Genomic DNA, 54,901 nt, shown 5'->3' with positions numbered 1-54,901 from the left:
CCATCGGATTGGCCGTCCGCGCGGCACTTACTGGCAAAGCTCTCGACTACGCCAGGATATTGAAGCCTGTTCAGGAAGCGCGATCCCGTGTTTGGATTGCCGATGCGCCGTCGATTTCGCAACATGGGAGTCCCTCGCCCTGGCAGCTTTTGCCCGCTTAGACGAACACGGGGGCTGTGCTTCATCGACTGGCTTCATCGCTCGATAACAACGATTTTCGCTCCATTTACGATCGCGTTCACGACGCGATCACCGGCTAGACCCTTCCATTCGGCAGGGATGTGAAGATTGAGATCAATGGCCCGACCCAGGACATCTTCCATTCGCTTGAGCGCCTCTGCGAAGTCAAACACGTCCATGTTGGATACGACCATCAGGTCGACGTCACTGTCTGCTCGTTCCTTGCCGACGACCACCGAGCCGAAGAGAAACGCGAGTTCGATACCGTTGCCAAAAGAAGCGAGTTCGCGCGCAACGACATCGGCCAGCCCAAGGGTTTTCACGCAGATTGACCGCAGCTCTCCGTAAATGGGGCTGTGCGTGTTGATCGCGTAGAGAATTTGATTGCCTCGCGAGGATTTCACCACGATGCCGGATTGATCGAATGCTTGGATCACCCGCCGACCGGCCCCGACACCGGGCCCGCCGATGGAAACTAGTTCACGTCCCAAACCACTTTTCTGGTTGCATGATAAGCGCTCTCAACATTGCCTGCTGACGCTTGGACAACATGAAATCAACGGTCGACATCTTGAACCCATTTTTGGACTGAACAAACCAATAATTGGATCGCCGCGCGATGTCTAGGCGGCGGAAATGCCAGGACTACAAGGCTAATGGCCATGGCTCTCAATCGCCACCTGAGCTTGGATTTTGGCCATCTCCTTGGTTTCGTCCCGGAGCGCATGGCGATTGAACCTCGCATCGCGCCAGCCTCAGTAGCCGCCGACGATCGGCAGGATTTCGCCAGTGATGTAGCTCGACATCTGGGGTGACGCGAGGAACACGTAGGCCGGAGCAATCTCCTCGGGCTGAGCTACCCGCTTCATCGGCGTCTGGCTGCCGAACTTCGCGACGTCCTCGGCCTGCTTGTCAGAAGGATTGAGAGGCGTCCAGACCGGACCCGGCGCGACGGCATTGACGCGGATCCCCTTCGGTACGAGCTGGCTGGACAACGCCTTGGTGAAGGCATGAATGCCGCCTTTCGTCATTGAATAGTCGAGCAGTTCCTTGGAGCCTTCCAAGCCCGTGACCGACCCGGTGTTGATGATCACCGAGCCGTTCGTCAAATGCGGGATCGCAGCTTTCGCCATGTAGAAATAGCCATAGAGGTTGGTCTTCAACGTCTCGTCGAAATGTTCTTCGGTCAGGTCTTCGATTTCGGCGGAGTGAACCTGAAAGGCGGCATTGTTGACGAGGATGTCGAGCCGGGAGAAGTGCCTGACTGTCTTTGCGACGGCATTCCGGCAGAACTTCGCATCCTTGACATCACCTTTTATAACAAGGCACTTGCGGCCTTCCTTCTCGACGGCCGCCTTGGTATCCGCGGCATCCCGATCCTCGTCGAGATGAACGATCGCGACGTCGGCGCCTTCTCGTGCGAACAGGATCGCCACCGAACGGCCGATGCCCGAATCTCCGCCCGTTATGATGGCGACCTTGTCCTTCAGCTTTTCCGAGCCCTTGTAGAAAGGCGCGTCGTACATGGGCGCGAGCGGAAGGTCCGCTTCGGAGCCGGGCTTGGCCTGGTGAACCTCAGGAAAAGGCGGTTCGGGATAGCGGCGCGCGCCTGCCTGCATAGCGCCGGACGGCTTCGGCTTCGACTTCGCCTTCTCGTCGGCATTGTCGACCTGTTGCTGGATCTCGCGCTGCTTTGCGGCGGTGGCTTTCGATGACATCTTGCTCTCCTCTCGATTTTGAGAGGACAACGCCAAAGGTCTCAAAAGGTCCCAGCAGAAGTCAGCAAAAAGCCCCGCAGCTATGCGAGGCTTTCCGATAACTGAGTCCGAAGCGCCTTACAGACGGTTCAGGCGATATCGGTCGCGTTCCGCGGCAATCTGCTCTTCCGTATACGGGTCGGCCGTTTCGTCGAAACGCGTCCAGCCCTGCTCGGCGTAGCTCGCCCGCCGTGCTGCGACGTCGACACGCGGCGAACTGTTGAGGATTGCTTCGGCCGAAGCAACCCGGCTTTCGTCGACCCGAGCGGTTACGACCGAACCACCGCGTCGGATGCCTTCAGCATAGAAGTTGGCGTCTTCTTCCGGTACGCCGGATTCCACCATGGCACCAACGATGCCACCGACTGCGCCGCCGGCAACCGCGCCTGCGACGGCACCGGCCGCCGTGGCAGCAAGCCAGCCGGCCGCCACGACCGGGCCGACGCCTGGGATCGCCAACATGCCAAGACCAGTCAGAAGGCCGCCAGCCCCACCGGCCAGGGCACCGACACCAGCGCCAGTCCCGGCACCTTCAGCGGCACGGGTTCCCTGCCCTTCGACGTCGACGCTGTTCGCCTTGTTGGTGACGATGCTGATGTCATCCGAGGATACGCCAGCATCTTCCAGCGCCTTCACGGCTGCCTTCGCGTCGTCGTAGCTATCGTAAAGTCCTGTGATCGTTCTCATTGAGATTTCCTCCGTTGTTTGTTTTTACTTGCCGAGCGTTACGTTGCCTTGGAAGTCCAGGGAGACATTCGCCGGCTTGCCGTCCTTCGACGCCGTCGCGCGCCAGATGCCCTGATCGTCGAGCTTCAGTCCGGCCACGTCCGCGTAGCCGGCCTCTTCGATGCGGGACTTCGCCTGCGCTTCCGTGAAGCTGTTCTTGCCCGCGACCGGGGCAGCGGGATTGGGCTCGGTTTTGACCGCCGGGGTCGTCTGCGACGTCGTCGGCTTTTCACTCTGGGCGAATGCGCCGGATGCAGCGAGAAGCAGGCCGGCAGAAAGGATGACGATTTTCTTCATTGGTGTTTTCTCCAGTTGGGTGGAATAAAAACACGCCGAAAAGCCAGAGGTTCCAGGGATTAATTTGCAATGCTTTACCCTTGGAAACGGCAGTCGGAGCGCTATCGCGAGACGCGCTTTCACAAGTCGCCACACGGATGGGCGGTTACGATCAAGCGCATCGAGCCGTAGGGTGGCGGCTCCCGCGGCCCTGGTGGACCGCGGGCGGATGATGGGTCTCGAACTGGCGCTGACCATGTGGTGGCAGTCTTGGCCTCGTCGCGCCCAAGTTCGCCGGCGTTGACGCAGATTGCTTCCCCCATGCTTTTCGAGAACTGCGCGAACTTCCGATTGCGTTCGACCATCGCTTCTGTCGAGAGCCCTCGCCATGTCGAGGAAGTTGTCTTTTCGACAGCTTCAAGAGGCTTCTGGCGCTTCGCAGTCGAGAGAGACAATATTTTGTCGACGCTTTCTTGAAACCGAAAAATCGCGATAACAGATCATTCCGGAGGGCTGCCCGCGAATGCCGCACGGCCGATAGGTTTCTGGAGATCGAACAATGGCCCCAAACGAAAGAGAGTTTACGCACGACCTGCTGGACGACGTGATATCCGCGACCCACATCCTCCATGATCACCTCGCGCATCCTGAAGACATACTCGGATGCGACTTGCTCGACGCGCGCGAGAAGCGGTCCATCCTCGCCTCCTGGGCGTCCGACCGATACGCCGTCGAGTCCATTCCGCAGCTTGGCCATCCGCCGCAACTTCCCGCAGTCCGCTATCGGAATATCGTCGACGCCCTGAAGAAGCTCGACCGGAGGCCGACGCCATGACTGCGTCGAAGACCGAGTTGGCTACACATCCCGAGGGACGGAACCTTGTCGACGCGCGATCCAGCTCTCCGAGGCAGTCCAGGGTGATGGCGACGAATTATTGGCGAACGCCCGTTCCAATGGGTTGAAAGGCATCATCGCCAAGCATCGCGACAGTCCCACTCGCAACGAACTTCTTCCTTGGAATCGGTGTTAAAGAGCAATCCCACCCGTGGTCGCACTTGGCTAACTGCCCGTGATAGAAACGCCGAGCGGACTTCAGAGCGTCTTTAGAAGGCGAAGCAGGGCGACCATCTCCATCGGAGTCCTCCTCTTGAAGGCGATGTAAGTTGGCACCTCCTCCCCGTGAAATCGCCGCTTGAAAGCCGCTTGGCCCCGAAGATTAAAGATATGCGTATTGACCCTGTCAGAGCGGAACGCTCGTTCGAAAAGCGCCCGCCAGAAGCGGCTCTCTGAAAATCCGCTTTCAGCAATGGCGGCAAGTGGCGACAAGCCTAGCGTCACGCGTGCGTGACCCTCCTCTCGAAAGCGGTCTGCGGCGAACTTGGTGAGACCGACCTCCGCATGAGGCGTTGTCCCCGCCAGCTTGCGCTTGAACGCCGCTGTGTAGCCCTCTACGACACCACCTTCAAAGATTGGATCGAAATCGAGGAGGGCAATGGGAGCGCCCTTCGGGTCCAATATGACGAAGCGGCGCATATGAGGCGACAGTTCCGGGAAGAAGGGTCGGTTCAGGAAGCGCATTTCCCGCCGGCTGACTATCCGTCCTGCACGCCAGTTGTCCGAGACCGCTTTGATCTGATCCGCCTGCGTTCTGGTCCCGTCGCGTTCGATGATCGCATAACCCTGTTTGATCAACCAGCGCTCCGAATAACGGACCGTTTCATTCTTCTTTCCAGCAAAACTATGGGTATCAAACGAAAGGTGGGTATCGACACCCATATGGTTCACCCGGTATCCGAGCTCCGCCAGGACGGTTGCCGTTTCCCTGCCGATCTGCACAAAACATGGGTTCGCAGCGGCGGAAACGAAGTCTCTGATATATCGCTCACGATCCTGTTTGCACGCAACGGGGTCGCCAAGAACGAAGGTATGCCCCATCTTCGTGGCATACGCGAGATAGCCCTGCTCGTCCCCGAAATGCTTGAGATCACGCTGGACGGCAGTAGAGTAGGCGACCGCGAAATCTCCGTGCTTGCGGCACAGTTCCAGCCTCTTATCAGCAGAAACACTGGTGTTCGGGATGGCTGTCAGGCGACGATCCATAATCTCGTCGAAGAGTCGTCGGATGTTCGGCACGTCTATCCCCGGCAGGTTGAGCAACTACATGCTCATATTTTCGATTCGTTATCTAACGGAAAGCGAATATTAGCCCGCTCTTTTGTATAGCCTTCGGGTAGGTGTTGCCAGGACACCCGACTTTGCCCATGGTCGCCACATGGAATCATTGTCGCAGATCGAGCGGGCAGTCATCGTCGGTGCGGGCCTGGCAGGTCTTGCGGTGGCGTATCACCTGAAGCAGCGGGGGGTTAACGCGTTGCTATTGGATCGCGGCGAAGCCTTGGGAAGTTCTTGGCGTGCTCGCCACCCTCAACTCACATTGAACACACATCGCAGCGTCTCGCATTTGCCTGGATTGAAATTTCCTCCGATGACGCCCGCCTTCCCCAAGCGGGATGACGTGGTACGTCATCTTGACGATTTTGCCCGCCATCACGCGTTTAGAATAAACTACGGCGCGGATGTCACTTCGATACGGCAGTCTGATGGAAATTTCGAAATCAGTGTGAGCGGAGACATTATCAAGGCGGCGAACGTTATCGTTGCCACTGGGAGAGATAGAGAGCCTGTCGAGCCAGCCATTCAAGGCAGTGAGACTTTCAGTGGGATACGCTTGCACGCCGCAGCTTTTGGCGATGCAAAACAATATCGTGGCAAGCGCGTCCTCGTAGTCGGAGGCGGAAACTCGGGGTTCGACGTCGTCAATCACCTTTGCCGCGTTCCAACCGCCCAGATATGGCTGTCGGTGCGCTCAGGTTCGGCCATCCTTCCCAAGCGGCTCAAGGGAATTGCAGTTCATCGGCTCTCGCCGTTGATGGACCTGCTGCCTTCTTCGGCTTCCGATCTCGCTATCAAGATCACGGAGCGGCTCGCATTCGGCGACATACGGAAGCTCGGTCTGCCAGAGCCTGCCGTTGGTGCGGCGACAAGGCTCCGTCGTGAGCACGTTGCCATTCCCGTTGATGACGGAGCGATCCAATCGTTAAAGGATGGTCGGACGGAAATTGTCGGCGAGGTCGTGCGCATTGCCGGCGGAAAGGTGCTATTCGCCGATGGCGGAATGGCCGAGCCAGACTACTTGATTACAGCAACCGGATACTCATCGGGCCTAAAGAAGATGTTGTCGGACCTCGATGTTCTCGATGAACGAGGAAATCCTCTAATCGGCAAGAACGGTGCTGACAGTGGAATAGCCGGATTCTGGTTTGCGGGAATGACCCCAGGGCTGGTGAGCTACTTCTATAGTGCGAGCAGAGAGGCGAAGGCACTGGCCCGAGCTATCACGAAGCGATAATGCGGCACTATGGAGGAAATGCCACAAGGACATGAGTCCTTCATTGTCAACGCAACCGTATTACCCGTTGTGTCTCGCCAACGGTGTCTTCATAGATTGGGGCCGCATTGTGGGTAATCCAAGAGACAGAACTAGATTGCCCTGGATGGCATCCAGGCATTTTTACTGCCGCGCTCATCACAAGCATGAGAGGGGCGAAATCTTCGCTTCTATGCCAATCCATTATACCGACCGTCTGCAGGGATAGCCGCCCTTGTTCTCCTAAGAAGCGATGTCTGACATGGATCGACACGAGGATGCCTTGGTCCGGCTGCTGATCTGACAGCAGAATATCCTCTGTCCGAAAGGAACCAGACGGCTTCAGTCGCGCATTCTCGTCCTCGATCCGCGTCAGCCGCTTCATCCCCGGCGGCAGCATGTCACCAGTCATGCCACTGAACAGCAGAACTACGTCTTCGCCCAACCGAGGAACTCCGGGCCGTGGCGAAAGCGGGCTTCGGTCTGCTTTCAGAGGGATATCTCGGTCTTCGAGATTTCCTTGAAAAACTCGACGAGCGCCATCAGGGCGCCGACGATAAATCGGTGGGAAGCAAGCTCTACGGCGAGCTCTACGATTTCCTGCACGAAAACGCGGAGCCGCCGGGGTTCGGGACCCTCGTCAACTTCGTTCGCGACCATGCCTTTAGCGTCCATCCGCTGGGTCCGGAGAACAACTTCCTCGGCCATGGTGGGGTTCGCAAGTTCCACAGCGTGCGTAGTGCCTTCACCACGTACGGAATCCATCCTGCCACAATGCGCAAGCTTCTAAACGCCGCAGGTCTGCTCAATGGTGACGCGACGTCGGTTCGTGACATCAAGGTCTCGATCGAGGTTGAAACGATGGAAGGCGTCATCGCGAACTGGAAGGACAGCGTGCCGATGGCATTCGTTCGCGAACGTCTCGATGCCTCTCCTCAGGTCGTCCGACAGCTCGTCAATGCGGGCATCATTTCCGCGGCGACCGAGAAGTCGGATCACGACTTGAAAAATCTGTTCTCGCGCGCAGAGATCGAAGGTCTGGTTGCGCGCCTCGACAGTTTGGCGACAACGGGTGACGCACCGGGAATGGTGCCTCTGAAAAACTGCGTTCCGTTCATGTCGTTCGTCAACCAGCTTCATGGAATTCTGGAGGGAAAGATTCCTTTCAGCATTTCGAAGCCTGACGGCAAGTCGACAACGCTCGAGCATCTCCTCGTGGACGTCGATGCCGTCAAGGCAGTCGCCGGTGTCGGCACTCCTGCGGGTTACGTAGCCACGAATTTCTTGACGACGCGCCTGGTGGCCTTGGCGGACACCGTTATTCGCCTTGCGAGCGCTGGCGTGTTCGAGACCATCCAGTACCGAAGCGGCAACGGCCTCACGGTAACCGCGTACTCGGAGGAGTCCGTCAGGGCGTTCCTGAAGGACCACATCACCTTCCGGAAGCTGGCCCGCGGAAAAGAGCACTACGCGAAAACCGAGAAGCGCGTCTCCGGCGTCACGCCTGTCTATGATTTCGGCGGGTTCGAGCGAATCTATCGCAAAGCTGACATTTTTCGCCAGTGATGCCGCAAGGACTCGCCGCATCAGGCCGCGGCCGTCGCCTCCTCCAAGTTTGCTTTCGCCGCTTCAATTTCGTCCAACTGCCATTTGAGGAGGCAGAACAATTTATCATGAGTCGGCGGAACGCCGACGGCGTCCAGCGCCCATTTCCGTTCCATGAATTTGAAGAAAATCTCATCCTCGCGGCGCTGCAGCTCAGTGGCATCAAGCTTCTCAAACATTCAAAGGTCCTTTCCGTTGTGAAGCTTATGGTCGTTCGCAAAATGAAGCGGCGTCAACTCGTTATTTTGCCGCCGAGCTAGCCGCCACTCGGACACTCCACCACCTGAGCATCATATCGAAATCTCCCACAAACCCGCCTCGGCGGGTTTTTTTACGGCCATGTGGCAGCTCGCCTGTGGTCTGACATTTTTAACGGGACAAGAAGCAGCTCTTTTGCGATGGGGCCGAAAAATAATCCTTCCGATTCAATGCCCGCCGATGGCAAAAATGACATTTGTGGCGAGCCCATTCAGCAGGCTTGCCGCATTCGTTGATCTAATCGACCGCGCGCTCATCAGCACGCCGCCGGCAGTAAAAAGCGAGGCCTGCACCTATGCCGTGGTATAGCTCGCCCTGTCCCTCGGCCCCACTCGCCCTTATTCCTCGACCCAATCGATCGCAAACACGCCTCCATGTAGCGTCGTCGGTGCCGTGTCTAAGGCGGCGGTCAGAAGGAGACGAACATGAACCTTGAGACAAAGATGAGCCTGGAAAACACCGCACACTCTGGCAGACCTCGGCCCGACGAGTTGGTTCCGTCGCGCTACGCGGTGCGGATCGGCGAGATTGAGGTGCTGGTGGTCAGCGATGGAGTGTTACCGCTGCCAACTGCGATGCTGGGACACAACGCCGATCCGGCCGCCCGAGCGGCCTGGCTGAAAGACATGTTCCTGCCGCCGGACGCTTTCGACTGGGCGCTGAACGTGGTCGTGGTGCGCAGCGGCGACCAGACCATCCTCCTCGACGCCGGGCTGGGGGTCGACCCGGACTTGCACTTGCCGCGGGCCGGGCAGCTGATCAAGCGACTGGAGGCCGCCGGCATCGATCTCGCGTCGGTGACCGACGTGGTGCTGACCCACATGCACATGGACCACATTGGCGGGCTACTCGTCGACGGGGTGAAGGACCAGCTGCGCCCCGACCTGCGGATCCACGTGGCGGCGGCCGAGGTCAAGTTCTGGGAGGCGCCCGATTTCTCCCGGGTCTCCATGCCGGCGGGGTTCCCGGACGCGCTTCGGGCGGCCGCAAAGCGGTTCGCGAAAGAGTACCGCAGCCATTTGCGGCTGTTCGATGAGGAGTACGAGGTGGCGCCGGGCGTGGTCGTTCATCGCACCGGCGGCCACACCCCCGGGCACAGCGTGGTCCGCCTGGCGTCCGGCAGCGAACGGCTGATGTTTGCCGGCGACGCCGTGTTCGCGGTCGGGTTTGAACACCCCGACTGGTACAACGGCTTCGAACACGACCCCGAGGAGGCGGCTCGCGTTCGGGTCCGTCTTTTGCGGGAACTGGCGGAGACCGGCGAGCAACTGGTGGCCACTCACCTGCCGTTCCCGTCCGTTGGCCGGGTGGCGGTCGACGGCGACGCCTTTCGTTGGGTGCCGGCCTTCTGGGACTACTGACCGGAATCGGGTTAGGCCCGCACTAAAGCGCGTCGCATCCGATTTGATTCGTGTGACGCGCGTTAGTCTGTTGTTTTTATGCATGTCGATATCCCCGGAACCGCTGCACCGTTCCGGAATAACGACATGCATTAATTAGACTGGATGTCGCGGTCGCGAAGAACGACGACAAAATCTCGGCTCAATCCCTCTGGATCTGTGGAAGTTCTTTATTGCAGCAATGTCCGTATTGCTTCGCCGATGGCGTCACGTTCGATCGGTTTGACCATATATCCTGCGGCTCCTGCCTTGAAGCAGCGCGCTTCCAACTTCGGCTCATCGCCGCCTGTTATGATGATAGAAGGGATGTCTCGTCCTTCGGACCGCATCCTTCCTACAATGTCGATTCCGTTGAGGCCGGGCATATACATGTCGATTAGAGCGCAAGCAAACTTCGTATTTGGAAGTTCAGCAAGGAACGCTTCGCCGGACCCGAACTCGATCGGAGAATAGGCAAGCGAAGCTATCATTCGCCGCAGCGCGCGACGAACAACCTCATCGTCATCCACAATCGCGACCTTGGGTCCCGGCGTATCCATGACACCATATTACAGAAAGAATGCGGGCAGTGAATTGGCCTTGTGTCCAATGTTTGCGTTAATGATGGAGGGTTGCTCCAAGGCGCACGAGATCGGCAACATTACGGACGCCCATTTTCTCCATCATACGGCCGCGATGAACCGCCGAGGATCTCCCGCAGTTCGCCACTGTCCAAGGGATCACTATCGAGAAGTCTTCGCCCTGACTCTGCATTAGCAAGAATGGACGTCAAAGGTTGGTTCAGTTCGTGCGCAAGCGCGCCGGACAGTTCCCCGAGCTGGGCCGTTCGCGAGATGTAGGCTAGTTCAAGGCGTTCGAGGTTAAGCTCCGCCTGAAGCCGGACCTTGCGTCGGCGCTCGAAGAACAGCGCCACAATCGTAGCGGTTTGTAGAACAATGACAGCGAGAATGGCTAATATCTGGGGGCGGTATCGTTCCCAGACGGACGGCTGAAAGTTCACGATTTCAGCATTCCGCGGAATGCGCTCCGGGTCGATACCGAAATGACGGACCTGCAGCCAGTCCACCAGCGGGCCATCCCCGACGAAGCTCGTCTGCGATGCATTGAGATCGCCTTTAAGCACCCTTGCCGCAAGTGAGCCCATCTGCTCCCCGACCGCCTGGAAAGTCCCCACGTAGCCAGCCGTGGCCCCGGCGCCGAAATATGAACTGTAGACCGAATAGACCGGCACCCGAGCGACGGCAGCAATCTTCCCCGCAGCATCGCGTGGAATGAATTTTCTGCCGTCGGCGTCCTCAAAAATCGTCAGGACGAGAAAGATCGTCTGGTCCGCTGCATTGCGCGCAGCATCCATGAAACCTTCGATCGGCAAGTTCGAAAGATAAGTCACTGGAACACCCGAATAGGCGTCGCGCAGGGTAGCACGCGCAGAGACTTGCCAACTTTTGTCGAAGGCCGACGAGCCGGTGACGACGACGATCTGCTTTGTATCGGGCTGCAACGTGAGGGCAAGGCCGATCGTCTTGCCCACATCAAAGTGGCTGACGACGCCTTTCACATCGGCGGGTAAATTATTGTTGCGGATCGAATTGTCAGTCACGGCTCCAAACACGATCGGCGCGCCGCCTCCGATTGCGGTGCGATGATCAAGCGCGAATTTCAACGCTCCCGGTCCAATCGTCAGGATGACATCGAACGTCATTCCCTGGTATTTCGAAGTCAAATAATCCGTAAGGCGGGCGACGTTGGCGGGGGAAGGGAAACGTACGGTGTCGAGGTACTCGCTGTAGATTTCTATATCGGCCGGCATGGCCTTTGACATGCTTGCACGAAGGCCCTGCGCCACCTCAACAGCGGCTGTCAGAGTGCTTTCGTTTTCGTAGATAAGCAGGACTCGGCTGACGGGATGCGGGCCGACTTGCGCGACCGCCTGTTTCGCGACGAATGCAGTAAGCGAAACAGCAAGGAAAAGGGCGCAGGCCAGACCTATCGCCTGATATTTCACGCTCTTTGCACGATTCGAACCCACCGCTTGCGACCACCTGAAACTTGTCGCATCCGCGATGCAACGTGGAGTCAATATTCAAGCGTACTAAAATACGGAGGTTCCCACGGGCGGGCAACCTCTCGCGCGCCGGAATTGAGCGGTGGTGCAGTTTGCAATCTTGTCATCTGGACGATCCGACCTAGACGTCAGTTTTGCGATTGCGGTGCGGTCTTTGCTGACGTCTTGCGGCCGGATGTCTCTTCCTCCAGGAGGCTGTAGGCGATGTAGTATTTGAAGATGTTGCCGACATACTGCACCGTTTCCCGGCCAACGATCGCAGCAGCACCATTCTCGACGTTTCCGAACCATACATCCGAGCTGAGGCCGAGCTCGGCGGCCTTCTTGCGAAATTTCCTGAGGTTGCCCGGTCCGGCATTATAGGCCGCAAACGCCATGAGCTGGCGATCGCGCGGCGAGATGCCCGGATCGTCGATGTAGACGTCGATAAGGTGGCGCAGATATTTCGCGGCCGCTTCGACGTTCCGATCCTCGCTCTTGGCAATGCCTGTGATGCCGACCTCCTTTCCTGCGGCGGTTGCCGGAAGCAGTTGCATAACCCCGACAGCGCCGCGCGGGCTACGTCGCTTCTGGTCGAGCTGCGATTCCTGATAGCCCTGTGCCATCAGCATGAGGTAGTCGAACGAGTATTCCCCAGCATGGACCCGGAATATGTCGACGAGCGTCTTGAAGCGCGCGACATCCTCGGGGGAATAGGCCTGCTTGAGGATCTTGTCGCTCTTGAAATACTTGTTGCGCAGCATGTTGCCGAATGTTGTGCCGACCTCGTGCTCGCCAGCAAACTTGTCGAGCACTGCCTTCAGTTGCGGGCTGTCCTTGCGGATCGCCCAAGCGATATGACCGTCGGTCGAGATCGCGATATCCGAACGCACCTTGAGATCGGTGAACACCTTCGTCCAAATGTCGGCCTTGTATTGGTCGACGATCGTCCAGGGCAGTAGTCCCGCATTGACCATCTCCATGAGGTCCTCGTCCTCGAGGTTTTCGTCGATGACCTTCATTTGGACTTTGGGCCGGCCCTCCGCCTTCATGCGCTCGTTCAGAGCAAGAAGATGCTCGTCGTAGCTGCTGGTCTCCCGGACGGAGATCTCCTTGCCGGATAAGTCGTCGAGACTTGCGATTGCTGGGGCTGACGGTCCCGTAACTAAAACTTCGCTTGCGTGCTCGTAGATCGGTGCACTGAAATCGACCTGCTCCAGTCGCTTGGGCGTGATCGTCATGTTCGCCATGATGATATCGCCCAGCCCTTCGTTGAGAGCAGGGATCAGCCGGTCGCGCGGCGTCGGAATGAAGGCGATCCGCATGCGCTCGATCTCTTTCTTCTTTCCCTCGTTTAGTGCTGTCTCGAGCGCGGTACCAAACTCGACGGCCGTTCCGAACTGGCGGCCTTTGTCGAGGAAATAAATCGTCTTGCTGTAGGGAACGAGAATACGGATCAGCCGCAGCTTCGTCATCGCGTCGAGATCGCCGGTATGCGGCTTCGGGAGGATTGCAGCCATCGTCAATGCGGCGCTTTCGGCGGCGAAGACTAACGGATGAACGCCGAGAAGGATCGAGGCAACCAAGATAAGCACTCGGGAGATGTGGCGCATGGATCGAACCTTGGTTAGCGTTGATCAGGGCAGCAGCGCGGGGCCGACGCCCCCGATCAGTCCGGTAGACGTCGGCCGCTTTCCAGTCATCGTTGAGATCGATCGGAACGACAGGCTGGATGTTGACCATGGCTCTCTCGCCCTCGTCGGGGCCATAGCCGGAGTCGTAGTTATCAGCGACGCGATCGGATTGGATAGTTTTTTTGGCGAGGTACTCCAACGTCAGAATCTCACGGTCATCCCGATGATCGGTCCATGCTGGATGACGTCGTAGGAAAACCCATCGCTGCTGTAGTCCACGCCCTGCGCGCGACAGCCGGCCACGGCGGAAACGGTGTCATTGAACTTGTAGCCAAGGCCCGCGAGAACGTCCCAGTCGAGGTCCGCCCCACCCGCACCGATCATTCCCCAGCCGGTCGCGTAGATCTTGTCGGTGAAGGAGTAGCTACCCTTGATGCCGACGATGGCGTCGACCCAGTTTGCGGAATCGGTCTTCGACAGGCTGCCGATCAGCCCGCCGCTCAGGCCGACACGCGTTTCGACGTGCCAGAAGCGAGCACCCGCGAGAACGTCCAGCCGCGCATTCTGATCCTCGTAGACCGTGTAGGCACCACCCAGCATTGCGGTGAACGTCTCCGATTTCAGCCTGACTTCGTCTGCGACGACGCCGCGCGGCGAAGCCGAACTGGTCGTCACGCGGACGTAGCTGAGATCGGTGAAAATGCTGTACCGGTCATATCTGGCATCGCCCGCCGCCATGAACGCAAAGTCGAGGTCCGACAGGATGTCGCCGAAGTCCTGGTGGATATCGACGGTGGGAAGCCCGAAGACTTGCGTCTCGCCGTCCAGTCCCGCCGCCCAGAAGTAGGGCGAAAACGAAAACGTCCATTGGCCGGGATCTCGGGGAACGGGCTGCGGCGCCGTTACGGGCAGCAGATCCGCGGCATAAGCCCCCGGAGTGAAAACAGACGCTGCCAGCATCCCAAGGAAATGTTTGATCGAACGATGCATGGGCTTCCTTTCGCCTTCCGCTGCCTGTTGATCCGACATCTGAACTGTGATTGGTGGCGCTCTGTGCCGCCAATGAGTTTCATGCGACCTCGGCGCAGACGAACTCGCTGAACCGTCCGACCGGATAAGCTGCCGAAAAGGCCGATCGCACATTGCCGACAGATAGATCCGGTCCATCGACCACCAGGACGCCGGTCTGTTCTGAGTGCAGAAATGTAAGCTGCCCGTTGGTCAGGGCTGCAGCGCCCTCCTGGGAGACAATGACGATGCAGTCTCTCATCCCATCCACGTCAGGTTCGACACGGGGGGCCGGCGGATCGGCCCGAACGTCGAAACCGCTAGGCGTTGGAAGGAAGTAGCCCCACGTCCTGCTTTCGATCATCAGGACGAAGAAGTTTGGAAGAGCCGCCAGCTTTGAACTCGAAAGATCCTGTTCAAGCCGCTGCTGCAGGGTCGTCAAAAGCACGACCGCCGCGTGACGGGACTGACCCATGTCGACTTCGCCGATGGGAGGCTCCGGCAGGAGATCCTCGTCGATCGCCTGCCGGGTTGCTACAGCCACCGCAAGTGCAAGTGGATGCTCGACGGAGAACTCGATGGTCAGCGAGCATATGGTGCACATGCCTTAGCCCCCCGTCACGCTGTGACGATGTTGAACCAGAATTCGAAGTTGTCGAGCAGGCCGACGAATTCTGCCAGCTTCTTCGGATCGCCAGTTAGCTTGGCCTTGCCCTCCACAACCTGCTTTTCCATCGTCGAAGTACCGAGCATCACGTCGTTCAACGCCTCGCGGGTGGTGACGATCGACACATCGGCGTCCGAAAGCGTCTTGTCCTTGGAATAGTGGATGGCGGCGTTGGCAACGCCGACCGCATATTTCTGGTTCGTGTCGGTCAGTTCCATGTTGATGTTGATGGTCTTGCCGGCAGCGCGGTCGCCGTTCAGCCGCACTCCGAGGAAGTCGAAGAACATCTCGATCGGCATGGCCTTGATCGTATCCGGGCTTGCCGTGTTCGGCGTCGGCAGTTCTGTAACGCCTTGGCGAAGCTCGCGTGCCCCCGTCAGATAGAAGTTGCGCCACGGGCCGGATTCGGCCTGATAGCCGAGCTGCTCGTAGGTATCGGCGAGGAGCTGTTTTGCGGCGATGTTGTTGGCATCGGCAAAGACGACGTGATTGACCACTTCGGCAACCCAACGATAGTCGCCCTGGTCGAAGGATTCCTTCGCTTGCCGCAGCACATTGTCAGCACCGCCCATGAAGTTGACATAGCGGGCGCCGGCATCGGTCGGCGGCAATTGGTGAAGCGTGGCCGGAACGCCGTCGAAGAAGCCGAGGCGAAGGTTATATTGCGCCACAGCGTCATGATAGACCGTGCCGTAATAGCTTCTGCAGGCCCACGTGGTCGCCAGCTCCTGCGGCAGGCGAATGACTTCGCCGATCTCCTTCGGGGTCATGCCGCTGTTTGCCATGCGCATCACCTGGTCATGGATGAAGCGGAACAAGTCGCGCTGCTTTTCGATATGAGCCACAACCTTGTCATTGCCCCAGGTCGGCCAGTGATGCGAGGTGAAAAGCACTTCCGTCTCGCCGCCGAACATGTCTAGCGCCTGCTGCAGATATTTCGACCAGAGGAGCCCGTCGCGAACCTTTGCGCCGCGCAGCGTGTAGAGATTGTGCAGCGTATGGCAGGCGTCTTCCGCGGCGCAGAATGCCTTGTAGCGGGGAATGTAGAACATGAATTCCGACGGCGCCTCGGAATTCGGCGCCATCAGCACCTGCAGCTCAACGCCATCGATGTTGATCTTCTGCCCCGTTTCCGTCGCCCAATCGGTCGGCAATGCCAGTCCGATTTCGCCTGAAGAGGTGGATTTGCCAAGGCCGCCATCGACCTGGCCGGTCGCACCGCGCGGCAGTAGGTTGCCGTACATATAACTTGCGCGCCGGCTCATGGCGTTGCCGGCAATGATGTTTTCGCCGACGGCCGCTTCGGTGAAATCCTCCGGCGCCAGGATTTTGACCTTGCCGGCATCGATATCGGCCTGGTTCACCAGCCCACGCACACCACCATAATGGTCCACATGGCTATGCGTGTAGATGACCGCGACAATCGGCTTGTCGCCAAGCTTCGGGATGACCAGTTGTTTCCAGACGGCCGAGGCCGTTTCCGAACTGACGAGCGGGTCGATAACGATATAGCCGGTATCGGTGCGGATGATGCTCATCACCGAAAGGTCATAACCCCGCGCCTGATAGACGCCGTCAACGACTTCGAACAGGCCGTGAATCATGTTGAGCTTGGCCATGCGCCAGAGGCTCGGATTGACCGTATCGGGCGCATCGTCCTGATCGGATGTGCCGAGGAACGAATAGGTGCTGAGGTCCCAGACGGGAACGCCTTCGGCATTGTTGATGATCGCCGGGTCCGGCAGTGCCGCCAAAAGCCCGCGATGGGCGTCCTTGAAATCCTCCACATCATCGAATGGAAGGCCGTTGCGATAAAGCGCGTTATATTCGGTCGTCGCCTTGGTGGCCGGTTTTGCGGCGCTTCCGCTCGGCGAAACAGGTGGGGCATCCTGCGCGGATGCTGCTGACGAGCGCCCGACGAGACCCACCGTCAGGCCCGTCGTCGCCATCCCTTTTAGAAAATCAGCTCTGCTAATTCCGAAGTTATCCTGTTGTGCCATTTGCTCATCTCCGCCGGCGCGATGCCGATTGCTAAGGTCACACTTCGTAATCGCGGGATTGTTGCTTCTGTAGCTCTCCCGTCGGCGGCATCTTCGGTGTATGGGTTGATGAAGTATAGTTGGACCATGGGCCAACAAATGTGGATTGATCGGCGTGCTTTTTTGAGCCGACATGCGCCTAGAGCATTTCCGTTTTTCTTCGCTGAAGCGGATCCCGGCTGAGATCGGCTACATCGTGCCGGCGAAGCTGATCCTGCACCCGGTCGCGGTTTTCCTGGCACTGACAGCGGTCGGTGGGTTCGAGCCGGTGTGGATCCAGGCAGCCGTGCTGCTCGCCTCGCTGCCGACGGCGACCAACGTCTTCGTCATCGGCCAGCAATATAGTGTGTGGCAGGAGCGCGCCTCGGCGACGATCCTGATCACAACGGTGCTTTCGGTGGTCAGCGTTTCGCTCTGGCTGATCGTGATCCGCTCAGGCCTTCTTCCGCTTCAGCTTTTCCCGTAGAGCACCCGGAATATCGCGCAAGCCGCGGCCGGGCTCGATGCCTTCGCGCATGATGATATTGCGCAGCGGCGGAATCGCCGAGAGGATATGCAGGCCCGCAGCCCGCAGCATCTGCACCGGCAGGAAATCCGAAAGCAGCGAGCGGTTGAGAAGATCGACACTGGCCGTGCGCGTCATGATATCGGCGCGGCGCTTGCGGTCGAAGCTTTCGCCGGCATCGGCCGGCACCGGCAATTCCGCCCTGTCGCAGAGGATCTCGGTCAGCGCCATGATATCGCGCAGGCTGAGGTTCAGCCCCTGCGCCCCGATCGGCGGGAAGACATGGGCGGCCTCGCCGATCAGCGCGATGCGCCCCTTGCCGAAACGATGGGCGATCATGCCGGACAGCGGCCAGACCTGGACGCCCTCCTCCACATCGACCTTGCCGAGCATGGACTGCATGCGCGCCTCGACAAGGGCGCCGAGTTCGGCAAGCGGCAATTCCAGGCGCTTTGCTGCTTCAGCGGGGTCCTGTACCCAGACGAGGCTGGAGCGACCTTGGGGCAGCGGCACTTGGGTGAAGGGGCCATGTTTGGTATGGAATTCGGTCGAGATGTTCTGGTGCGGCAGCGAATGGGCGAAATTCAGCACCATCGCCGACTGCGGATAGGACCAGTTGCGCACGCCGATATCTGCCGTCTCGCGCAGCTTCGAGCCGCGGCCGTCGGCGCCGACGGCAAAATCGGCTGAAAGCATCTCGCCGCCCGCAAGCGTGATCGACACGGTCTCGGCGGAGATCGCGATCGATTCGGCCATATCGGTGAAGCCGGTGATATTGCCCTCGTCGGCGACGGCATTTTCGAGGACGTCGATCAGCGCCTTGTTGGGGAAATTATAGCCGAAGGCATCGAGGCCGACCTCAGCGGCGCGGAAGGTGGTCGTCGGCGCGCGCAGCAGCCGGTCAGTGCCGTCGACGATGCGCATGCTGGTGAGAGGCGTGGCTGCCGGGCGCAGCTTTTCCCAGAGCGCCAGCCGGTCGAAGAAGCGGATCGACTGATCCATCAGCGCTGTGGTGCGCCGGTCCTCTTTTGCCGCGACGGGCGCCACCAGCGCCACACTACGGCCACCGCGACCAAGCGCGATTGCGGCGATCATGCCGGCGAGACCGCCACCGATCACCGCCACTTCGAATGTCTTCATGCTACCGTTCCGCTCATCGTAAAAAGGCGGATCGGTCGCTTATGCGGCCGGCTTCGCCTGACGGCGCCAACTATAGCCCTTGCCGGCTTCGGCGTCACGCACCGCCGGCTGATAATGATGGGGAATGGCGGGAAGACGGTTTTCGGAAAGCCGCTTCAGCGCCGTGGCGTTGCTGACGGAAAAGCTGTCGATACCGACGCGCAGCATCAGCGGCACCTGGTCGATCAGCACGTCGCCGACGGCGCGCAGCTCGTTGGTGTAGCCGAGGCGCTGGCGCAGCAGCGAGGCATGGCTGAAGGCCCGCCCGTCGTTGAACGCCGGAAAGGCGACGGCAACGATTTCGAGGCGATAGAGATAGGGCTCCAGCCGGCGCACATCGTCGGCCGGCTTGATCAGCACCCCGAGGCCGACATCGTTGCTTACGTCGGCCTTGGCGATCAGCTCGTCGAGGCTGAGCAGCGGCTTCTGCTCGCCGGTCGCCTTCGCCTCGTCGGTCTCGATCACCCAGGGATCGTTTTCGACAAAACCGGTTTCTCTCCAGATCTTCGTCATCATCGCCTCCTTATGCCGCTTCGGCGGTTGAGCCGTAGAGCGCAGCCTTGAAAGGCTGCGGCCCGACGCGGCGATAGGTGGCAAGGAAGATCTCCGATGGATCGAGGCGCAGGCCGAGATAGGTGTCGACGATCGTCTCGATCGCGTCCGTCACCCGGTCGGGCTCAAAACCGCGGCCGATGATCTCGCCGATCGAGGTATGTTCGTCGCCGGAACCGCCGAGGGTGATCTGGTAGAGTTCGGCGCCCTTCTTCTCGACACCAAGCAGGCCGATATGGCCAACATGGTGGTGGCCGCAGGCATTGATGCAGCCGGAGATCTTGATCTTCAGCTCGCCGATCTCGGCCTGGCGTTCGGCATTGCCGAAACGGCGGGAGATTTCCTGCGCCAGCGGAATGGAGCGCGCATTGGCGAGCGCGCAATAGTCCAGCCCCGGACAGGCAATGATATCGGTGATCAGGCCGGCATTGGCTTCGGCCAGATTGATGGCGACGAGGCCGCGATAGACGGCTTCCAGATCGGCAAGTGCAACATGCGGCAGGATGAGGTTCTGCTCATGGCTGACACGGATTTCGTCGAAGGCATATTCTTCGGCGAGATCGGCGATCGCATCCATCTGCGCGTCGGTAGCATCCCCCGGAATGCCGCCGATCGGCTTCAGCGAGATCGTCACCATGCCGTAATCGGGGTTCTTGTGCGGCTGCACGTTCTGCTGCACCCAGCGGGCGAAATCCGGATCGGCCTTCTTCCAGCGGGCGAGGTTTTCCCAGCCTTCGGCGCGCTCGGACAAAGCCGGCAGTGCGAAATAGCTGGCGATCGCCTCGACGTCCTTTTCCGGCAGCTTCAGCTCGCTATCCTTCAGCGCGGCGAATTCCACTTCCACCTGGCGCGCCAGTTCCTCGGCGCCGGTTTCGTGCACGAGGATCTTGATGCGGGCCTTGTACTTGTTGTCGCGGCGGCCGTGCAGATTGTACACGCGAACGATTGCCGTGGTGTAGGAGAGTAGGTCCTCTTCGGGCAGGAAGTCGCGGATCAGCTTGGCGATCATCGGCGTGCGGCCCTGGCCACCGCCGACATAGACGGCAAAACCGATCTCGCCCTTGTCGTTCTTCTTCAGATGCAGGCCGATATCGTGGACCTGGATCGCGGCGCGGTCGCGGTCGGCGCCGGTGACGGCGATCTTGAACTTGCGCGGCAGGAAGGAGAATTCCGGATGGACCGACGACCACTGGCGCAGGATTTCGGCATAGGGACGCGGATCGGCGATCTCATCGGCGGCGGCACCGGCAAAGTGATCGGCCGTCACGTTTCTGATGCAGTTGCCCGAGGTCTGCAGGGCATGCATCTCGACGCTTGCGAGATCGGCGAGCGCATCGGGGATTTCCGACAGCTTCGGCCAGTTGAACTGCAGGTTCTGGCGCGTGGTGAAATGGCCATAGCCGCGGTCATAGGTGCGGGCAATATGGGCGAGCATGCGCAGCTGGCGGGCGCTCAGCGTGCCATAAGGAATGGCGATGCGCAGCATATAGGCGTGGAGCTGCAGGTAGACGCCGTTCATCAGGCGCAGCGGCTTGAACGCATCCTCGGCAAGTTCGCCGGAAAGGCGGCGCTGAACCTGGTCGCGAAACTGCTCGACGCGCTCGCTGACAAAGGCATGGTCAAATTCGTCGTAACGGTACATCGTCTTCCTCAGACTGCAATGAATTCGGGATCGGCCGGAGCGTAGCCCGGGGCATATTCCATGGTCGGACCCTGGGCGCGGATGCGCTCGCGAAGGCGAAGCGGCCAGAGACTGCCGTTGGTGTCCTGGACTTCGACGACGGCGACGTCAACGACTTCGTTATCGGCATAGGATTTCTTGCCGATGGCTTCCAGCGCTTCAACGGCTTCGTTATGGCGGGCGACTAGCGCCTCCTGCAGCGAGGTGGACCACGCGCCCTTCGCATCCAGCCAGACGGCAATGCCGTCCGTCAGCCGGTTGGCCGTCAGAACCTTGTCTACCATGTTTAGCTCCTTGCAAGTTCCTCGAGCCGGGCGTTCGCACGCACCAGCGGCTCGGACAGTTCGAAATTGGCGCCGGCGACCGCATCGCCGATAATGACCATGACCGGACCGGTCAGCTCGTCGCGGTGCTGCAGGTCGGGCAGATCGGCGAGCGTGCCATGCAGCAGGCGGCGCTCAGTGCGGCTGGCATTCTCGATGACGGCGACGGTGGTCTCGGCGGGAATGCCGGCCTGCATCAGCCGCTCGGCAACGGAGGCGGCAACCGTGCGGCCCATATAGACGGCGATCGTCGCGCCGGAGACGGCAAGGCTTGCCCAATCGGGCAGCACGTCGCCGGTCAAATCATGGCCGGTGGTGAAGACCAGCGAGGAGGCAACGCCGCGCAGCGTCAGCGGCAGCTCGAAATCGGCGGCGGCGGCGAAAGCCGAGGTGATGCCGGGCACCACCTCATAGGTGACGCCGGCAGCGCGCATTGCCGCCATCTCTTCGCCTGCCCGGCCATAGACCAGCGGATCGCCGGATTTCAGGCGGACGACACGCTTGCCCTGGCGACCGAGGTCGACCAGCAGGTCGTTGATCTCTTCCTGCGATTTCGAATGGCAGCCCTTGCGCTTGCCGACGGAAAGCCGCTCGGCGTCGCGGCGGCCCATATCGACGATCGCCTGCGGCACGAGCGCGTCATAGACGATGACGTCGGCTTCCATCATTACGCGCTGGGCGCGTAGCGTCAGAAGATCCTCGGCACCGGGACCGGCACCGACCAGCCAGACATGGCCGGCGACTTTGTCCATCGAGCCCAACAGCCGGTCGGCGGCGTGGCGGGCCTGCGGCAGGTTGCCGTTGGCGATCGCATCGGCCACGGCGCCGGAGAAAAAGCGGCGCCAGAAGACGCGGCGGGTGACGCCACGCGGAACGAGCTGGTCAACGGCCTTGCGGTAGCTCGTCGCCAGGCCGGCAAGCCGGCCGAGCGAGGGGGAGAGAAGCTGATCGATCTGCGCACGGATCATTTGCGCCAGAACCGGCCCCGCCCCTTCGGTGCCGATCGCAACGGCGACGGGGGCGCGATTGACCAGCGCCGGCGTGAAGAAATCGCAGTAATCGGGCTGATCGACGGCATTGGCCGGAATTCTGACAGTGCGGGCGGCATCGACAATCCGGCGGTCGTCAGCCTCATTGCCGGTGGCGGCGAAGACCAGCGCCGATCCCTCGACCTGCTCGGCGGAAAAGCCGGTGCGCACGGTCTCGATACGGTTGGCGATCAGGAAGGCGTGATAATCGGCTTGCGGCCGATCGGCATAGGCAACGATCCGCGCCCGTGTGTTCAAGAGCAGCCGCACCTTGGCGAACGCTTCGTCGCCATTGCCGAAGACAGCCGTCTTCTGGCCTTCCACGCGAAAGAAGGCTGGAAATACCGAAAGCTGCTCAGTCTTGGGAGACATCATCAATCCACTTCGAAGTTGCCAGACTATGCCCTTGATCGACAAGGGATTGAAGGAACAGAAATTCGAAAGCCCCAGCAAGCGGGTATTCTTTTGCTCGTCTCATTAGCGATTTGAGAAAAGTCACCCATGCTGACCAAAACAGCACAAGTGAGCGCATTTGCTGCAGCGCATTGTAAAGCCTGTGACAAAAGACGTCCACCGGCGTTTCGCGCATTTCACTTGCGCCGCCGAGGCGATAGACTGAGGGAAAACCGGAGAGATCAATGCCCGACAAAACCATCGCCGCCCGCCTGCTTTCCGTTGTCGAAGACGATATCCTGCCGCTGACCGAGCGCGGCGTTTCACTGGGGAATAAGGTGTTCGGCGCGGCGATCCTGCGCAAATCCGATCTTTCGCTCGTCGTCGCCGAGACCAACAACGAGCTCGACAATCCGCTCTGGCACGGCGAAGTGCATACGCTGAAGCGCTTCTACGAGCTTGGCGACAAGCCGGCGACCAAGGATTTGATCTTCCTGTCGACGCACGAACCCTGCACCATGTGCATGTCGGCGATCACCTGGGCGGGCTTCGACAATTTCTATTATTTTTTCAGCCACGAAGATTCCCGCGATGCCTTCGCCATTCCGCACGACCTGAAGATCCTGAAGGAGGTCTTCGGGCTTGAACCCGGCGGCTATCGCAGGCAGAACGCCTTCTGGAACAGCTTTGCCATCGCCGATCTCGTCGCGACCGAAGAGGCTCAGCTGAAGACCGCGCTGCAGTCCCAGACCGCCCGCATCAAGGCGCGCTACGACGCGCTTTCCACCACCTACCAGTCGTCGAAGAGCGCCAACGACATACCGCTCAACTGAGGCCGCTGAACCGAGGCACCATGGAACCTTCCACAGAGATTTTACGGCTTATCGAGATCATGGCGGCGCTGCGCCATCCCGAAACCGGCTGCCCCTGGGACATCGAGCAGAGCTTCGAGACGATCAAGCCCTATACGATCGAGGAGGCCTATGAGGTCTCCGATGCGATCGAGCGCGGCGATATGGACGATCTTTGCGACGAGTTGGGCGACCTGCTGCTGCAGGTGGTCTTCCATGCCCGCATGGCCGAGGAGGCCGGCGAATTCTCGTTCGGCGACGTGGTCAACGCCATCACCACCAAGATGATCCGCCGCCACCCACATGTCTTTGCCCGCTCGGCCGCCGATACGTCGGATGCGGTGAAGAAACAGTGGGACGAGATCAAGCAGGCGGAAAAACGCGAGCGTACAGAGCGCCGGTCCAGGCGGGGGATCACCGAGGATTTCAACGGCGGCTTTCTCGGCTCGGTGCAGCGCAGTTTTCCCGCTTTGACCGAAGCGTTGAAGCTGCAGGAACGCGCCGCGAAAGTCGGTTTCGACTGGTCGGCGCCGGAACCGATCCTCGACAAGATCGAAGAGGAGATCGGCGAATTGCGGGTAGCATTAAGCGAAGGCGATCGCGCGAAGGTCAGTGACGAACTCGGCGACCTGATCTTCGCGGTTGTCAATATCGGCCGGCATGTGAAGACCGATCCGGAACAGGCGCTGCGCGGGACGAACACGAAATTTCGGCGTAGGTTCAGCCATATAGAGAATGTTCTTGATAAAGGAGGCGAGACACTGGAAGCGGCCAGTCTCGAGCGAATGGAGGAGATCTGGCAAGCGGCCAAGGCGATTGAAAGAGCGCTCGTGGCTGGGTAGATCGGCCTAAGTTTGGCAAGAAGCCAACCCCACTCTCCGTCATGCTCGGCTCAAGGCGGTCAGGCTGAGTGAGCAGAGCGTTGCCACATCTCCCTTCTCCCCAGCGGGAAGAAGATGCCGGCAGGCAGATGAGGGGGTGAGCGACGCCAGGAGCGAGTGCGCTGAGCGCAAGCGAAGGGCAGCATGAAGGGTGTACCGTGCGGCCCCCTCATCCGACCCTTCGGGCTACCTTCTCCCCGCTGGGGAGAAGGGAGTGACTCACCGCTCCCAATCTTCCTTCGAAGACTTCGCGCCATTGCCGATGCGGCGTTCGAGTTCGGTGGCTTCGGTTTCGGAGAGGCGCAGGTCGAGCGTGATCGAGCCGTCCTCATTGTCCTCGCGGGCATCGACGATCGCGTGGTCGTAGAGCCAGGGCAACAGCGCTAGCTTGTCGACCGGAAGGCGGATGGTCGCTTCGGTCATCACGCCGGAGAGCCTGCGGCTGATCTCATCCATCAGCGTGTCGACGCCCTCGCCGCTGACGGCCGAGACCGCGACGACGTTGCTGGCGCCGGCCGATTTCTGCACCATGGTGTCGTGCACCTCGGGCTCCAGGCGGTCGATCTTGTTCCAGACCTCGATCAGCCGCTTCTCGGCTTCGGCCTCGTCGATGCCGAGATCACCAAGGATGCGCATGACGTCGGAGCTCTGGGCCTGGTTGTCGGCATCGGACATGTCGCGGACATGCAGGATGAGATCGGCTTCCAGCACTTCTTCGAGCGTCGCCCGAAAGGCGGCGACCAGATGGGTCGGCAGGTCGGAGATGAAGCCGACGGTGTCGGACAGGATGACGGTGCGGCCGTGCGGCAGCTTCATGCGCCGAAGCGTGGGATCGAGCGTGGCAAAGAGCATGTCTTCGGCCAGCACGCCGGCGCCGGTGATGCGGTTGAACAGCGTCGACTTGCCGGCATTGGTATAGCCGACCAGCGCCACGATCGGGTGCGGCACCTTGCGGCGCTTGGCGCGGTGGAGCTGGCGAGTGCGTACGACCTGCTCCAGTTCGCGTTCGAGCTTGATGATGCGGTCCTGCAGCATCCGCCGGTCGGCTTCAATCTGGGTTTCGCCCGGGCCGCCCATGAAGCCGCCGCCGCCGCGCTGACGTTCAAGGTGGGTCCAGCTTCGAACCAGCCTGCCCTTCTGGTAATTCAGGTGGGCGAGATCGACCTGCAGCGTGCCTTCCTTGGTGGAGGCGCGGCGGCCGAAGATTTCGAGGATGAGGCCCGTCCGGTCGATGACCTTGGCGTTCCATTCCTTTTCGAGATTGCGCTGCTGCACCGGCGTCAGCGGATGATCGACGATGACGAGACCGGAATCCCGCTCATTGAGCAGCGCCTTGATCTCCTCGATCTTGCCGGTGCCGAGCAATGTGGCCGGTCGCGGATCATTGACCGGGACGACCGAGCCGCTGACGACATCGAGGTCGATCGCCTGGGCAAGCCCCGTCGCCTCTTCGAGCCGGCTTTCCGGCGTGCGGGTCGAGGCCGATTCGCTCTGGCCGCCGCGGCTACGCGATTTCAGAACCGGCACGACGACAGTCGCGCGCATGTCGTCCCTGTGCTTGGCGGCCTCAGGGATGATCGAATCGTTCTTGGTATCGCGTGTCGAAATGACGGCTGATCCTGTTAGGACGCTGCTTCTTCGCTCTCGAACATCTGCATGGGCTGGCCCGGCATGATCGTCGAGATCGCATGCTTATACACGAGCTGCGAATGGCCGTCACGGCGAAGAAGAACACAGAAATTGTCGAAAGACGTAACAACGCCCGTGAGTTTCACGCCGTTGATCAAAAAGATTGTCAGGGAAATCTTTTGTTTGCGAACAGTATTGAGAAATAAGTCCTGCAGATTCTGAGAACGTTCCGCCATCGCGCCGCTTCTTTCTTTATTGCCGACCTGATCCGGCCGGTAGAATATCAATCAACCTCACCCGCAAGACCGGCGCCTCATTCACCCGTCCAGCAAATCTTGGTATCAAATCGCAATCTTTTCCGCAACGTCGAAAAAGGCTTCGCGGACTTTCTGCGAGACGCTGCCCGGATGACCGTTGGCGATCGTCTGGCCATCGACGGAAACGACCGGAAAACAAATACTTGTGGCTGCGGTGAGGAAGACCTCGCGGGCTGCGAGCATCTCGGAAACCGAGAAGTTTCGCTCGGTGATCTGCAACCCGAGCTTGGCTGCGACGTCCATCAAGGTGGTGCGGGTAATGCCGCGCAGGATGCCGTGTTCGGCCGGCCGCGTCACCAGCATTCCCTCGGAATCGACGATCCAGACATTGGTCGCCGCCCCTTCCTTGACCATCCTGTCGCCGTCGACATAGATCGCTTCCTGGGCGCCGGCCTCCTTGGCCTGCTGGCGGGCCATCGCGTTCGGCAGCAGACCGACGGATTTGATGTCGACGCGGTCCCAGCGATTGTCGACAAGGGTGATCGCCCTGATGCCATTGGCATTCTTGGCGGCGATGATTTTGGGATCGGTGCTCTTGGCGGTGATAACAAGCGAGGGCGTCGTTCCCTCGACCGGGAAGACATGATCACGGCGCGCCACTCCGCGCGTCACCTGCATGTAGAAAAGCCCGTTGCAGACATGGTTGCGGCGCAGCGTCTCGCGAATGACCTGCGTCAGTGCCGCCCGGCTCATCGGCCAGGCGATGCGCAGCTCACCGAGCGAACGGTCGAGACGGTTCAGATGGCGGGTGAGATCGACGATGTAGCCATGGCGCACCTCGCAGACCTCATAGACGCCGTCGGCGAACTGATAACCGCGATCCTCGATATGCACGCTGGCATCGGAATGCTTGACGTAACGGCCATTCACATAGGCAATTCTCGGCATGGGAAACCTGGTCTTCCGGGAAGCAATACAAGGGGCACGGCGCGGCGTCGGCCGCGCCGAATGCAAATCAGACGCCGAGCGACTTCAGCTTGCGGTGCAGCGCCGAACGCTCCATGCCGACGAATTCCGCGGTGCGCGAGATATTGCCGCCGAAGCGGTTGATCTGGGCGATCAGATAATCCTTCTCGAACATCTCGCGGGCTTCGCGCAGCGGCAGCGTCATGATGTGATAGTCGTTCTTGGCGGAGACCTTCGGCAGCATGTCGCCGAGATCGGTCGGCAGCATGTCGGCGGTGATCGGCGCATCCGGCCCGTCGGTGCGGGCAAGGATCATCAGGCGCTCGATATTGTTGCGCAGCTGGCGGATATTGCCCGGCCAATCATGCGCCTGCAGCACGGCCATGGCGTCGTCGCCGATGCGGCGCGGACGAATGCCGGCCTGCTCGGAAATCTGCCGCATCAGCTGGTCGACGAGGAAAGGAATGTCTTCGCGCCGCTCGGCCAGGGCCGGCACTCGCACCGGCACGACGGCGAGGCGATGATAAAGATCCTCGCGGAACCATCCCTCAGCGATACGGCTCTCGAGATTATAGGCGGTCGAGGAGATGATGCGGACATCGACCTTGACGCGCTTGGAACCGCCTACCCGCTCGAACTGCTGGTCGACCAGCACGCGCAGGATCTTGTTCTGGGTCTCGCGCGGCATCTCGCCGACTTCGTCGAGATAGAGGATGCCGCGATGGGCTTCCTCGAGCGCGCCGATCTTGCGGGCCTGACCGGGCGTGCCCTCGGTGCCGAACAGCGCCACTTCCATGCGGTCGGGCGTGATGTTGGCAGCATTGATCGCCACAAAGGGGCCGTTGGCGCGTGCCGACTTCTTGTGGATCATCCGCGCCACCAGCTCCTTGCCGGAGCCGGATGCGCCGAGGATCATGATGCGGCTGTTGGTCGGTGAGACCTTCTCGATGGTCTGACGCAGCTGCGAAACGGCAACCGAGGTGCCGATCAGCTCCAATGCGTCGCCGGTGCGGCGCTTCAGCTCGGAGACCTCGCGCTTCAGCTTGGAATTCTCAAGCGCCCGTTCGGCGATCAGAATCAGCCGGTCGGCCTTGAAAGGCTTCTCGATGAAATCGAAGGCGCCGCGCTTGATCGCCGAGACGGCGGTCTCGATGTTGCCATGGCCGGAGATCATTACCACCGGCAATTCCGGATGGCGGGTCTTGATCTCGTCGAGCAGCGACAGACCGTCGAGCTTGCTGCCCTGCATCCAGATATCGAGGAAGATCAGCCGCGGCACCCGGTCGGAAATCGCCGCCAGCGCGCTGTCGCTGTCATGGGCCGTGCGCGTTTCGTGTCCCTCGTCGGAGAGAATGCCGGAAACGATCTCGCGAATATCGTGCTCGTCGTCGACGACAAGAATATCAGAGGCCATAAACGCTTTCCTTGTCATTGGCTGCGGGAGAGGCGGGCGTCGGATCCCGACGTGGCAGATGCACGCGGATCATGGCCCCTCTTCCCCGGTCAAAATCGGCGGGCGCATCATGCAGCTCAAGCTGCCCGCCATGTTCCTCGATGATCTTCTTGACGATGGCGAGACCGAGTCCAGTGCCCTTCTCACGCATCGTCATATAGGGTTCCAGAATGCTGTGGCGGTTCTCCACCGGCAGGCCGCGGCCATTGTCGATGACATCGACGGTGAAGCGGTCGCGGCCGGTGTCGAGGGCGGCTCGGACGAGTATCTTGCGTTCGTCGCGTTCGTCGCTCGGAACGGCCTCGATCGCTTCGACGGCATTCTTGATCAGATTGCCGAAAGCCTGGCCGAGCATGCGGCTGTCGAACAGGCCCTCCAGCGGCTGCTCACCGAAATCCTGGGCAAAACTGACGTGATGATTGCCCATCTCGCGCAGGAAGATCGCGTCGCGCAAGATATCGCGCAGGTCGCTCGGCTCCTTGGTCGGCTTCGGCATGCGGGCGAAGGCAGAGAATTCGTCGACCATGCGGCCGATATCGCCGACCTGGCGGATGATCGTATCGGTGCACTGGTCGAAGACGGCCCGGTCGCCCGGGTCGATCTGCTTGCCGTAACGGCGCTGGATGCGCTCGGCGGAAAGCTGGATCGGCGTCAGCGGGTTCTTGATCTCATGGGCGATGCGTCTTGCGACGTCGCCCCAGGCGGTCGAGCGCTGGGCGATGACCAAGTCGGTGATGTCGTCGAGCGTGATCACATAGGATTCGCTCTGATCGCGCACTTCCTCGCGGGTGACCTGCACGCTCAGCGTCCTGACCGTGCCGCCGCGCACGAGCGCGATCTGCTTGCGGAAATCGCCCCGATGACGCGAAGCCGCCTCGGTCAGCACGTGATCGACCTCCGGCGCGATGTCGACCAGCTGCTTGCCGAGCATCTCATCGGCCGACAGCGACATCAGCGTTTCGACCGAACTGTTGACGATGGCGATGCGGCGATCCTGCTCGACGCCGATGACGGCGGCAGTGACGCCCGACAGCACCGCTTCGATAAAGCGGCGGCGATCGTCGACCTCGTCCTTGGCTTCGAGGATCTCGTCGCGCTGAGTGCGGATTTCCGAGATCATCTTGTTGAAGGTGCGCGACAGATTGGCGACGTCGCCGTCGACGGCATGCACCGGCACGACAATATCCATATTGCCCGATGCCACGCTGTCGGCAGCGGTGATCAACAGCCGGATCGGCCGGACGATGCGGTCGGCAACGGCGATCGCGGTCCAGATCGCCGCGAGCAGCACGATCAGCGCGAAGCCGATATAGAGCACGGCGAAGGCGATTTGCAGCGAGAAGCGGTTGGCTTCCATCGAGCGATATTCGGTGGCGTTCTCCTCCATCATGCGCATGGCGCCCATGACCTTGGGATCGACGGCGCGCACCGTATAGAGGAAGGTGCCCTGGATGGCATCGAGCTTGATGATGGCGCCGACAAGGTTGGTGACGCCGGGCGGAATCAGTGTCGGCTGGCCGGCCGCGGCCTTCTCAAGCGCGTCCTGCGGGATCGCCGGCAACGGCTTTTCGGTGGCGATGTCGGCCTGGACGATCACCGAACCGTCGCGCTCGACGAGGAAGGAGCCGAGCAGGCCGCGGCCCCTCGCCTGGCGCGTCATCAGGTCGGCAAAACCTGTCCGGTCGAGGCTGTAGAGCGCGCGGTTGCGCTCCAGGTCGTTGGCCATGGAAACCGTCTGCCCCTGCAGGTAGCTGGCGTTTTCCATCATGTAGGCCTGGCCGATATTGCGCGACGAACTGACGATCGACTGGGTGCGCAACGCAAACCAGCGGTCGAGACCGGCATTCAGGGTGATGCTGGCGAAGATGGCGACGAGGATTGCCGGCGTGATCGCGACGATCGAGAAGAGCACGACGATGCGGATATGCAGGCGAGCAGCCGCCCGCCCTCGGGTGCGGGCCTTGAGCAGCCTTGCCACCTCACGGGCGATCAGCGCCAGCAGCGTCAGGACAAAGAAGGAATTGACGATCACCGAGGTGATGACGACGTGCGAACTCGGGGCGATCGGGGTGAGGCCGAGCAGCACGAAAAGTGTCGCCGTGGCGCAGAGAAGCGCGCCGCCGGCAAGCACAAGGCCGGGCACGGCAAAAAGGGCGCGGCGATCGGTCACCGTGGTCACCGCCTCGCCCGCCGCCGCCGGCGATACCCCATCCTGCGTCATTCGGCCTCTCTTCAGGCGGCACCCGCCGCCCTCGCCAGCCGATCGAAACCAAAGAACGCCGGCTCAAGAAAGCCAGCGCTGCAACGACTCGATCGGGAGCGAAGTCCAAAACCCTTGCGTGACCTTTAAGCAACGCATTGTGGCGAAAATGCAACGCCGTCCGTCACATTGTCAAGCCGCGCAGGGCCTCGGCCCACATGCTCTTTAGAAACGACGTGGTTCTTCCGGTTTGTTTCCAACAATCGTGTCGATCCGGTCCAGCACGTCAGGCGTCACCTTGTGCCTGTGCGAAAGCGCCGCGAGATTGTCCTGCAACTGGCTGGCGCGCGAGGCGCCGAGAATGACGGTGGAGACGTTGCGATTGGCGAGGCACCACAACAAAGCGAGATGCGTGATCGACAGGCCGATCTCGTCCGCGAGCTTTGCAAGCTCACCAACTTGTTTGAGCTGAGCGCGGCCAGCATCGCTGGACCACTTTTCCTTCAGCCATTCGTATCCCGGCAGGTTCATGCGGCTGTCGGCTGGCACACCATTATTGTATTTGCCGGTCAGGACGCCCGAGGCGAGCGGCGACCAGATCGTGGTGCCGAGGCCGATGAGGTCATAGAGCGGCAGATAGTCGGACTCGACCTTCTGACGTTCGAAGATGTTGTATTGCGGCTGCTCCATTGTCGGCGGCGTGATGCGCAAGTCGCGAGCCACGGCGTAGGCTTCCGTCAATTGCTGCGCGGACCATTCCGACGTCCCCCAGTAGAGCACCTTGCCCTGGGCAACGAGATCGTGCATCGCCCGCACCGTTTCCTCGACCGGCGTATCGATATCCGGGCGATGGCAGAAATAGAGGTCGAGGTAGTCGACCTGAAGCCTCTTCAATGCGGCGTGACAGGCATCGGTCACATGCTTGCGCGACAGGCCGCGCTGCGTCGGCTTCTGGCCGCCCCAGAAGACCTTGCTCGAGACGACGAAGCTGTCGCGGCTCCAGCCAAGCGATTTGAGCGCCTCGCCCATGACGATTTCGGACTTGCCGCTTTCGTATCCTTCGGCATTGTCGAAGAAGTTCACCCCGTTGTCATAGGCAAGCTTCATGAGGTCGACGGCGTCGCCTCCATTGACCTGCTTGCCGAACGTCACCCATGAACCGAAGGAGAACTCGCTCACTTTCAGGCCTGACTTTCCCAAACGTCGATATTCCATCATGCAACTCCCGTAAATTATGAATATGTGCCGGCCTGTCACCGGGGACGGCGTCGCCCGATTGATCGACGACCGATTCGTGTAATCTATGGCATGCTCAACGAGATGCGAGGCTCAGCCCGCGAAGTTGACCAAAACACAATGTCGCAGTTCCCATCAGCCCCGACCGTAAAGAAAAAGGGCGCTCCACGACATTAGTCGGAGCGCCCGTGGCATGCGATCGACAACGTTTGCGGCGGAGGTCGACAGCAGCAATGGCAGATGATGAGATTCGGAACGGATAGGCAACATGCGATAGAAATCTGCGACATTATAGCCCGCTGATTGATCGTGTCGTCCACCGGATATCCACAGCTTATCCACAGGCATTGCGACGACGACCGCAGCAACTTCAATGACATTCGCCTGGCGTCAAATCACCCCTCACAAATGCTTATGTGACTGTTGAATGACACCGCAATTTTGTTTGTCTGCTTGGATACAAACCGCGACCTGGCTCGGATAGGCTCAGCTCTCCTCCCGACCGTGGCGGCGGACGCCGGGAGGGGTGGGCGGTGGGCAAACATGAGGGCCCGCCGCCTTCTTTTATCGCGCCCCCGAACACACTCAGGCGGTGCGGGAACTCCTGTAGACCGAGACGCCAAGTTCCCTGATCTTCTTGCGCAAGGTGTTGCGGTTGAGACCGAGAAGATCGGCCGCCTCGATCTGGTTGCCGCACGTCGCCGCCAGTTTCCTGTCGATGATCCAGGCATCCGGGCGGCATCTTTGCACCATCGCTTGCGGTTGGCGCCGGTTTCGGCAGCACGGTCGGATCGCTGCTCGGCACCAGCATCGCGTTAGCGGCCATCCTCGCCATGGCAGGCTATTTCGCTGGCGTCGTGCAGGCGCTGACGACCGCCTTCGTCATCATCCTTGAAATGATCGGCGACCACCAGGCCGTCATCCCGATCATGGCCGTTTCGATGATCGGCTACATAACGTCGCGCATTCTGACGCGCGAACCGGTCTATCACGGGCTTTCGCGCGTGTTCATCGCCGCGGGGGTCAGTCGAAAAAGAAGCAGAACGGAGTGACTTCCTAGACTTAATCTCGGCGGCTGGACAACGACGATGCGCCGTCATCTCCCCGATCGGCATGGCATACAGATGGTTGGACAGCGCCGGCTTCGCGATTGGCACCTCGGCGGCCACCCGCTAAACACTCAGCCTCGGCGACCACACGGGTAGCTTTATTTCAACCTGCACACCTTCGTTCCTCTCGGGTCGCGGAGACACAATCGTCACATCGGCTCCAATGCGATCGGCGATGGCCGTGACGATAGCAAGCCCGACACCGCTTCCCCCGATCTCAATGTTCCCGCGCTCAAAGCGCCGCATCAGCCTGTCTACAGCGTCTGGGGGCAGTATCGGGCCGTCATTGGCAACACTCAGCAGGCCGCCAAGCTGAAGTGAAACCTCAACCTTTCCATCTTGCGCCCCGTGTTTCAGCGCGTTTTCAATCAGGTTGCGGCAGAGAATGCCGACTGCGTCCGGATCCAGCATCGAACGCACCGGCGCCGTCGGCAGTGCCAGCAAGACGCGCCCCTCTCCGGCCCGGGCAAAATCCTGAAGGACCATCTGCAGGACGGTTCTGAGATCGGACGGCTGGTCACTTTGTAGACGTCCGCCTTCAGCGCGAGCAAGCTGCATCAGCTTCTCAGATATGCGCATCAACCGCTTCAGCGTCGTTTCGATCTCCGTCGCCCGCTGGCTCGTCAGCTTTTCCTTGGTTTCGGAGCGAATGCGTTGCGCCTGCGCGATTGCGCCGGCCACCGGCGTACGAAGCTCGTGCGCGGCATTGGCCGCAAAGGCGCGCTCGGCGTGGAACGCTGCCGTCAGGCGGTCGAGAAGCTGGTTGACACCTGCCGAAATCGGGAGAAGTTCGGTCGGCAGGCCACTGTCGGTGACGGGCGACAAATCCTGCGCGCCGCGATTGGCCAGCTCGTGCCTAAGCGCGCGCACCGGCCGTAAGGAGCGGCGCACCGCGAGGTATATCGCGAGCAGGCTGAGGGGGATCACCACGATCAGCGGCAGCACGAGGCCCAACAGCATCTTGCGTGACAATTCCGTGCGATGGTCAAGCGGTTCGGCGACGGCAATCGTCAGGTTCCCGTCGAAGCTCGTATCGTAATAGAGCTGGTGCGTTGCGGTTCGAAGAAAGCCGCGTTTCGTGGACGGTGGGAAGCTCGAGGCATCCGCCCCCTTCGAACCGAGCAGAACCTGCCCGTTTTGGTCACGCACGATGAAGCTTACATCTTCGCCGTAGCGAGCCTCTCGGTCGATGCGTCCATCGCCGTCGTCGTCCTCACCATTGTCGTCGTAATCGGTCGCATCGCGGCCTTGATGGCCTTCTCGCAGGTCGTGCCGGGCAATCGGCAAAATGCGCTGCGCTGTTGCCTTCAGGCCATCATCGAACACCTCTTCCATCTGCCCGCCAAGGCGGTGCGCGGTCACCGCTGCCGCCACAAGCCATAGCAGAGTCACTGAAAGCCCGAGGGCGAGCGCCAGGCGCGTCTGGAGCGAAGCGCCGATCCTCATGGCCGTCCCAGACGATAGCCGAGCCCGCGCTCGGTCTCGATCACATGAGTACCGAGCTTCTTGCGCAACCGGCTGACATGGACCTCGATGGCGTTGCTGTCGATTTCCCTATCGAAGGAATAGAGCCGCTCTTCGAGCTGCGCCTTCGAAAGAAGCTGGCCCGGACGTTGCAGGAAGGCCTCAAACAGGACCCATTCTCGCGCCGTTAGAACCACGGCCTTGCCATTCAGCGTGATGCTTCTGGCGGCGAGATCGATGGCGAGCGGGCCAAGCGTGATGTTGGGATTGGGATTGCCGGCATAACGGCGCGCCACCGACCCGATCCGCGCCGAAAGCTCAGCAAGATCAAAGGGCTTCACCATGTAATCATCGGCGCCAGCGTTCAATCCGGCAATGCGGTCAGAGACCTGGTCGAGCGCTGTCAGGATCATGACCGGCGTCACGTCGCCGCGCCCACGCAACGCCTTCAGAAAGGGAATGCCAAGCCCATCGGGCAGCATCAGATCGAGCAGCACCAGATCGTAGGCAGCAGCAACGATCGCATCGCCCGCCTGGTCGAGGCGATTGACCCAATCGACGGAGTGACCGTCGGCAGCGATCTGGTCGCGAATGGCCGCGCCCAGCGCCGTATCGTCCTCGATCAGCAGAACCCGCATCGCAACCCTCCCTCTCTCTTTCGTCTCCTAGTCCACCGGCCAGCTTACGGGAAGCTGAAGCAATGTCGCGCGGTTTGTCAGATGCCGGTCAGCTTGGAACGCAATTGATCAGACCGAAATGAGAGGAAACAAGAATGAAAAACGGCACCTTGCCCATCTTGGCGCTCGCCGTCATCGCCGTGACATCCGCTCAGGCAAGAGACGACTGCGACGTTCCGATCAGCAATTGGAAGACGCATGCGGCGGTTCGCGCCATGGCCGGGCAACGGGGTTGGACGTTGAAGCGCATCAAGATCGATGACGGTTGTTACGAAATCCGGGGCACCGACAGGGACGGCCGTCGCTTCGAAGCGAAAATCGATCCGGTGACGCTTGAAGTCATCCAACTCGATAGACGCCGCGAAGATCGCTGAGCATCGCTCCCAATCCCCATAAAGATAGCCAACTGGAGGTCACTTATGACGTACCGCAAATTTTTTCTGGCCGCTTGCGCCGGCATCGGCTTTCTCGCTCCCCTCGGCAGTCTGGCCAGGCCGTCCCCCACACAGAAGAGTGCCGCCGCCGGGGCCGTACCAGCCGGCTATCAAGAAAGCGAGGACGATGAACACAAGGAGGAGCATCACCTCCGTCACGACGACACCGGCCGTCACGCCGCCGATGACTGCGAAAACTGGGATGACGATGCCTGCGGTCTAGGCGGCACCGTGCAGCAGCAGAACACCACCCCGCCCAGCAACGGCCTATTCACGCCTGGTTCCAAGCCGCGGGTCCAGACGAACTGAACCGTCAAATCAGCCAAGGAGAATATCGATGAGAATGAAATCCGTTATCGCCATGCTTGCAGTCACCACGGCTCTTACCGTTCCTGGCCTTGCCATGGCGCGTGAGGTGACCTTCACCACCAGCATGCGCAACTACGGCGGCGATGGTGCCTACCTTGCTTATTACGTCACCGATGCGCAGGGCAAATATGTCGGCAGCCTTTGGATGGCGGGCGGCAAGAGCAGGTATTACGAGCATCTCACCGGCTGGTCCCGCGCCACCGGTGGCGATACCGCCGAGATCAAAGGCATCACGGGTGCCAGCGTTGGTGCCGGCCGTTCACTCAAGGTCACGGTCGATCTTGCCGATACGCTGTTCGATGCCGGCTATCAGCTTCACATCGACTCCGCCGTGGAAGACATGCGCGACAGCCCAAACGAGATCGTGGTGCCGCTGGCATCGGCCGGCTTGGGGCAGAAGGTGAAGGGCATGCGCTACGTCGCCGCCTTCACCTATGCGCGTTGAGCGGGAAGGACGCTCGCCATGAACCGCTCGCTTCACCGCTGGTTTGGGCTGATCGCCACGGTGCTTCTCACCGTCGTCGCGCTGAGCGGCGCTGCACTGTCGATCTTCCCCGCCGCTGAGGCGCTCACCACGCCTGCCGCGCAGCACATCAGCGTTGCCGAACTCACCGCGCGAGTCCAGGCGGCAGAACCTACGGTGGAACAGATCAGACGCGCGCCGTCCGGGCGGATCACCGCCTATTACTACGAAGGCGACCAACCCGCCTCCTCTGTCATCGACCCTGCCACTGGCACGCCGGCCGGCAGCGCCGACACCTCGGATCTGGAGCGCTGGTTGACCAATCTCCATCGCTCGCTTTTCCTCGACGATACTGGACGTTTCATAACTGCGGGCGGTGCAGCGGTTATGCTTGCCCTCGCAATTTCCGGGCTGTTCCTGATGGCACGGCGCGCCGGCGGCTGGCTTTTCGTCCTGAAATCCGTTCGCGGTACCGGCGACGGACGCTTACACGCCGTCGTCTCGCGCCTAGCTCTGCCGGGCCTCTTCCTCTCCTCGCTCACTGCGCTCTGGATGACGGCTGCTGTTTTCGGCCTGCTGCCGGAAAGCGCGGGTGCGCCGGCCTTCCCGGCCGACGTCAGCGGCAAGACCGGGGTAGCGCTCACGTCTGTCGCTCTGCTTCAAGAGACGCCGGTCAATGACCTGCTCTCGCTGACTTTCCCTGCTACGGGCGACGCAACGGACGTTTTCACACTCAAGACAGCAGCAGGAGAAGCTTACATCGATCAGGGCAACGGCGCGCTGCTGGCCTGGTCGGACGCCGGCTGGGTCGACAGGGTCACGCTCCTCATCACCATGCTGCACACGGGGTGCGGCTTGGCCTGGCTCGGGCTCGTCCTCGGGTTCTCTGCGCTTGCTGTACCTGTTCTCGGCTGGACAGGCCTGCTTGTCTGGCTCAAGGGGCGCCGCGCCCCAAGAGCAACCTCGGCAGACGCTGGCGAGGCCGATACGATCCTGCTCGTCGGCAGTGAGAGCGGCACGACCCAAGGCTTTGCCAATACGCTGCAGGTTGCTCTTTCCGCAGAGGGTCTTTGCGTCCACGTCGGCCCGATGTCCGATTTCGAACCGGCCCGTTGGCCGAAGGCGCGGCGTGTTATGCTGCTCGCCGCCACCTATGGTGACGGCGCAGCGCCCGCCTCCGCCATGGGCTTCATCGAACGTTTCGAGCGTACGCCCGCAAAGCCCAGCCTGCCGCTCGCCGTGCTCGGTTTCGGCGATCGCAGCTTCCCGGCCTTCTGCGGTTTCGCCTCCGAGATCGCGACGATCGCCAAGGACAAGGGCTGGGCCTCCCTCATACCCTTCGACACGGTAGACCGCCAATCGCCTCAGGATTTCGCCCGCTGGGGACGGCTCCTGGCTGAGACGCTTGGCCTCGATTTCGAGCTGACGCACCAACCAACCGCTCCAAAGACCTGGAGATTGCCGCTGATATCCCGCCGCGATTATGGCGCAGGCGTACAGGCGACCACCGCCATCCTGCGCTTTGCCCTGCCGAACATCTCGCTCCGGCAGCGTCTGACAGGCAAGGGTTTCCCGCGGTTCGAGGCCGGAGACCTGATCGGCATCGTGCCGCAAGGCTCGGATCTGCCGCGCTTCTACTCACTTGCTTCCGGTACCACGGATGGCTTTCTCGAAATCTGCGTCCGCAAGCAAGTGGGATGGCTTTGCTCGACCCAACTCACCGCATTGAAACCGGGGGATACTGTTGCGGCCTTCGTGCGCCCAAACCCCTCCTTCCGCCCGGCCCGGGGAGGCAAGCCGGTCATTCTCATCGGCGCCGGCGCCGGTATCGGTCCGCTTGCCGGCTTCGCGCGTCGAAACCGGGCACGCCGCCCCATGCACCTCTATTTCGGAACTCGCCATCCAGCCAGCGACGCGCTTTACGCCGAGGAGCTTTCCTACTGGAAAAAGGACGGCCGGCTGACCTCGGTATCGACCGCCTTTTCGCGAACTGCAAGCCCGGCCTATGTGCAGGATATTCTGCGTAAGGACGCCGAGCGCATCGGCAAGCTCATTGCCGCAGGCGGTCAGGTTCTCATCTGCGGGAGTCGGGACATGGCGGCGGCCGTTGCCGCCGTGCTTGCCGACATTCTCGCGGCACAGGGCTTCAACCTCGCGCTCCTGAAAGCCACTGGCCGCTATGCCGAGGACATCTACTGACATGACGCGCTACGCGATGAACGGTCCGACCATGGGCACGCGCTGGTCCGCCCTCTTTCACATGCCATCGCATTTCGATGTCGCCCCCGCCCGCAAGGCGATGGCCGACGCCGTGACCGAAGTCGACAAACAAATGTCCACCTGGAGGCCTGAAAGCGATCTGAATCGCTTGAACGCCGCGCGACCCGGTGGATGGATTGCCCTGCCCGACCGGCTGCTTACCGTGCTGGGAGCGGGTCTTGCCATCGGCCGCACCTCGGGCGGCGCCTTCGATATCGGCGTGGGCGATGCCACCACCGCGTGGGGTTTCGGCATGTTGGACGCAAGCGAGGACATGATCAGGACCGCCCGTCTTGCGAAACGCAGCCCGGCCCATGATGTTCTCGAGCTGGACAAGTCCGCCGGACGCGCCCGCAAGCACTCCGAGATGTGCTTCGATCTCAATGGCATCGCCAAGGGTTATGGCGCCGATCAACTGGCGAAGGCTGCGCGCGAGCACGGAATCGAAGCCGGCCTCTTCGCCATCGACGGCGAACTGAAAGCACTCGGCACTCAGCCCGACGGTCGTGGCTGGACCGTCGCCGTCGAAACGCCAAATCTGGAAGTGCGTGCCGTGCATTCCATGCTCGAGCTGGATGATGCCGCCGTTGCGACGTCAGGCGACTATCGACACTGGATTGATGTCGGCGGCCATCGTCTCTCGCACACCATGGAGCCGCGCCTCGGCTTCCCGCTTAGAGATCCGCCCGCCTCGGCGACCGTGATCGCCTGCGATTGCATGAGCGCCGACGCCTGGGCGACGGCGATGATGGTTCTTGGCCAAGCACACGGTCTTGCGCTCGCGGAAAGGCTCGGTCTGTCTGTTCTCTTCCTCAGGCATGACCAGCCGAAAGGGATCGGATGCGGCCTGTTTGCGCGCTGACCAGACCTCGCAGAAGCCAGCTCGAAAGCTCATCCGTTACCGGCCCCGAGACGAGCTCATCGCACTCGGAAGTCACCTTGTTTCTTGCGTCGTCCGGCTCGATCCTCGGTATCGCTTCGGCCGCTATGACTCCTCGGAGATTCTGGTGGCTCGCATCGCAAGCATGACGCGGCGCAAAGTCGCTCGGTCCCTCATCGACGACTCGAACCATGCAAGTGGTTTGATCCAGCGCAATGTTTGAACCCTATGTGCGTCGTATCTTCAAAGGACGCTCCAACTCGTGGAGGACAACACTCAAAGAGGAGAGTCAGGATGTCCATGTTCCGACTGCCAACGATCACTCTGCTGGCCTTGCTCGGTGCCGTCGGTGCCATGGGCATCGCCTCCGCCCAGACGAAAAGTCCAGACCCGGCCCAGTCTGAGGCTAAACCCGAGGCGGACGGATCGGAAATGATGCCAGGCATGATGGGCCGCAACATGATGCCATCTGGCATGTCCCCAGGAATGCGCATGATGGGGCCAATGAGCGGTCATATGGTGAAGATCATGTTTGCCATCGCTGATAGTGATGGGGACGGCGCAATTTCTTTCGAAGAGTTGACCGCGATCCATAAACGCGTCTTCGACGCGGTTGACGCAAGCAATGACGGCAAGGTTACGCCTGAGGAAATGCAGGCGTTTATGCAGGACAGGTGATTGGAGGCCCGGCATTTGACGGCCGTTGCATGGGAGCCACCGCCCAAAGGAGACTTCTCATGACCTACACGTTCGATAGAACCCTGTTGGCGACCCGTTTCGAAGATGCGGTCGGCAGGACGAAATCCGCTCTCATCGGCACTCGCGGATCGAAAGCTACCTTGATTCGGATCAATCCGACGGACGCCCTACACGCCTAGCTTTGCCGCTTCCCGTCAGGGGCGAAATTCCCAGTAAAACACGGTGTCGGTCGCGAACAAAAGGCCGGCTGGAGAGCGATCATGCAGAAGCAGTCCTCCTCGCAAACGAGGCAGCATATCGAAAAGTACAAGGCGATCCTTGACCAACGCCGGCGCGAGCTGGAAACCCGCCTGCAAGCGATCGAGCATGATTTCGAAGAGCCTCGGAATCCTGACGATAATGATCGTGCCACAGAGCGAAATAACGATGAAGTCCTGGAAGAACTCGGCGAGGCTGGACAAAAGGAGCTCCTCGCCGTCCAAGCGGCGTTGGACCGGATTGAAGCCGAAACTTTTGGCACATGTGTGAAATGCAGCATCCCGGTCGGCGAGAAGAGGCTTGGCGCAGTCCCCCACACACCTTTCTGTCAGTCTTGCGCTCAGTCGTTTGAAGCCTGAGTTGCAAGGTCACCATGTTCATGAAGCGCTATCTGATACCGGGCCAGCTCAGCCGGCGCGTGCGCCGATGAGCCATTCATGAGCGTCATCGCGACCGGGAGGATGCGTTCGACATCCCTCCGTAGTACCGCGCAAGCCCGAACACGCTCAGGCGGTGCGGGAACTTCTGTAGACCGAGACACCCAGCTCCCTGATCTTCTTGCGCAAGGTATTGCGGTTGAGACCGAGAAGATCGGCTGCTTTGATCTGGTTGCCGCGCGTTGCCGTGAGCGCGGCGAGGATCAGCGGATATTCCATTTCCGTCAGCACGCGGTCATAGAGGCCGGGCGGCGGCAGGTTTTCACCGAAGCCTGAGAAATAGGTGCGCATGTTCTCCTCGACGGCCTGGGCGATCGTCATCGAGCCGTTGCGGATCGGACCCTTGTCGATCGGGCTGTCGGGCACATCGGAGCGCAACTCGGCGTCGATGATCTCGCGGGTGATGACATCCTGCGGATAGAGCGCCACCAGACGGCGGATGAGATTTTCCAGTTCGCGGACATTGCCCGGCCAGGCATAGGCCTTCATCAGTTCCAGCGCTTCCTGATCGAAGCGCTTGGAGCCAAGACCTTCCTTTTCGGCCTGCTGGATGAAATGGCGCACGAGATCGGGAATGTCCTCGGCGCGATCGCGCAGCGGCGGCAGGCGCAGCGGCACGACATTGAGGCGGTAATAGAGGTCCTCGCGGAACAGGCCCTGATTAATCGCCTGCTTCAGGTCCTTATTGGTGGCGGCGACGATGCGCACGTCGGTGCGGATCGGCGTGCGGCCGCCGACGGTGGTGTATTCGCCCTGCTGCAGCACGCGCAGAAGCCGCGTCTGGGCGTCCATCGGCATGTCACCGATTTCGTCGAGGAAGAGCGTGCCACCTTCGGCCTGCTCGAAGCGGCCGGTCGAGCGGGTCTGCGCACCGGTGAAGGCGCCCTTCTCATGGCCGAACAGTTCCGATTCGATCAGGTCACGCGGGATCGCCGCCATGTTGATCGCCACGAACGGGCCGTTGCGGCGCTTGCCGTAGTCATGCAGGGCGCGGGCGACGAGCTCCTTGCCGGTGCCGGATTCGCCGGTGATCATCAGCGTCAGGTCCGTCTGCATCAGGCGGGCGAGAACGCGATAGATTTCCTGCATCGCCGCCGAACGGCCGACGAGCGGCATGCCGTCCTGCATATCGTCTTCGAGCTTGGCCGGCTTGCGCTTCGGCTCGGAGAGCGCACGGCCGATGATGCCGATCAGCTCGGTGAGATCGAAGGGCTTCGGCAGATAGTCGTAAGCGCCCTTTTCCGAGGCCTTGATGGCGGTCATGAAGGTGTTCTGCGCGCTCATGACAAGAACAGGCAGGTCGGGACGCGCCTTCTTGATGCGCGGCAGCAGGTCGAAGGCGTTTTCGTCCGGCATCACCACATCGGTGACGACCAGATCGCCCTCACCCGCCGAAATCCAGCGCCAGAGGGTAGCGGCGTTGGAGGTGATGCGGACGTCATAGCCGGCGCGGCTCAAAGCCTGGTTGAGCACGGTCCGGATGGCCGCATCATCATCTGCAACGAGGATCGTAGCTGTCATCGAGAAGGTCCTGTCGAGCTTGCTATAGAGGCGTCCTCGAGCGAAGCGTCCTTGGACGCCGGCATGAGAACGCGGAATGTCGTGCGGCTGTTCTGGCTGTCGCATTCGATGATGCCGCCATGATTGCCGATGATCTTGGCGACGAGCGCTAAGCCGAGGCCGCTGCCGTTCGGCTTGGTGGTGATGAAGGGATCGAAGAGATGCGGCAACAGATCGGCAGGAACGCCGGGGCCATTGTCGTGAACGCAGAATTCCAGCGGCAGCGAGATCTTTTCGCGCGTGCCGGCAACCGAGAGACGGATGCCGGGCCGATAGGCCGTCGTCAACATAATCTCGCCTTCCGGCCGATCACCGACCGCTTCCGCGGCGTTCTTGACGAGATTGAGGAAGACTTGGACGAGCTGGTCGCGATTGGCATAGACCGCCGGCAGCGACGGGTCGTAGCTCTCGGTGACGCGGATGTTGCGGGCAAAACCGGCCTTGGCGACGGCCTTCACATGATCGAGCACGGAATGGATGTTGACCGGCATGCGGTCGACGGGGCGTTCGTCGGAAAAGACTTCCATGCGATCGACCAGCGAGACGATGCGGTCGGTCTCGTCGCAGATCAGCCGGGTCAGCGCCCGGTCTTCGTCGACCGCAGACTGTTCGAGCAGCTGGGCAGCACCACGAATGCCGGAGAGCGGATTCTTGATTTCATGCGCCAGCATCGAGGCGAGACCGGTCACCGATCGAGCAGCGGCGCGATGCGTCAGCTGCCGGTCGATCTTGTCGGCCATTGAGCGTTCCTGAAAGACGATGACGACGGCGCCGGGTTCGCTGAGCACCGGGGCGACATAGAGATCGACGAGCTTGTCCTGGCCGAGGCGCGGCGAACTCAGGTCGACGCGATATTCGTTGACCGGGGCCTTGCGCTCGCGCACCTGGTCAATCAGGGCAAGCAGCGGGCTGCCGAAGGGAATGAAGGTCGAGATGCGGTAACGCGCCAGATGCGGGGCGCTGGCACCGAAGAAGGCCTCCGCCTCCCAATTGGCGAAAACGACGAAACCGGATTCGTCGACCATGACGACGGGGTTCTGGATGGCGTTGAGCACGGCCATGGCGACGGTCCCGCCGGCGTGATCGGGCGGAGAAGTCATATCCTTCGTCATGCCGCCTCCCGGCTGTCGACAACAGTTGATGCCAGCGCATCGTAAAGGCGCGCCGCCACCTCGCGCGGATCGCGCGAGGTCATGATCGCTGCCTTTTCGCCACCGGTGAGATCAGCGGCGAAACGCTGTAGATACCAGCCGAGATGCTTGCGGGCATGGCGGATCCCCACCGCCTCGCCGTAGAAATCGAGCATCATCGCGTAATGTTCGACGGCGACATCGGCGATCTCCTGCCGGTGCGGCTCGGCGCCACCGGCGATAACGCCGGCATGCCACGGCCTGCCTTGACAGCCCCTGCCGATCATGACGGCATCGGCACCGGAGCGGCGCAATATTTCCTGCGCGTCCTCTGCAGTTTCGACATCGCCATTGGCGATCAGCGGAATGGAGATCGCCTCGCGGACGGCGCGGATCGCATCCCAATCAGCACGGCCTTCATAAAATTGCATGCGGGTGCGCCCATGAATGGTCACCAGCCGGATGCCGGCCGCCTCGGCGCGGCGCGCGATGTCGGGCGCGTTGATGGAATTTTCATCCCAGCCGAGGCGCATCTTCAGCGTCACTGGAATGTCGACGGCCTTGACCGTCGCCTCGATCAGGCCGAGCGCATGATCGGGATCGCGCATCAGCGCCGAGCCGGAATAACCGCCGATCACCTTCTTCGCCGGGCAGCCCATGTTGATGTCGATGATATCGGCGCCGTGATCGGCAGCGATCTTCGCCGCCTCAGCCATCCAGTGCGCTTCGCGGCCAGCGAGCTGCACCATATGCGGCCTGAAGCCCGCGGCCCGCAGCCGCGACCAGGATTCGGCGGTGTCGTTGACCAGTTCGCGGCTTGCCACCATTTCGGTGACGACGAGGCCGGCACCGAAGCGCCAGGCGAGCTCGCGGAAGGGCATGTCCGTGACGCCGGACATCGGCGCCAGCACGACGCGGTTCCGCACGGAGACGGGTCCTACTCGGAAAGGCGCTGCGAGGTCCGTGGAAATCAAATGATTATCTTTCGGGCATGCTGTGGAACTGCATGATTTTTAGCCATTGTTCCCCGGCTTGCCAAGGGGGCTGGGATCGAAATCGATATTTTTCGGGCAGATGCTGGAAAAGGCCAAAGCAAGACGTTAGAGCACTCGGGTCAATTCCGCATATTTTAGGGGATTTATGCTGCAAATGCCTTCTAAGCAACCGATATCGGCTGGAATTGTCATCGTTGCCGCCGGCCGCGGCGAGCGTGCAGGCTCCTCAAAGGAAGGCCCCAAGCAATATCGCATGATCGGCGGCAAGCCGGTTATCGTGCATACGCTTGAAAACTTCATGACATGGGAAGCGGCGACCGAGATCGTCGTCGTCATTCATCCCGATGACGAGGCGCTGTTTGCCAGAGCCTTTCGCCACATCATCTCGGCAACACCGATCGAAACGGTGCATGGCGGCGCGACCCGGCAGCAATCCGTGCTGGCCGGTCTCAGATATCTCAAGGACAAGCAAATCAGCCATGTGCTGATCCACGATGCCGTGCGGCCGTTCTTCGACCACGTGCTTCTCGACCGCATTACCGAGAGCCTCGGCGACGGCGCGCAGGCGGTGCTGCCGGCGATCCCGGTCACCGACACGCTGAAACGCGCCGACAGCGCCGGCACCGTGCTGACGACCGTTTCGCGCGAGCACCTCTACGCGGCGCAGACGCCGCAGTCCTTCGCCTTCGAAACGATCCTTGACGCGCATGAACAGGCGGCGGCGAGCGGGCGAAGCGATTTCACCGACGATGCCTCAATCGCCGAATGGCTGGGCATTCCGGTGACGATCGTCGAGGGCACGCCCGATAACGTCAAGCTGACGGTGAAGAAGGATATCGCCATGGCCGACGACAAGCTGTCGACGTCACCGCTTCCCGATGTGCGCACCGGCAATGGGTACGACGTGCACCAGCTTGAAGCAGGCGATGGCGTGACGCTCTGCGGTGTGTTCATTCCGCATGACCAGAAGCTCAAAGGACATTCCGATGCCGACGTCGCGCTGCATGCGCTGACGGACGCGCTGCTTGCCACCTGCGGCGCCGGCGATATCGGCGATCATTTCCCGCCATCCGACCCGCGATGGAAGGGCGCGGCGTCGCGGATCTTCATCGAGCATGCCGCCCGGATCGTGCGCGATCACGGCGGCACGATCATGAATGCCGACGTCTCGCTGATCGCCGAGGCGCCGAAGGTCGGCCCGCATCGCCAAGCCATGCGGGCGAAACTGTCGGATTATCTCGGTATCGATATCGAGCGCTGCTCGGTCAAGGCGACCACCAACGAGACGATTGGCTTCGTCGGCCGGCGCGAAGGCATCGCGGCGATCGCCACGGCGACCGTCGTCTATCGCGGGAGGAAATGATGAGCCTTTTTCCTCAGGATATTCTGTCGGCGGCGGAGACGATCATCCGTGACTTCACCACCGCCGGGCTGGTGATCTCGACCGCCGAATCCTGCACCGGCGGATTGATCGCCGGCGCGCTGACCGAGATATCGGGCTCCTCGGCCGTCGTCGACCGCGGCTTCGTGACCTATACCAATACCGCGAAGGTCGAATTGCTCGGCGTGCAAGCGGAAACGCTGCTGCGCTTCGGGGCGGTGTCGGAGGAAACGGCGCGGCAGATGGTGCATGGCGCCCTCTTCCGCTCGCGCGCCGCAATCGCCATTGCCGTCACCGGCATTGCCGGCCCCGGCGGCGGATCGCCCGAAAAACCCGTCGGCCTCGTGCATCTCGCCGCCAATTCACGTGCCGGCGCGCTCATCCATCGAAAGATGCTCTATGGCGATATCGGCCGCAGCGAGGTTCGGCTGGCAACCGTCCGGACGGCGTTGGAAATGGTGCACTCGCTCCTCGCCGGCTGACGACACCTTCGGCAGTCGCCGCGTCAGGCCGTCGTGTAGATCCGGTTTGCCCTGGTCTCGAAGGCTTCGGTGAACATGCGGAAGGCGCGGTCGAACATCGAGCCCATCAACGCCCCGAGGATGCGGCTCTTGAACTCGTAGTCGATGAAGAAATCGACGGTGCAGCCGCCGGTCGGCGTCTCGGCGAAATGCCAGCGATTGTCGAGATATCTGAACGGACCATCGATATATTTGACCTCGATAACGTGCTCGGCCCGGTTCAGCAGCACCTGGGTCGTGAAGGTCTCGCGGATCGCCTTGTAGCCGACCGTCATATCGGCGACGAGCAGGATCTTGCCGTCGCGCTCCTTGCGGCTCCTGATGGCCAGGGCTTCGCAGAGCGGCAGAAATTCCGGATAGCGCTCGACATCGGCAACGAGGTCAAACATCTGCTCGGGTGTGTGCGGGACGGGACGATGGGTTTCGAATTGCGGCATAGGCGGCAATTAAGCGGGCCGGCCGAGAAGATCAAGAAGCTCGCGCACCTGGCGACGGGATTTTAGCTGAAGAATTGGCATGCCAGCGGTGCGACTTTCTCGTCGCAAGCGCGGTTCCGGGATGCCTAGTTTCGTTCTCAGCGCCCATACCACATGCGCCAGAGCAACCCGTCGCTGCGGATGAACTGATGGAATAGTGCCGCCCCAACATGGGTGAAGAGCAGCGCGAGCAGTAGATTGGCCCCAAGCCCATGTGGCAGGCGCGGTGAATAGAGGTGGAAGTCCGGCAATTCCGTGCCAGCTCCGAATATGGCTTGCACCGCGCCGCTCAGCGCGATCATGCCGACACCGCTCGCGATCATGCCGAGGATGACGACATAGAGGACAAGATGAACAACGCGCGCCAACCGCTCTTGCCACGAGGGTGCCCCCTTCGCTGGCAGCGGTTTCTTATCGAAAAGCGACCACCAGGCGATGCGACACACGGTCAGCAAAAGAACCATGATCGCTGCTGGGATATGCACGCGGAGAAGCGCCGCCTTTGCGAGCGGCTCGACGGAATTTCCGGCTCGGAAACCGGAGACAAGGGCAACGAGCAAGACTATCGCGGTCAGCCAATGCATCGTGACGGCGATTGTGCCGTAACGATCAGTCGTGCTTTTCCGCATCGATTTCTCCTTCGAGACTGTGCCGCAGCGTCATCATAACGCGATGCGCGGTTTGGATTTCGGCAAGTGAAAGTCCTCCGGCCATGGCGTTGACGCGCGGATTGTAGGCAGCGATCGCGGCATCGTAAGCTTGCTGTCCTTTCCCGGTCAGCACGACGAGTTGCGCCCGCCGGTGATGCGGGTTGGGTTCGAATTCGACCAGCCCTTCTCCGTACAGATCATTGACGATGCGCTGCACGTTCTGGCGGTTGGCACCGAGGTCCCGGGCGAGCCATGCCACCGGCTGCGGCCGATCGGCATGCACGATCGCCCCCAATATCTGCCAGCGTGCGCTGGTCAGCCCGTAGGGCGCAACTAGTCGGTCTCCCCAGATCAAGGTCAAGTTGTTCACCCGAAACATCGAAAGGATCAGATCCGTCAAGGCCTCGCCTATCGGGGTTCGTGTCGCTTCATCCATCTGTCACCATATGTCGTTATTGACATCATCATGTCAAGTTAATATGTATGCATCACACCAGATTGACATCATTATACCAATATGAAGGAGTCTTAAATGACGCATATGCAACCACTTGACGAGAATTTTCCGATCCAGCGCCAGCTCGATGTCGATGCAACCCCGGTCGTGCTGATCAATCTCTTCACGCTCGACCGCGCTGATGAGTCGCGCTTCCTCGAAGTCTGGAGCCGTGACGCTGATTTTATGAAGCGACAGCCCGGCTTCATCTCGACGCAGCTCCATCGAGCGCTCGGCCAAAGCATGGCTTATCTGAACTATGCGGTGTGGCAATCGAATGAAGCATTCCGCGCTGCGTTCAATCATCCCGACTTCCGCGCCCAGGTCGCCGCGTATCCGGCATCCGCGGTTGCAAGACCGCACCTGTTTCAGAAGATCGCCGTAGCCGGCATCTGCACAGCTTGAGCATCATTAGAAGGAAGCAACCACATGTCACTGCTGTTCAAAATCATGGCAATCGCCGGTCCTGCGGGGTTCGGGGGCGTCATGCTCGCCATCGGAATCATCCTTGGCGGACACTGGAAGAGCCTGCCTCCCGCCGATTTCCTTGACTCGTTCGGCAGGTATGGCGGCTTTATCCAACGCGCCATTCCACTCGTCGTGATCCCAACGCTGATCGGGGTGGCCGGCATGCTCTGGATCGACTGGAGCAATGCGGCAACGCGCAACCTCTGGCTTGCCGAGGCGGGCTGTATCGCCGCTATTCTCGTGCTGACGATGGCCTATTTTGTGCCTAGCAACGACGCTTTCGGCGCAAAGGCGGTGGCAGCCGACCAGGTTTCGGCGAAGCTCGACACCTGGCTGTTCGTTCACAACTTCCGCATCGCCCTCGCCTTTGCTGCCTCTTCGCTCGGAGTGTGGGCCATCAGCCGGTGAAAGGAAACGCTCATGCGGTCACGTTCCTAAGCACTAGTAGCGGCGAGCCGGCTAGCTGCTGCGCGTGATGTTATGACGACAGTGGAATTTGCAAGCCCATAGTCCCGAAGGGCGGCCTCGATCAAGGGGACCGCATCCCGCTCGAAATTCCAGATATAGGCGAGAGCATCCAGCGAGAGGCCTTCAGGGCATCCGGCGGGCAGTTCGGGACGGTCGCGCCCAAAATAACGAAACGCTCTTGAGACGATACCGTAGAGGCATGCATATCTTGGCGGGCGAAGCCAAATGACCGCATCGGCGCGTGGCAGGCGGAGATGGAAGGAGCTGAGGCCGGTCCCATCCATGATCCAGCGTTCCGCCGCCGCGGCAGTGGCGATCAGGCGGTCGATCTCGTCGCGCGGCCTCTTTCTCCAGCCGGGCAGCCAATAGAAGTCGCGGTCCATGGAGATGTAGCCAAGGTCGAGGGCTCGCGAAAGCCGCTTTGCGAGCGTGCTCTTGCCGCTGCCGGGGCAGCCGATCACCAGGATACGGTCGGCGCTTCTGACGATTTCCGCCGGACGATCCGGATCAACGACATGGATTGGCATGGATTTCGATTTCTGTTCCACCGGGTGATTACCCTGACGATCCTTAATCTTGCCGATATAGTATAGTTATGGCACGCTCCAATAAGATTGCTTGCCAGACCGGACTGCTGAACCTATATGTGGGGCACCCAATTATGGGTGGTGGCGCACATGAGCTTTTTGACAGAACATTTCATCACAAATGCAAAAGATATACTTTTTGCCGGGAACACACCTCTAGACTATAAATTTCTACAGTCCGAATTTTTGTTCGACCACCGATTGAAGAGCAGACAATTCCTCTGTGATTTGCTTCCTAAGGGTGGTGTCGGCGCTGAGCTTGGCGTGTTCACCGGATTGTTCTCGACCATTCTGCTCGACCGGGCCAGACCGAAGTCCGCCTATTTCGTCGACCCTTGGTGGTTGATTTTCGGAAATCGCTATCCGGACTGGGGCATTTATACCGCCAATGGCCGGTTATCGACTAGGCGTGCCCACGATGTGGCTTCGCGACGTATCAAAAAGAATGCGCATGGCGCAAGCGTATCGGTGCATGTGGCCTATTCAGTACCCTTCCTTGAGCAGCTTCCCGACGACCATCTTGACTGGGTCTATCTGGATTCTTCGCATTCCTATGCTGGCACGGCCGAGGAGCTCAAAGTGCTGAGGCGTAAGGTAAAACCGGGCGGTATTGTCGCCGGTGACGATTGGCACGACACTCTCGGGCATACCCACAGCGGCGTAGCTGTCGCCGTTCGCGAGGCAGTCGGGGTTGGCGCGTTCCAGATGATCGGCAGCTACCCCGCGCTGCAATGGGCGATACGCCGACCCTGAGGCCGGCTCTTACTCGGCGGCGATCAGCAGCTTCTTTTCGCGCGCCGCTCTCAGCCGGGCGAAATCGTCGCCGGCATGGTGGGAGGAGCGGGTCAGCGGGCTGGAGGCGACCATCAGGAAGCCCTTGCTGTAGGCGACGGTCTCATAAGACTTGAACTCGTCTGGAGTGACGAAGCTTTCGACCCTGTGATGTTTGCGGGTCGGCTGCAGGTACTGGCCGATCGTCAGGAAATCGACGTCGGCGGTGCGCAGATCGTCCATCAGCTGCAGCACCTCGTTGCGCTCCTCGCCGAGGCCGACCATGATGCCCGATTTGGTGAACATGGTGGGATCGAGTTCCTTCACCCGCTGCAGCAGGCGGACCGAATGGAAATAGCGCGCGCCGGGGCGAACCGTCAGATAGTTGCCGGGCACCGTTTCCATATTGTGGTTGAAAACGTCAGGCTTGGCGGCGACAACGCGTTCCAGCGCACCAGGCTTCTTCAGGAAATCCGGCGTCAGGATCTCGATCGTCGTCATCGGCGAGGCTGCGCGGATCGCCCAGATCACCTTTTCGAAGTGTTCGGCGCCGCCGTCCTCCAGGTCGTCACGGTCGACCGAGGTGATGACGACGTGGGATAGGCCCATCTCCTTGACCGCCTTGGCGACATTCTCCGGCTCGGCCATATCGAGCGCGTTCGGCTTGCCGGTGGCGACGTTGCAGAAGGCGCAGGCGCGAGTACAGATCTCGCCCATGATCATGAAAGTGGCGTGCTTCTTGTCCCAGCACTCGCCGATATTCGGGCAGCCGGCCTCTTCGCAGACGGTGACGAGCTTGTGCTCCTTCACGATCGCGCGCGTCTCGGCATACCCCTTGGAGGTCGGCGCCTTGACGCGGATCCAGTCCGGCTTGCGCATGACTTCCGTATCGGGCCGATGCGCCTTTTCGGGATGGCGCACGCGCTTGGCGTCAGGATTGATCGTGTCGAGAATGGTCACCATTGCAGTATCAGCTTTCTACCGCTCCTTGCGGCAAATCATCCGGATCTAGCGCCGCACGAGCCGCGCCAGGAATATCAGCAGGCAGGCGCCGAGGAAACCCGTCACGAAGTAACCGAGCCGCCCACCGACCACTTCGACATGAAACTGCGCGAGCACGGCGCTGGCGACGACCGAACCGACGATGCCGAGCACGATGTTCAGGAAAATCCCGTATCGCGCTTCCATCAGCTTACCGGCGAGCCAGCCCGCAAGTCCGCCGATGATGATTGCCGAAATCCAGCCGACACTTTCCATTCTGCCCTGCCCTTCAGTTGCGCCTCAAGCGACCGCTCTGGCGATCAGCACCACGATGATGGCGCCGACGGTGGCGTGGATGATCTGTACCACCAGCGCATTTTCAATGCCCAGCGAAATACCGAGCGCGCTGAACAGATAACCGCCGACGAAGGCGCCGATGATGCCGCTCAGCAGGCACCTTATCAAGCCGCCGCCACCGACGACCAGACTTGCGAGAAAGCCTGCGACCAGGCCGATCAGCAAAAACACCAGCAACGCCTGTGTCTCCATAGACATGATGATTTCCTTTCGTTTTTTCCACCCCGGAGGAATAAGCCACGACGGGAATGGTTTTGGCCAACCCGGGGGATGGCTTACGCCACCCGGGCGGGACGGCTTTGCCGCCCTGAGATAAAGTGCGGCCTTGGAAATTATCAAGCGTTCAGCACACGGCCGTAAGCATCGAGAACCGCTTCCTTCATCGTTTCGGAAACGGTGGGATGCGGGAAGATGGTGTGCATCAGTTCTTCCTCGGTCGTTTCGAGGTTCATCGCGACGACGAAGCCCTGGATGAGCTCGGTGACTTCAGCGCCGACCATGTGGGCGCCGAGCAGCTCACCGGTCTTGTTGTCGAAGATCACCTTCACCATGCCCTGGTCTTCGCCGAGCGCGATCGCCTTGCCGTTCGCCGCGAAGGAGAAGCGGCCGACGCGGATGTCGCGGCCCTGTTCCTTGGCCTTGGCTTCGGTGATGCCGACGGAGGCGACCTGCGGATTGCAATAGGTGCAGCCCGGGACCTTGCCCTTATCAGTGGGATGAACGTTCGGCAGGCCGGCGATCTTTTCGACGCAGACCACGCCCTCATGCTCGGCCTTGTGCGCCAGCATCGGCGGGCCGGCGACATCGCCGATCGCATAGATGCCGGCGACACTGGTCTTGCCGTAACCGTCGATGACGACGCAGCCGCGGTCGGTCTTGACGCCGAGCGCCTCGAGGCCGAGGTTTTCGATGTTGCCCTGAACGCCGACGGCCGAAATCAGCCGGTCGGCAGTGATTTGCTGGACCTTGCCGTCTGCGGTCTCGACATGCGCGGTGATGCTGCCCGCACCTTTCTCGACCTTGGTGACCTTGGCGCTGGTGAAGATCTTGAGGCCGCGCTTTTCAAGCTGTTTGCGGGCGATGGCGGTAATCTCGGCATCCTCGACCGGCATGATGGTCGGCATGACTTCGACAACGGTCACGTCGACGCCCATCGAGCGATAGAAGCTTGCGAATTCGATACCGATCGCGCCCGAACCCATGACGATCAGCGACTTCGGCAGTGCATCCGGCTTCAGCGCCTCGAAATAGGTCCAGATCAGTTTACCATCAGGCTCGATGCCGGGCAGCGCGCGCGGGCGGGCGCCGGTGGCGATGATGATATGCTTGGCGGTATAGGTGCCCTCGCCCTTGACGTTCTTCGGCAGCGGGTGCTGCGGCTCGACGGCGGGCTTCGACGACTTGCCGACGACGATCTCGCCAGGCTTGGTGATCTTGCCCTCGCCCCAGATGATGTCGATCTTGTTCTTTTTCATCAGGAAGCCGACGCCGGCATTGAGACGGGCGGAGACGGCGCGCGAGCGGCCGACGACGGCCTTGGCATCCGGCTTGACCGTGCCTTCGAGAACGAGACCGTAATCCTTGAAGTGATTAGCATGGTCGAGCACCTCGGCCGAGCGCAGCAGCGCCTTTGTGGGTATGCAGCCCCAGTTCAGGCAGATGCCGCCCATATGCTCGCGCTCGACAATCGCGGTCTTGAGGCCGAGCTGGCTGGCGCGAATGGCGGCGACATAGCCGCCGGGGCCGGAGCCGATGATGATGACGTCGTAGGATTCAGCCATGTGTTTCCTGCCTTTGTTACGCTGCGCTGCGGGTCATGAGCACCCACGCGTGTCTTTTGCTGTTTTCGAAGAGCGGCACGGCATCGGCGCGCGCAGCCTCCAGGAATCCGTTTCTTCCATAAAGCGACAGAGCCGCTTCGTTATCACTTGCGGTAATGAGACTGACGGGGCGGCGATCGGCCCTGTCGATCTGATCCTCCAGCAGCCTGCGTCCGATGCCGATGCCGCGCAGATGGCGATAGACGCCGAGACTGCCGACGAACCAGCTTCCGACTACCGTTTTCTGCAAGGCGAGCATCGGCTCGGTCGCTGGAATCGTCGCCTCGATATCGCCTATGCCTTCCTGCAGCGCATGGCCGATCGCCACACCCGCGACCTCGCCATAGGCCTCGGCGATGACGGCATCCTGCCAGCCGCCGACAACTTCCTCTTCGCTCATCTTCAGCCGGCCCCGCTCTAAGGGCGTGTCGCTGATGCCGTTCGCCACATCGGCGAACCAGAGCCGGGAAGCAAAACCGTGCGAGGCAATATCCGCCAAGATCGCCAGCTCCGAGGCATCCCGCCGTGAGGCCTGCCGCAGGGCGATGAAGGCGGTCATGGTCAGATCCCCAGCATCATCCGTACGATCGATTCCAGCCCACGCCCGAGCGCACGCGTATTTTCCGAATCGAGGTGAATGCCGTCGATCGGTGTGGTCCTGGCGACGGAATTGCCGTCGAAAAAGCCGCAGCCGAGTTCGTCGGCAAGATCACGATAAAGGGTTGCAAGCTTTGCCGATTCGTCGATGCCGCCGGGAAAGGATGCGGCGAAAGGCACATTGCCGGTCGCGCAGATCGCCGGCGGCGCCACGATCAGGATCTCCGGCCCGTCGAATTCGAAGGGCCAGGCATGATTGCGGATCAGCCGTACGAGCCGGCTGATGCCCTGGCAGGCGGCAAAAGCCGAGCCGGCCACGACCGGCTTCATGTCGTTGGTGCCGAGCAGAAGGATGACGAGGTCGAGCGGCGCGTGCGTCTGCAGGATCGTCGGCAGAATGCGCGCACCGTTGCGGTCGCAGTCGGCCAGGTGATCGTC

At 60.9% G+C, this 54,901-nt stretch carries 59 protein-coding genes and 4 pseudogenes (1 of these 63 running past the window's edge); 21 read left to right on the top strand and 42 right to left on the bottom strand.

Annotation, left to right across the window (positions count from 1 at the left end; all coding sequences use genetic code 11):
• Positions 1-194 precede the first annotated feature (194 nt).
• The 4 genes from HJB89_RS18250 to HJB89_RS18235 all read right to left on the bottom strand — a co-directional run bounded on the left by HJB89_RS18250 (position 195) and on the right by HJB89_RS18235 (position 2,960).
• The gene (locus tag HJB89_RS18250) at positions 195-671 is read right to left on the bottom strand and encodes a nucleotidyltransferase domain-containing protein (RefSeq protein ID WP_259672065.1); all 477 of its coding nucleotides are present in this window, start codon (positions 669-671) and stop codon (positions 195-197) included.
• Positions 672-935: 264 nt separating this feature from the next.
• Complete coding sequence (locus HJB89_RS18245) at positions 936-1,898, bottom strand: SDR family oxidoreductase (protein WP_221150320.1); 963 nt, start codon at positions 1,896-1,898, stop codon at positions 936-938.
• A 117-nt stretch (positions 1,899-2,015) separates the two neighbouring features.
• The gene (locus HJB89_RS18240; RefSeq protein WP_221150319.1) at positions 2,016-2,624 is read right to left on the bottom strand and encodes a general stress protein; all 609 of its coding nucleotides are present in this window, start codon (positions 2,622-2,624) and stop codon (positions 2,016-2,018) included.
• A 24-nt stretch (positions 2,625-2,648) separates the two neighbouring features.
• A complete protein-coding gene (locus HJB89_RS18235) occupies positions 2,649-2,960 on the bottom strand; it encodes a PepSY domain-containing protein (protein WP_221150317.1) in 312 nt (103 codons plus the stop codon).
• 538 nt (positions 2,961-3,498) lie between these two features.
• Between HJB89_RS18235 and HJB89_RS18230 the strand changes: the two genes are divergently transcribed.
• A complete protein-coding gene (locus HJB89_RS18230; RefSeq protein ID WP_221150315.1) occupies positions 3,499-3,774 on the top strand; it encodes a hypothetical protein in 276 nt (91 codons plus the stop codon).
• Positions 3,775-4,032: 258 nt separating this feature from the next.
• Here the strand turns inward: HJB89_RS18230 and HJB89_RS18225 are convergent, their stop codons facing one another.
• On the bottom strand, positions 4,033-5,073 hold the full coding sequence (locus HJB89_RS18225; protein WP_221150341.1) for a phosphatidylglycerol lysyltransferase domain-containing protein: 1,041 nt from the start codon (positions 5,071-5,073) through the stop codon (positions 4,033-4,035).
• Positions 5,074-5,212: 139 nt separating this feature from the next.
• Between HJB89_RS18225 and HJB89_RS18220 the strand changes: the two genes are divergently transcribed.
• Positions 5,213-6,349 (top strand): NAD(P)/FAD-dependent oxidoreductase, encoded by a 1,137-nt coding sequence (locus HJB89_RS18220; RefSeq protein WP_221117973.1) that lies wholly within the window; start codon positions 5,213-5,215, stop codon positions 6,347-6,349.
• A 46-nt stretch (positions 6,350-6,395) separates the two neighbouring features.
• On the opposite strand, the gene HJB89_RS33275 is transcribed toward HJB89_RS18220, so the two are convergent.
• On the bottom strand, positions 6,396-6,812 hold the full coding sequence (locus HJB89_RS33275; RefSeq protein ID WP_259672064.1) for a hypothetical protein: 417 nt from the start codon (positions 6,810-6,812) through the stop codon (positions 6,396-6,398).
• A gap of 17 nt (positions 6,813-6,829) precedes the next feature.
• Here HJB89_RS33275 and HJB89_RS18210 point away from each other — a divergent pair, with 17 nt between their 5' ends.
• Positions 6,830-7,933: a hypothetical protein gene (locus tag HJB89_RS18210; protein WP_221132280.1), complete on the top strand. Its 1,104-nt coding sequence runs from the start codon at positions 6,830-6,832 to the stop codon at positions 7,931-7,933.
• Between the two features lie 20 nt (positions 7,934-7,953).
• Here HJB89_RS18210 and HJB89_RS18205 read toward each other — a convergent pair whose 3' ends face one another.
• Positions 7,954-8,151, bottom strand: a complete 198-nt coding sequence (locus HJB89_RS18205; protein ID WP_221117248.1) for a hypothetical protein — start codon at positions 8,149-8,151, stop codon at positions 7,954-7,956.
• 504 nt (positions 8,152-8,655) lie between these two features.
• Between HJB89_RS18205 and HJB89_RS18200 the strand changes: the two genes are divergently transcribed.
• Positions 8,656-9,591 (top strand): MBL fold metallo-hydrolase, encoded by a 936-nt coding sequence (locus HJB89_RS18200; protein WP_207584141.1) that lies wholly within the window; start codon positions 8,656-8,658, stop codon positions 9,589-9,591.
• Positions 9,592-9,800: 209 nt separating this feature from the next.
• On the opposite strand, the gene HJB89_RS18195 is transcribed toward HJB89_RS18200, so the two are convergent.
• The 7 genes and pseudogenes from HJB89_RS18195 to HJB89_RS18170 form a co-directional block, all read right to left on the bottom strand.
• Positions 9,801-10,169 carry a response regulator transcription factor gene (locus HJB89_RS18195; RefSeq protein ID WP_207584140.1) on the bottom strand — a complete coding sequence of 123 codons (369 nt, stop codon included), beginning with the start codon at positions 10,167-10,169 and terminating at the stop codon, positions 9,801-9,803.
• A 101-nt stretch (positions 10,170-10,270) separates the two neighbouring features.
• The gene (locus HJB89_RS18190; RefSeq protein ID WP_221150314.1) at positions 10,271-11,659 is read right to left on the bottom strand and encodes an ABC transporter substrate binding protein; all 1,389 of its coding nucleotides are present in this window, start codon (positions 11,657-11,659) and stop codon (positions 10,271-10,273) included.
• A 164-nt stretch (positions 11,660-11,823) separates the two neighbouring features.
• Positions 11,824-13,287, bottom strand: a complete 1,464-nt coding sequence (locus tag HJB89_RS18185) for a lytic transglycosylase F (protein ID WP_221150312.1) — start codon at positions 13,285-13,287, stop codon at positions 11,824-11,826.
• An 82-nt stretch (positions 13,288-13,369) separates the two neighbouring features.
• Positions 13,370-13,491: pseudogene (locus HJB89_RS33270) on the bottom strand (transporter); the annotation flags it as partial.
• Positions 13,492-13,509: 18 nt separating this feature from the next.
• Entirely contained in the window at positions 13,510-14,268 is a 759-nt protein-coding gene (locus HJB89_RS18180) for a hypothetical protein (protein ID WP_259672073.1), read from the bottom strand.
• Positions 14,269-14,377: 109 nt separating this feature from the next.
• Positions 14,378-14,920, bottom strand: a complete 543-nt coding sequence (locus tag HJB89_RS18175; protein WP_221150310.1) for a hypothetical protein — start codon at positions 14,918-14,920, stop codon at positions 14,378-14,380.
• A 14-nt stretch (positions 14,921-14,934) separates the two neighbouring features.
• Positions 14,935-16,983, bottom strand: a complete 2,049-nt coding sequence (locus tag HJB89_RS18170) for an alkyl/aryl-sulfatase (RefSeq protein ID WP_259671488.1) — start codon at positions 16,981-16,983, stop codon at positions 14,935-14,937.
• Between the two features lie 202 nt (positions 16,984-17,185).
• Between HJB89_RS18170 and HJB89_RS18165 the strand changes: the two are divergent.
• Positions 17,186-17,488 (top strand): annotated as a pseudogene (locus HJB89_RS18165) (AEC family transporter); the annotation flags it as partial.
• On the opposite strand, the gene HJB89_RS18160 reads toward HJB89_RS18165, so the two are convergent.
• From HJB89_RS18160 to HJB89_RS18135, 6 genes are read right to left on the bottom strand one after another with little or no spacing between them, the layout of a single operon-like run.
• Positions 17,456-18,667, bottom strand: coding sequence for a UbiH/UbiF family hydroxylase (locus tag HJB89_RS18160; protein WP_221150309.1), 1,212 nt, complete (start codon positions 18,665-18,667; stop codon positions 17,456-17,458). The pseudogene HJB89_RS18165 and the gene HJB89_RS18160 sit on opposite strands and share 33 nt — an antisense overlap.
• Positions 18,668-18,706: 39 nt before the next feature.
• Complete coding sequence (locus HJB89_RS18155) at positions 18,707-19,219, bottom strand: DUF934 domain-containing protein (RefSeq protein WP_207584134.1); 513 nt, start codon at positions 19,217-19,219, stop codon at positions 18,707-18,709.
• A 10-nt stretch (positions 19,220-19,229) separates the two neighbouring features.
• On the bottom strand, positions 19,230-20,900 hold the full coding sequence (locus HJB89_RS18150; RefSeq protein WP_207584133.1) for a nitrite/sulfite reductase: 1,671 nt from the start codon (positions 20,898-20,900) through the stop codon (positions 19,230-19,232).
• Positions 20,901-20,908: 8 nt separating this feature from the next.
• Entirely contained in the window at positions 20,909-21,223 is a 315-nt protein-coding gene (locus tag HJB89_RS18145; protein WP_207584132.1) for a DUF2849 domain-containing protein, read from the bottom strand.
• Positions 21,224-21,225: 2 nt separating this feature from the next.
• Positions 21,226-22,662: a siroheme synthase CysG gene (gene cysG, locus HJB89_RS18140; protein WP_207584131.1), complete on the bottom strand. Its 1,437-nt coding sequence runs from the start codon at positions 22,660-22,662 to the stop codon at positions 21,226-21,228.
• Positions 22,646-22,945 carry a hypothetical protein gene (locus HJB89_RS18135; protein WP_207584130.1) on the bottom strand — a complete coding sequence of 100 codons (300 nt, stop codon included), beginning with the start codon at positions 22,943-22,945 and terminating at the stop codon, positions 22,646-22,648. Before HJB89_RS18135 ends, cysG begins: the two co-directional genes overlap by 17 nt.
• Between HJB89_RS18135 and HJB89_RS18130 the strand changes: the two genes are divergently transcribed.
• Both HJB89_RS18130 and mazG read left to right on the top strand, forming a co-directional pair.
• On the top strand, positions 22,929-23,516 hold the full coding sequence (locus HJB89_RS18130; RefSeq protein ID WP_207584129.1) for a deaminase: 588 nt from the start codon (positions 22,929-22,931) through the stop codon (positions 23,514-23,516). The two genes, HJB89_RS18135 and HJB89_RS18130, sit on opposite strands and share 17 nt — an antisense overlap.
• A gap of 20 nt (positions 23,517-23,536) precedes the next feature.
• Complete coding sequence (mazG, locus tag HJB89_RS18125) at positions 23,537-24,376, top strand: nucleoside triphosphate pyrophosphohydrolase (protein ID WP_221150308.1); 840 nt, start codon at positions 23,537-23,539, stop codon at positions 24,374-24,376.
• A 258-nt stretch (positions 24,377-24,634) separates the two neighbouring features.
• Here the strand turns inward: mazG and hflX are convergent, their stop codons facing one another.
• From hflX to HJB89_RS18090, 7 genes and pseudogenes are all read right to left on the bottom strand, one after another.
• Positions 24,635-25,960 carry a GTPase HflX gene (hflX, locus tag HJB89_RS18120; RefSeq protein ID WP_207584127.1) on the bottom strand — a complete coding sequence of 442 codons (1,326 nt, stop codon included), beginning with the start codon at positions 25,958-25,960 and terminating at the stop codon, positions 24,635-24,637.
• Positions 25,961-26,037: 77 nt separating this feature from the next.
• The gene (gene hfq / locus HJB89_RS18115; protein ID WP_003539403.1) at positions 26,038-26,280 is read right to left on the bottom strand and encodes an RNA chaperone Hfq; all 243 of its coding nucleotides are present in this window, start codon (positions 26,278-26,280) and stop codon (positions 26,038-26,040) included.
• A gap of 105 nt (positions 26,281-26,385) precedes the next feature.
• Complete coding sequence (locus tag HJB89_RS18110; protein WP_221150307.1) at positions 26,386-27,249, bottom strand: D-amino-acid transaminase; 864 nt, start codon at positions 27,247-27,249, stop codon at positions 26,386-26,388.
• 67 nt (positions 27,250-27,316) lie between these two features.
• Positions 27,317-28,681 (bottom strand): sigma-54 dependent transcriptional regulator, encoded by a 1,365-nt coding sequence (locus HJB89_RS18105; protein ID WP_207584125.1) that lies wholly within the window; start codon positions 28,679-28,681, stop codon positions 27,317-27,319.
• A complete protein-coding gene (locus tag HJB89_RS18100) occupies positions 28,671-30,941 on the bottom strand; it encodes a PAS domain-containing sensor histidine kinase (RefSeq protein WP_207584124.1) in 2,271 nt (756 codons plus the stop codon). Before HJB89_RS18100 ends, HJB89_RS18105 begins: the two co-directional genes overlap by 11 nt.
• Positions 30,942-31,145: 204 nt before the next feature.
• Positions 31,146-32,135 (bottom strand): aldo/keto reductase, encoded by a 990-nt coding sequence (locus HJB89_RS18095; RefSeq protein WP_221150305.1) that lies wholly within the window; start codon positions 32,133-32,135, stop codon positions 31,146-31,148.
• A gap of 606 nt (positions 32,136-32,741) precedes the next feature.
• Positions 32,742-32,864, bottom strand: a pseudogene (locus tag HJB89_RS18090) (helix-turn-helix domain-containing protein); the annotation flags it as partial.
• Here HJB89_RS18090 and HJB89_RS18085 point away from each other — a divergent pair.
• Positions 32,854-33,208: pseudogene (locus HJB89_RS18085) on the top strand (chloride channel protein); the annotation flags it as partial. The pseudogenes HJB89_RS18090 and HJB89_RS18085 sit on opposite strands and share 11 nt — an antisense overlap.
• Before the next feature lie 120 nt (positions 33,209-33,328).
• Here the strand turns inward: HJB89_RS18085 and HJB89_RS18080 are convergent.
• Positions 33,329-34,711, bottom strand: coding sequence for a HAMP domain-containing sensor histidine kinase (locus HJB89_RS18080; RefSeq protein WP_221150303.1), 1,383 nt, complete (start codon positions 34,709-34,711; stop codon positions 33,329-33,331).
• Positions 34,708-35,367, bottom strand: a complete 660-nt coding sequence (locus HJB89_RS18075) for a response regulator transcription factor (protein WP_168294757.1) — start codon at positions 35,365-35,367, stop codon at positions 34,708-34,710. Before HJB89_RS18075 ends, HJB89_RS18080 begins: the two co-directional genes overlap by 4 nt.
• A 134-nt stretch (positions 35,368-35,501) precedes the next feature.
• Between HJB89_RS18075 and HJB89_RS18070 the strand changes: the two genes are divergently transcribed.
• The 8 genes from HJB89_RS18070 (at position 35,502) to HJB89_RS18035 (ending at position 41,127) form a co-directional block, all read left to right on the top strand.
• On the top strand, positions 35,502-35,780 hold the full coding sequence (locus HJB89_RS18070; protein ID WP_207584119.1) for a PepSY domain-containing protein: 279 nt from the start codon (positions 35,502-35,504) through the stop codon (positions 35,778-35,780).
• 45 nt (positions 35,781-35,825) lie between these two features.
• Entirely contained in the window at positions 35,826-36,149 is a 324-nt protein-coding gene (locus HJB89_RS18065; RefSeq protein ID WP_207584118.1) for a hypothetical protein, read from the top strand.
• 34 nt (positions 36,150-36,183) lie between these two features.
• Positions 36,184-36,654 (top strand): DUF2271 domain-containing protein, encoded by a 471-nt coding sequence (locus tag HJB89_RS18060; protein WP_221117295.1) that lies wholly within the window; start codon positions 36,184-36,186, stop codon positions 36,652-36,654.
• An 18-nt stretch (positions 36,655-36,672) separates the two neighbouring features.
• Positions 36,673-38,871 (top strand): PepSY domain-containing protein, encoded by a 2,199-nt coding sequence (locus HJB89_RS18055; RefSeq protein WP_221117255.1) that lies wholly within the window; start codon positions 36,673-36,675, stop codon positions 38,869-38,871.
• Positions 38,852-39,793 carry an FAD:protein FMN transferase gene (locus HJB89_RS18050; RefSeq protein ID WP_207584116.1) on the top strand — a complete coding sequence of 314 codons (942 nt, stop codon included), beginning with the start codon at positions 38,852-38,854 and terminating at the stop codon, positions 39,791-39,793. Before HJB89_RS18055 ends, HJB89_RS18050 begins: the two co-directional genes overlap by 20 nt.
• 312 nt (positions 39,794-40,105) lie before the next feature.
• Entirely contained in the window at positions 40,106-40,489 is a 384-nt protein-coding gene (locus HJB89_RS18045; RefSeq protein ID WP_405048960.1) for an EF-hand domain-containing protein, read from the top strand.
• 59 nt (positions 40,490-40,548) lie between these two features.
• Complete coding sequence (locus HJB89_RS18040; RefSeq protein ID WP_221150348.1) at positions 40,549-40,689, top strand: hypothetical protein; 141 nt, start codon at positions 40,549-40,551, stop codon at positions 40,687-40,689.
• Between the two features lie 81 nt (positions 40,690-40,770).
• Positions 40,771-41,127, top strand: a complete 357-nt coding sequence (locus tag HJB89_RS18035) for a TraR/DksA C4-type zinc finger protein (RefSeq protein ID WP_221150302.1) — start codon at positions 40,771-40,773, stop codon at positions 41,125-41,127.
• Between the two features lie 147 nt (positions 41,128-41,274).
• Here HJB89_RS18035 and ntrC read toward each other — a convergent pair whose 3' ends face one another.
• From ntrC to dusB, 3 genes are read right to left on the bottom strand one after another with little or no spacing between them, the layout of a single operon-like run.
• Positions 41,275-42,726 carry a nitrogen regulation protein NR(I) gene (gene ntrC, locus HJB89_RS18030; protein ID WP_207584113.1) on the bottom strand — a complete coding sequence of 484 codons (1,452 nt, stop codon included), beginning with the start codon at positions 42,724-42,726 and terminating at the stop codon, positions 41,275-41,277.
• Entirely contained in the window at positions 42,723-43,877 is a 1,155-nt protein-coding gene (locus tag HJB89_RS18025) for a nitrogen regulation protein NR(II) (protein ID WP_207584112.1), read from the bottom strand. Before HJB89_RS18025 ends, ntrC begins: the two co-directional genes overlap by 4 nt.
• Positions 43,874-44,869: a tRNA dihydrouridine synthase DusB gene (gene dusB, locus HJB89_RS18020; protein WP_221150301.1), complete on the bottom strand. Its 996-nt coding sequence runs from the start codon at positions 44,867-44,869 to the stop codon at positions 43,874-43,876. Before dusB ends, HJB89_RS18025 begins: the two co-directional genes overlap by 4 nt.
• Positions 44,870-45,035: 166 nt before the next feature.
• Here dusB and HJB89_RS18015 point away from each other — a divergent pair, with 166 nt between their 5' ends.
• Both HJB89_RS18015 and HJB89_RS18010 read left to right on the top strand, forming a co-directional pair.
• Positions 45,036-46,253, top strand: a complete 1,218-nt coding sequence (locus HJB89_RS18015) for a bifunctional 2-C-methyl-D-erythritol 4-phosphate cytidylyltransferase/2-C-methyl-D-erythritol 2,4-cyclodiphosphate synthase (RefSeq protein WP_221117259.1) — start codon at positions 45,036-45,038, stop codon at positions 46,251-46,253.
• Entirely contained in the window at positions 46,250-46,753 is a 504-nt protein-coding gene (locus HJB89_RS18010) for a CinA family protein (RefSeq protein WP_221150299.1), read from the top strand. Before HJB89_RS18015 ends, HJB89_RS18010 begins: the two co-directional genes overlap by 4 nt.
• Positions 46,754-46,776: 23 nt before the next feature.
• Here the strand turns inward: HJB89_RS18010 and HJB89_RS18005 are convergent, their stop codons facing one another.
• The 3 genes from HJB89_RS18005 to HJB89_RS17995 form a co-directional block, all read right to left on the bottom strand.
• Positions 46,777-47,229, bottom strand: a complete 453-nt coding sequence (locus tag HJB89_RS18005) for a type II toxin-antitoxin system RatA family toxin (protein WP_209884844.1) — start codon at positions 47,227-47,229, stop codon at positions 46,777-46,779.
• A gap of 137 nt (positions 47,230-47,366) precedes the next feature.
• Positions 47,367-47,897 carry a cytochrome b gene (locus tag HJB89_RS18000; protein WP_221150298.1) on the bottom strand — a complete coding sequence of 177 codons (531 nt, stop codon included), beginning with the start codon at positions 47,895-47,897 and terminating at the stop codon, positions 47,367-47,369.
• The gene (locus tag HJB89_RS17995) at positions 47,878-48,354 is read right to left on the bottom strand and encodes a MarR family winged helix-turn-helix transcriptional regulator (protein ID WP_221139622.1); all 477 of its coding nucleotides are present in this window, start codon (positions 48,352-48,354) and stop codon (positions 47,878-47,880) included. Before HJB89_RS17995 ends, HJB89_RS18000 begins: the two co-directional genes overlap by 20 nt.
• A 96-nt stretch (positions 48,355-48,450) precedes the next feature.
• Here HJB89_RS17995 and HJB89_RS17990 point away from each other — a divergent pair, with 96 nt between their 5' ends.
• Positions 48,451-48,819: an antibiotic biosynthesis monooxygenase gene (locus HJB89_RS17990; protein ID WP_221117262.1), complete on the top strand. Its 369-nt coding sequence runs from the start codon at positions 48,451-48,453 to the stop codon at positions 48,817-48,819.
• A gap of 24 nt (positions 48,820-48,843) precedes the next feature.
• A complete protein-coding gene (locus HJB89_RS17985; RefSeq protein WP_207584106.1) occupies positions 48,844-49,290 on the top strand; it encodes a DUF1772 domain-containing protein in 447 nt (148 codons plus the stop codon).
• Positions 49,291-49,316: 26 nt separating this feature from the next.
• Here the strand turns inward: HJB89_RS17985 and HJB89_RS17980 are convergent, their stop codons facing one another.
• The gene (locus tag HJB89_RS17980; RefSeq protein WP_221150297.1) at positions 49,317-49,877 is read right to left on the bottom strand and encodes an AAA family ATPase; all 561 of its coding nucleotides are present in this window, start codon (positions 49,875-49,877) and stop codon (positions 49,317-49,319) included.
• Between the two features lie 150 nt (positions 49,878-50,027).
• Between HJB89_RS17980 and HJB89_RS17975 the strand changes: the two genes are divergently transcribed.
• Positions 50,028-50,690: a class I SAM-dependent methyltransferase gene (locus HJB89_RS17975; protein ID WP_246762746.1), complete on the top strand. Its 663-nt coding sequence runs from the start codon at positions 50,028-50,030 to the stop codon at positions 50,688-50,690.
• A gap of 9 nt (positions 50,691-50,699) precedes the next feature.
• Here HJB89_RS17975 and lipA read toward each other — a convergent pair whose 3' ends face one another.
• The 6 genes from lipA to HJB89_RS17945 all read right to left on the bottom strand — a co-directional run.
• Positions 50,700-51,671: a lipoyl synthase gene (gene lipA / locus HJB89_RS17970; RefSeq protein ID WP_221117263.1), complete on the bottom strand. Its 972-nt coding sequence runs from the start codon at positions 51,669-51,671 to the stop codon at positions 50,700-50,702.
• 45 nt (positions 51,672-51,716) lie between these two features.
• Complete coding sequence (locus tag HJB89_RS17965) at positions 51,717-51,965, bottom strand: GlsB/YeaQ/YmgE family stress response membrane protein (RefSeq protein WP_012757333.1); 249 nt, start codon at positions 51,963-51,965, stop codon at positions 51,717-51,719.
• Positions 51,966-51,989: 24 nt separating this feature from the next.
• A complete protein-coding gene (locus HJB89_RS17960; RefSeq protein WP_003539329.1) occupies positions 51,990-52,244 on the bottom strand; it encodes a GlsB/YeaQ/YmgE family stress response membrane protein in 255 nt (84 codons plus the stop codon).
• 137 nt (positions 52,245-52,381) lie between these two features.
• Complete coding sequence (lpdA, locus tag HJB89_RS17955; protein ID WP_221150296.1) at positions 52,382-53,827, bottom strand: dihydrolipoyl dehydrogenase; 1,446 nt, start codon at positions 53,825-53,827, stop codon at positions 52,382-52,384.
• Positions 53,828-53,843: 16 nt separating this feature from the next.
• The gene (locus HJB89_RS17950; protein ID WP_221117265.1) at positions 53,844-54,425 is read right to left on the bottom strand and encodes an N-acetyltransferase; all 582 of its coding nucleotides are present in this window, start codon (positions 54,423-54,425) and stop codon (positions 53,844-53,846) included.
• Between the two features lie 2 nt (positions 54,426-54,427).
• Positions 54,428-54,901: the 3' portion of an SGNH/GDSL hydrolase family protein gene (locus tag HJB89_RS17945; RefSeq protein WP_221150295.1), read on the bottom strand. 168 nt of this gene lie beyond the right edge of the window; 474 of the gene's 642 nt are visible here — the last part of the coding sequence; the start codon falls outside the window, past its right edge; the stop codon is at positions 54,428-54,430.

It is taken from the genome of Rhizobium sp. NZLR8 (genome assembly GCF_019685025.1).
Lineage (GTDB): Bacteria > Pseudomonadota > Alphaproteobacteria > Rhizobiales > Rhizobiaceae > Rhizobium.
The sequence above is the reverse complement of the archived record's forward strand: the minus strand, read 5'-3'. Positions and strand labels throughout refer to the sequence as shown.

Bases quoted from the DNA above. Each gene is read 5' to 3' on its own strand.
- HJB89_RS18245 (WP_221150320.1), bottom strand. From the start codon at position 1,898: ATGTCATCGAAAGCCACCGCCGCAAAGCAGCGCGAGATCCAGCAACAG.
- HJB89_RS18240 (WP_221150319.1), bottom strand. From the start codon at position 2,624: ATGAGAACGATCACAGGACTTTACGATAGCTACGACGACGCGAAGGCA.
- HJB89_RS18235 (WP_221150317.1), bottom strand. From the start codon at position 2,960: ATGAAGAAAATCGTCATCCTTTCTGCCGGCCTGCTTCTCGCTGCATCC.
- HJB89_RS18230 (WP_221150315.1), top strand. From the start codon at position 3,499: ATGGCCCCAAACGAAAGAGAGTTTACGCACGACCTGCTGGACGACGTG.
- HJB89_RS18220 (WP_221117973.1), top strand. From the start codon at position 5,213: ATGGAATCATTGTCGCAGATCGAGCGGGCAGTCATCGTCGGTGCGGGC.
- HJB89_RS18205 (WP_221117248.1), bottom strand. From the start codon at position 8,151: ATGTTTGAGAAGCTTGATGCCACTGAGCTGCAGCGCCGCGAGGATGAG.
- HJB89_RS18200 (WP_207584141.1), top strand. From the start codon at position 8,656: ATGAACCTTGAGACAAAGATGAGCCTGGAAAACACCGCACACTCTGGC.
- HJB89_RS18195 (WP_207584140.1), bottom strand. From the start codon at position 10,169: ATGGATACGCCGGGACCCAAGGTCGCGATTGTGGATGACGATGAGGTT.
- HJB89_RS18185 (WP_221150312.1), bottom strand. From the start codon at position 13,287: ATGCGCCACATCTCCCGAGTGCTTATCTTGGTTGCCTCGATCCTTCTC.
- HJB89_RS18180 (WP_259672073.1), bottom strand. From the start codon at position 14,268: ATGCTGGCAGCGTCTGTTTTCACTCCGGGGGCTTATGCCGCGGATCTG.
- HJB89_RS18175 (WP_221150310.1), bottom strand. From the start codon at position 14,920: ATGTGCACCATATGCTCGCTGACCATCGAGTTCTCCGTCGAGCATCCA.
- HJB89_RS18170 (WP_259671488.1), bottom strand. From the start codon at position 16,983: ATGGCACAACAGGATAACTTCGGAATTAGCAGAGCTGATTTTCTAAAA.
- HJB89_RS18160 (WP_221150309.1), bottom strand. From the start codon at position 18,667: ATGAAGACATTCGAAGTGGCGGTGATCGGTGGCGGTCTCGCCGGCATG.
- HJB89_RS18155 (WP_207584134.1), bottom strand. From the start codon at position 19,219: ATGACGAAGATCTGGAGAGAAACCGGTTTTGTCGAAAACGATCCCTGG.
- HJB89_RS18150 (WP_207584133.1), bottom strand. From the start codon at position 20,900: ATGTACCGTTACGACGAATTTGACCATGCCTTTGTCAGCGAGCGCGTC.
- HJB89_RS18145 (WP_207584132.1), bottom strand. From the start codon at position 21,223: ATGGTAGACAAGGTTCTGACGGCCAACCGGCTGACGGACGGCATTGCC.
- cysG (WP_207584131.1), bottom strand. From the start codon at position 22,662: ATGTCTCCCAAGACTGAGCAGCTTTCGGTATTTCCAGCCTTCTTTCGC.
- HJB89_RS18130 (WP_207584129.1), top strand. From the start codon at position 22,929: ATGCCCGACAAAACCATCGCCGCCCGCCTGCTTTCCGTTGTCGAAGAC.
- HJB89_RS18135 (WP_207584130.1), bottom strand. From the start codon at position 22,945: ATGGTTTTGTCGGGCATTGATCTCTCCGGTTTTCCCTCAGTCTATCGC.
- mazG (WP_221150308.1), top strand. From the start codon at position 23,537: ATGGAACCTTCCACAGAGATTTTACGGCTTATCGAGATCATGGCGGCG.
- hflX (WP_207584127.1), bottom strand. From the start codon at position 25,960: ATGCGCGCGACTGTCGTCGTGCCGGTTCTGAAATCGCGTAGCCGCGGC.
- hfq (WP_003539403.1), bottom strand. From the start codon at position 26,280: ATGGCGGAACGTTCTCAGAATCTGCAGGACTTATTTCTCAATACTGTT.
- HJB89_RS18110 (WP_221150307.1), bottom strand. From the start codon at position 27,249: ATGCCGAGAATTGCCTATGTGAATGGCCGTTACGTCAAGCATTCCGAT.
- HJB89_RS18105 (WP_207584125.1), bottom strand. From the start codon at position 28,681: ATGGCCTCTGATATTCTTGTCGTCGACGACGAGCACGATATTCGCGAG.
- HJB89_RS18100 (WP_207584124.1), bottom strand. From the start codon at position 30,941: ATGACGCAGGATGGGGTATCGCCGGCGGCGGCGGGCGAGGCGGTGACC.
- HJB89_RS18095 (WP_221150305.1), bottom strand. From the start codon at position 32,135: ATGGAATATCGACGTTTGGGAAAGTCAGGCCTGAAAGTGAGCGAGTTC.
- HJB89_RS18080 (WP_221150303.1), bottom strand. From the start codon at position 34,711: ATGAGGATCGGCGCTTCGCTCCAGACGCGCCTGGCGCTCGCCCTCGGG.
- HJB89_RS18075 (WP_168294757.1), bottom strand. From the start codon at position 35,367: ATGCGGGTTCTGCTGATCGAGGACGATACGGCGCTGGGCGCGGCCATT.
- HJB89_RS18070 (WP_207584119.1), top strand. From the start codon at position 35,502: ATGAAAAACGGCACCTTGCCCATCTTGGCGCTCGCCGTCATCGCCGTG.
- HJB89_RS18065 (WP_207584118.1), top strand. From the start codon at position 35,826: ATGACGTACCGCAAATTTTTTCTGGCCGCTTGCGCCGGCATCGGCTTT.
- HJB89_RS18060 (WP_221117295.1), top strand. From the start codon at position 36,184: ATGAAATCCGTTATCGCCATGCTTGCAGTCACCACGGCTCTTACCGTT.
- HJB89_RS18055 (WP_221117255.1), top strand. From the start codon at position 36,673: ATGAACCGCTCGCTTCACCGCTGGTTTGGGCTGATCGCCACGGTGCTT.
- HJB89_RS18050 (WP_207584116.1), top strand. From the start codon at position 38,852: ATGCCGAGGACATCTACTGACATGACGCGCTACGCGATGAACGGTCCG.
- HJB89_RS18045 (WP_405048960.1), top strand. From the start codon at position 40,106: ATGTCCATGTTCCGACTGCCAACGATCACTCTGCTGGCCTTGCTCGGT.
- HJB89_RS18040 (WP_221150348.1), top strand. From the start codon at position 40,549: ATGACCTACACGTTCGATAGAACCCTGTTGGCGACCCGTTTCGAAGAT.
- HJB89_RS18035 (WP_221150302.1), top strand. From the start codon at position 40,771: ATGCAGAAGCAGTCCTCCTCGCAAACGAGGCAGCATATCGAAAAGTAC.
- ntrC (WP_207584113.1), bottom strand. From the start codon at position 42,726: ATGACAGCTACGATCCTCGTTGCAGATGATGATGCGGCCATCCGGACC.
- HJB89_RS18025 (WP_207584112.1), bottom strand. From the start codon at position 43,877: ATGACGAAGGATATGACTTCTCCGCCCGATCACGCCGGCGGGACCGTC.
- HJB89_RS18015 (WP_221117259.1), top strand. From the start codon at position 45,036: ATGCTGCAAATGCCTTCTAAGCAACCGATATCGGCTGGAATTGTCATC.
- HJB89_RS18010 (WP_221150299.1), top strand. From the start codon at position 46,250: ATGATGAGCCTTTTTCCTCAGGATATTCTGTCGGCGGCGGAGACGATC.
- HJB89_RS18005 (WP_209884844.1), bottom strand. From the start codon at position 47,229: ATGCCGCAATTCGAAACCCATCGTCCCGTCCCGCACACACCCGAGCAG.
- HJB89_RS18000 (WP_221150298.1), bottom strand. From the start codon at position 47,897: ATGCGGAAAAGCACGACTGATCGTTACGGCACAATCGCCGTCACGATG.
- HJB89_RS17995 (WP_221139622.1), bottom strand. From the start codon at position 48,354: ATGGATGAAGCGACACGAACCCCGATAGGCGAGGCCTTGACGGATCTG.
- HJB89_RS17990 (WP_221117262.1), top strand. From the start codon at position 48,451: ATGACGCATATGCAACCACTTGACGAGAATTTTCCGATCCAGCGCCAG.
- HJB89_RS17985 (WP_207584106.1), top strand. From the start codon at position 48,844: ATGTCACTGCTGTTCAAAATCATGGCAATCGCCGGTCCTGCGGGGTTC.
- HJB89_RS17980 (WP_221150297.1), bottom strand. From the start codon at position 49,877: ATGCCAATCCATGTCGTTGATCCGGATCGTCCGGCGGAAATCGTCAGA.
- HJB89_RS17975 (WP_246762746.1), top strand. From the start codon at position 50,028: ATGAGCTTTTTGACAGAACATTTCATCACAAATGCAAAAGATATACTT.
- lipA (WP_221117263.1), bottom strand. From the start codon at position 51,671: ATGGTGACCATTCTCGACACGATCAATCCTGACGCCAAGCGCGTGCGC.
- HJB89_RS17965 (WP_012757333.1), bottom strand. From the start codon at position 51,965: ATGGAAAGTGTCGGCTGGATTTCGGCAATCATCATCGGCGGACTTGCG.
- HJB89_RS17960 (WP_003539329.1), bottom strand. From the start codon at position 52,244: ATGTCTATGGAGACACAGGCGTTGCTGGTGTTTTTGCTGATCGGCCTG.
- lpdA (WP_221150296.1), bottom strand. From the start codon at position 53,827: ATGGCTGAATCCTACGACGTCATCATCATCGGCTCCGGCCCCGGCGGC.
- HJB89_RS17950 (WP_221117265.1), bottom strand. From the start codon at position 54,425: ATGACCGCCTTCATCGCCCTGCGGCAGGCCTCACGGCGGGATGCCTCG.